Annotated in this window: 31 protein-coding genes (1 of these 31 running past the window's edge); 21 read left to right on the top strand and 10 right to left on the bottom strand. The window is 72.9% G+C overall.

Features of this window, described 5'->3' with window-relative positions; all coding sequences use genetic code 11:
• Positions 1-62: 62 nt before the first annotated feature.
• Together IE311_RS19150 and IE311_RS19145 are read right to left on the bottom strand one after the other, a co-directional pair.
• Positions 63-554: a hypothetical protein gene (locus IE311_RS19150; protein WP_189832931.1), complete on the bottom strand. Its 492-nt coding sequence runs from the start codon at positions 552-554 to the stop codon at positions 63-65.
• A 108-nt stretch (positions 555-662) separates the two neighbouring features.
• Entirely contained in the window at positions 663-1,904 is a 1,242-nt protein-coding gene (locus tag IE311_RS19145) for a nucleotide sugar dehydrogenase (RefSeq protein WP_189832930.1), read from the bottom strand.
• Between the two features lie 262 nt (positions 1,905-2,166).
• On the opposite strand from IE311_RS19145, the gene IE311_RS19140 reads away from it, so the two are divergent.
• The 6 genes from IE311_RS19140 to IE311_RS19115 all read left to right on the top strand — a co-directional run bounded on the left by IE311_RS19140 (position 2,167) and on the right by IE311_RS19115 (position 15,461).
• A complete protein-coding gene (locus IE311_RS19140; protein ID WP_189832929.1) occupies positions 2,167-3,873 on the top strand; it encodes a glycerol-3-phosphate dehydrogenase/oxidase in 1,707 nt (568 codons plus the stop codon).
• Between the two features lie 186 nt (positions 3,874-4,059).
• The gene (locus IE311_RS19135; protein WP_189832928.1) at positions 4,060-6,516 is read left to right on the top strand and encodes a serine/threonine-protein kinase; all 2,457 of its coding nucleotides are present in this window, start codon (positions 4,060-4,062) and stop codon (positions 6,514-6,516) included.
• 158 nt (positions 6,517-6,674) lie between these two features.
• A complete protein-coding gene (locus tag IE311_RS19130; RefSeq protein WP_189832949.1) occupies positions 6,675-9,845 on the top strand; it encodes a protein kinase in 3,171 nt (1,056 codons plus the stop codon).
• Positions 9,846-9,991: 146 nt separating this feature from the next.
• A complete protein-coding gene (locus IE311_RS19125; protein ID WP_189832927.1) occupies positions 9,992-11,743 on the top strand; it encodes a serine/threonine-protein kinase in 1,752 nt (583 codons plus the stop codon).
• Positions 11,744-11,931: 188 nt separating this feature from the next.
• On the top strand, positions 11,932-13,596 hold the full coding sequence (locus IE311_RS19120; RefSeq protein ID WP_189832926.1) for a succinic semialdehyde dehydrogenase: 1,665 nt from the start codon (positions 11,932-11,934) through the stop codon (positions 13,594-13,596).
• A 53-nt stretch (positions 13,597-13,649) separates the two neighbouring features.
• Positions 13,650-15,461, top strand: coding sequence for a GMC family oxidoreductase (locus tag IE311_RS19115; RefSeq protein WP_189832925.1), 1,812 nt, complete (start codon positions 13,650-13,652; stop codon positions 15,459-15,461).
• A 721-nt stretch (positions 15,462-16,182) separates the two neighbouring features.
• Here the strand turns inward: IE311_RS19115 and IE311_RS19110 are convergent.
• Complete coding sequence (locus tag IE311_RS19110) at positions 16,183-16,476, bottom strand: chorismate mutase (protein WP_189832924.1); 294 nt, start codon at positions 16,474-16,476, stop codon at positions 16,183-16,185.
• A 321-nt stretch (positions 16,477-16,797) separates the two neighbouring features.
• Between IE311_RS19110 and guaA the strand changes: the two genes are divergently transcribed.
• The 4 genes from guaA to IE311_RS19090 all read left to right on the top strand — a co-directional run bounded on the left by guaA (position 16,798) and on the right by IE311_RS19090 (position 21,590).
• Positions 16,798-18,390, top strand: coding sequence for a glutamine-hydrolyzing GMP synthase (guaA, locus tag IE311_RS19105; RefSeq protein ID WP_189832923.1), 1,593 nt, complete (start codon positions 16,798-16,800; stop codon positions 18,388-18,390).
• A 150-nt stretch (positions 18,391-18,540) separates the two neighbouring features.
• Positions 18,541-19,326 (top strand): class II aldolase/adducin family protein, encoded by a 786-nt coding sequence (locus IE311_RS19100; RefSeq protein WP_189832922.1) that lies wholly within the window; start codon positions 18,541-18,543, stop codon positions 19,324-19,326.
• 180 nt (positions 19,327-19,506) lie between these two features.
• Positions 19,507-20,739, top strand: a complete 1,233-nt coding sequence (locus tag IE311_RS19095; protein WP_373313897.1) for a hypothetical protein — start codon at positions 19,507-19,509, stop codon at positions 20,737-20,739.
• A 302-nt stretch (positions 20,740-21,041) separates the two neighbouring features.
• Complete coding sequence (locus tag IE311_RS19090; RefSeq protein ID WP_189832948.1) at positions 21,042-21,590, top strand: DoxX family protein; 549 nt, start codon at positions 21,042-21,044, stop codon at positions 21,588-21,590.
• Positions 21,591-21,746: 156 nt separating this feature from the next.
• On the opposite strand, the gene IE311_RS19085 is transcribed toward IE311_RS19090, so the two are convergent.
• Positions 21,747-23,093: a PspC domain-containing protein gene (locus tag IE311_RS19085; protein WP_189832920.1), complete on the bottom strand. Its 1,347-nt coding sequence runs from the start codon at positions 23,091-23,093 to the stop codon at positions 21,747-21,749.
• 156 nt (positions 23,094-23,249) lie between these two features.
• On the opposite strand from IE311_RS19085, the gene IE311_RS19080 reads away from it, so the two are divergent.
• Both IE311_RS19080 and IE311_RS19075 read left to right on the top strand, forming a co-directional pair.
• Positions 23,250-24,512 carry an ATP-binding protein gene (locus tag IE311_RS19080; RefSeq protein ID WP_189832919.1) on the top strand — a complete coding sequence of 421 codons (1,263 nt, stop codon included), beginning with the start codon at positions 23,250-23,252 and terminating at the stop codon, positions 24,510-24,512.
• Positions 24,509-25,225: a LuxR C-terminal-related transcriptional regulator gene (locus IE311_RS19075; protein ID WP_189832918.1), complete on the top strand. Its 717-nt coding sequence runs from the start codon at positions 24,509-24,511 to the stop codon at positions 25,223-25,225. Before IE311_RS19080 ends, IE311_RS19075 begins: the two co-directional genes overlap by 4 nt.
• 100 nt (positions 25,226-25,325) lie before the next feature.
• On the opposite strand, the gene IE311_RS19070 is transcribed toward IE311_RS19075, so the two are convergent.
• The gene (locus IE311_RS19070; RefSeq protein ID WP_189832917.1) at positions 25,326-26,435 is read right to left on the bottom strand and encodes a C40 family peptidase; all 1,110 of its coding nucleotides are present in this window, start codon (positions 26,433-26,435) and stop codon (positions 25,326-25,328) included.
• A 340-nt stretch (positions 26,436-26,775) separates the two neighbouring features.
• Here IE311_RS19070 and IE311_RS19065 point away from each other — a divergent pair, with 340 nt between their 5' ends.
• The gene (locus tag IE311_RS19065) at positions 26,776-27,129 is read left to right on the top strand and encodes a hypothetical protein (RefSeq protein ID WP_189832916.1); all 354 of its coding nucleotides are present in this window, start codon (positions 26,776-26,778) and stop codon (positions 27,127-27,129) included.
• Between the two features lie 124 nt (positions 27,130-27,253).
• Positions 27,254-29,704 (top strand): DNA helicase PcrA, encoded by a 2,451-nt coding sequence (gene pcrA / locus IE311_RS19060; protein WP_189832915.1) that lies wholly within the window; start codon positions 27,254-27,256, stop codon positions 29,702-29,704.
• Positions 29,705-29,812: 108 nt separating this feature from the next.
• Here pcrA and IE311_RS19055 read toward each other — a convergent pair whose 3' ends face one another.
• Positions 29,813-31,519 carry a M23 family metallopeptidase gene (locus IE311_RS19055; protein ID WP_189832914.1) on the bottom strand — a complete coding sequence of 569 codons (1,707 nt, stop codon included), beginning with the start codon at positions 31,517-31,519 and terminating at the stop codon, positions 29,813-29,815.
• 223 nt (positions 31,520-31,742) lie between these two features.
• Positions 31,743-32,534 (bottom strand): lipase family alpha/beta hydrolase, encoded by a 792-nt coding sequence (locus tag IE311_RS19050; protein WP_189832913.1) that lies wholly within the window; start codon positions 32,532-32,534, stop codon positions 31,743-31,745.
• A gap of 305 nt (positions 32,535-32,839) precedes the next feature.
• On the opposite strand from IE311_RS19050, the gene IE311_RS19045 reads away from it, so the two are divergent.
• On the top strand, positions 32,840-33,247 hold the full coding sequence (locus tag IE311_RS19045) for a cobalamin B12-binding domain-containing protein (protein WP_024758053.1): 408 nt from the start codon (positions 32,840-32,842) through the stop codon (positions 33,245-33,247).
• A gap of 78 nt (positions 33,248-33,325) precedes the next feature.
• On the opposite strand, the gene IE311_RS19040 is transcribed toward IE311_RS19045, so the two are convergent.
• Entirely contained in the window at positions 33,326-35,104 is a 1,779-nt protein-coding gene (locus IE311_RS19040) for a DUF5691 domain-containing protein (RefSeq protein ID WP_229902013.1), read from the bottom strand.
• A gap of 86 nt (positions 35,105-35,190) precedes the next feature.
• The gene (locus IE311_RS19035) at positions 35,191-36,564 is read right to left on the bottom strand and encodes an SWIM zinc finger family protein (RefSeq protein WP_229902012.1); all 1,374 of its coding nucleotides are present in this window, start codon (positions 36,562-36,564) and stop codon (positions 35,191-35,193) included.
• Positions 36,565-36,718: 154 nt separating this feature from the next.
• Here IE311_RS19035 and IE311_RS19030 point away from each other — a divergent pair, with 154 nt between their 5' ends.
• The 6 genes from IE311_RS19030 to sucD all read left to right on the top strand — a co-directional run bounded on the left by IE311_RS19030 (position 36,719) and on the right by sucD (position 45,041).
• Positions 36,719-37,135, top strand: coding sequence for a hypothetical protein (locus tag IE311_RS19030; protein WP_189832912.1), 417 nt, complete (start codon positions 36,719-36,721; stop codon positions 37,133-37,135).
• A 167-nt stretch (positions 37,136-37,302) separates the two neighbouring features.
• Complete coding sequence (locus IE311_RS19025) at positions 37,303-38,460, top strand: ATP-binding protein (RefSeq protein WP_189832911.1); 1,158 nt, start codon at positions 37,303-37,305, stop codon at positions 38,458-38,460.
• A gap of 134 nt (positions 38,461-38,594) precedes the next feature.
• Positions 38,595-40,982 carry a DUF5682 family protein gene (locus IE311_RS19020; protein WP_373313898.1) on the top strand — a complete coding sequence of 796 codons (2,388 nt, stop codon included), beginning with the start codon at positions 38,595-38,597 and terminating at the stop codon, positions 40,980-40,982.
• A 242-nt stretch (positions 40,983-41,224) separates the two neighbouring features.
• Entirely contained in the window at positions 41,225-42,424 is a 1,200-nt protein-coding gene (locus IE311_RS19015; RefSeq protein ID WP_189832944.1) for a VWA domain-containing protein, read from the top strand.
• A 534-nt stretch (positions 42,425-42,958) separates the two neighbouring features.
• Positions 42,959-44,137, top strand: coding sequence for an ADP-forming succinate--CoA ligase subunit beta (sucC, locus tag IE311_RS19010; protein WP_189832910.1), 1,179 nt, complete (start codon positions 42,959-42,961; stop codon positions 44,135-44,137).
• Between the two features lie 19 nt (positions 44,138-44,156).
• Positions 44,157-45,041 carry a succinate--CoA ligase subunit alpha gene (sucD, locus tag IE311_RS19005; RefSeq protein WP_189832909.1) on the top strand — a complete coding sequence of 295 codons (885 nt, stop codon included), beginning with the start codon at positions 44,157-44,159 and terminating at the stop codon, positions 45,039-45,041.
• Positions 45,042-45,193: 152 nt separating this feature from the next.
• On the opposite strand, the gene IE311_RS19000 is transcribed toward sucD, so the two are convergent.
• On the bottom strand, positions 45,194-45,618 hold the 3' portion of the coding sequence (locus IE311_RS19000; protein ID WP_189832908.1) for a helix-turn-helix domain-containing protein. The gene runs 1,066 nt beyond the window's last position; only the last 425 of its 1,491 coding nucleotides appear in the window; its start codon lies off the right edge, out of view; the stop codon is at positions 45,194-45,196.

Here is a 45,618-nt window from a genome sequence, read left to right as displayed (position 1 = left end):
CCCGCACCATCCGGTGCGGGGCCCCTTCTCGTACGTACGGAGCTGGGCGCGTGGACCGCTGCTCAGGCAGAGGCCTTCTTGGCGCCGGAGAAGGCGGCGAAGGCGGCGATGGCGAAGAACAGGAAGGTCAGGCCGTCCTTGGTCTCGCTCCACGCCTCGGTGAGCAGACCGAACTCCTCCAGGAAGAGGTCCGTGGCGGAGACGTTCAGCTGCTTGGACAGCAGGACCGCGATGCCCACGAGCTGACCGAGGTAGACGGCTCCCAGGGCCAGCACCGCGCTGACGACCGGCAGGACGGGGTTGCGGCCGCCGACCTTGCCGGCCACGAGGCCGACGAGGAAGCCGACGCCGACCGCGGCCCAGCCGATCTCGCGCTCGACGCCGCCGATGAGGGCGCCGTAGGCACCGGCCGTGACGAGGGCCGTGACCAGGGCGGCGACGAGGCCGAGCGCCAGGTTGTCGCGGGTGGGCGCGGGCGGCGGGGCGACCGGGTACTGCTGGGGTGCGACGCCGTCGGCGAACGGGTTGCCGGGCGGCGGAACGGGCTGGCTCATGCTGTGGATCCCCCCAGGGACGGAAGCCGCACGTGTGTGCGTGCGAGAGGCCCGGAGGCTAGCAGTCGGCTGTGACAGTGCGACAGGGATTTCCGCCGGTCGTGCAGGTCAGAGACGGTGGGCGGTGCCCGTGGGGGTGGCGCCCCGGGTGTCGAGGAGGAGTTGGGCCTTCACCGCGAGGCCCTGGAGGTCGTAGGTGCGGTGCTGCTGGAGCAGGACGGTCAGGTCCGCGTGGGCGGCGGCCTCGTAGAGGGAGTCCGCGCGGGGGACGGGGAGGTCGCGGACGCGCCAGTCGGGGACGTGGGGGTCGTGGTAGCTGACGGCCGCGCCGAGGTCCATGAGACGGCGGGCGATCTCGTCGGCGGGGGATCCCTGGCGGTCGGGGAGGTCGGGCTTGTACGTGATCCCCAGGAGCAGGACGCGGGCGCCGCGGGCCGATTTGCCGTGCTCGTTGAGGAGGGTCGCGGCGCGCTGGACGACGTACTGCGGCATGCGCTCGTTGACCTGACCGGCGAGTTCGACGAGACGGAGGGGGCGGTGGGCGCCGACCGTGTCGACGGGCACGCCGTGGCCGCCGACCCCCGGTCCCGGGCGGAAGGCCTGGAAGCCGAAGGGCTTGGTCTCGGCGCAGCGGATGACGTCCCACAGGTCGACGCCGAGTTCGTGGCAGAGCACCGCCATCTCGTTGACCAGGGCGATGTTGACGTGCCGGAAGTTGGTCTCCAGGAGCTTGACCGTCTCCGCCTCGCGGGGGCCACGCGCGCGTACCACCTTGTCGGTGAGCCGGCCGTAGAAGGCAGCCGCCGATTCGGTGCAGGCGGGGGTGAGGCCGCCGATCACCTTGGGGGTGCCGGCGAAGCCGTGGGTACGGCTGCCGGGGTCGAGGCGGCCGGGGGAGTACGCGAGGTGGAAGTCGCGCCCCGCGCGGAGGCCCGAGCCCGTTTCGAGGACGTCGCGGAGCAGGCCCTCGGTGGTGCCCGGGGGGACCGGGGACTCGAGGAGGACGGTGGTGTGCGGGCGCAGCCGGGCGGCGAGCGCGCGGGCCGCGTCGGTGACGGCGGTGAGGTCGAGCGTGTGGTCGGGGCCGAGGGGGGTGGGGGCGCACAGGACGGCGGTGCGGACCCGGCCGAGCTCGGCGGGGTCGGTGGTCGGCCGGAAGCCCCCCGAGAGCATCCGGCGGATCTCCGGGACGGTGAGCGAGCCGTCGACCGGGGAGCGCCCCGCGGCGAGTTCGGCGACGGGGCGGGGGTCGGTGTCGTAGCCGATGGTGTCGACACCGGCGGCGGTGGCGGCCTGGGCCAGGGGGAGTCCGTGGTGGCCGAGGCCGATGACGGCGAGGTCAGCGGGCATGGGGGGTGGGCCGTCCTTCCCAGTAGCCGGAGGGGACGCGACGCGCAAGCCCGGTGGACAGAACGGGTCGAGCGCAATGTCAGACTAGGCGTAAATATGACCGACATGTCGCATTGTGATGCCGAAGGTTGCCGAGTGTTATCCACAGGTCGGCGGCGAGGCGGTGGCTGAAGTCGCCGGGGAGGGACAGAATCGAGCTGTGAGCCGGACCGCATGGCCCGGTTCACGTGCTGGGACGACGGGGACGACGGGAGGCTGCACCGTGAGGACAGCGAAACTGGGACCCGCCGAGCGCGCCGAAGCGCTCGCGGCCATGGCCGAGCGAGAGCTGGACATGCTGGTCGTCGGCGCCGGAGTGGTCGGCGCGGGGACGGCCCTCGACGCCGCCACGAGAGGCCTCTCCACCGGCATCGTCGAGGCGCGCGACTGGGCCTCCGGCACCTCCAGCCGGTCCAGCAAGCTCATCCACGGCGGCCTGCGCTACCTGGAGATGCTGGACTTCGCCCTCGTGCGGGAGGCCCTCAAGGAGCGCGGACTGCTCCTGGAGCGGCTCGCACCCCACCTGGTGAAGCCGGTTCCCTTCCTCTATCCGCTCCAGCACAAGGGCTGGGAGCGGTTCTACGCCGGCTCCGGCGTCGCGCTGTACGACGCGATGTCGCTCTCCTCGGGCCACGGCCGCGGCCTCCCCGCCCACCGGCACCTCTCCCGGCGGGGTGCCCTGCGGGTCGCCCCCTGCCTCAGGAAGGACGCCCTCGTCGGCGCCCTCCAGTACTACGACGCCCAGATGGACGACGCCCGCTTCGTCACCACCCTGGTGCGCACCGCCGCCTCCTACGGCGCACTGGCCGCCAGCCGGGCCCGCGTCGTCGGCTTCCTGCGCGAGGGCGAGCGGGTCGTCGGGGCCCGCGTCCAGGACGTCGAGGCCGGGGCGGAGTACGAGATCCGGGCCAAGCAGATCGTCAACGCCACCGGAGTGTGGACCGACGACACCCAGGCACTCATCGGCGAGCGCGGCCAGTTCCACGTCCGCGCCTCGAAGGGCATCCACCTCGTCGTCCCCAAGGACCGGATCCACTCGTCCACCGGACTCATCCTGCGCACCGAGAAGTCCGTGCTCTTCGTCATCCCGTGGGGGCGGCACTGGATCGTCGGCACCACCGACACCGAGTGGGACCTCGACAAGGCCCATCCCGCCGCGTCCAGCGCCGACATCGACTACCTCCTGGAGCATGTGAACACCGTGCTCGCCACCCCGCTCACCCGGGACGACGTGGAGGGCGTCTACGCCGGCCTCCGGCCGCTGCTCGCCGGCGAGTCGGACGCCACGAGCAAGCTCTCGCGCGAGCACACCGTCGCCCACCCGGTCCCCGGCCTGGTCGTGGTCGCGGGCGGCAAGTACACGACGTACCGCGTGATGGCCAAGGACGCCGTCGACGAGGCCGTGCACGGCCTCGACCAGCGGGTCGCTCCCTGCGTCACCGAGGACACCCCGCTCCTCGGCGCCGAGGGCTACCGGGCCCTGTGGAACGCGCGGGCGAGGATCGCCGCGCGGACCGGCCTCCACGTCGTCCGGGTGGAGCATCTCCTCAACCGCTACGGATCCCTGACGGAACAGATCCTCGACCTCATCGCCGAGGACCCCGGACTCGCGGAACCGCTCGCGGCCGCCGACGACTACCTCCGCGCCGAGATCGTCTACGCCGCCTCCCACGAGGGCGCGCGCCACCTCGACGACGTCCTCACCCGGAGGACCAGAATCTCCATCGAGACCTTCGACCGGGGCACCCTCAGCGCCCGCGTCTGCGCCGAGCTGATGGCGCCGGTCCTGGGCTGGGACGAGCACCAGATCGAGAAGGAGATCGAGCACTACGAGAAGCGGGTCGAGGCGGAACGGGAGTCGCAGCGGCAGCCCGACGACCTCACCGCGGACGCCGCACGGCTCGGCGCGCCGGACATCGTGCCGATCTGACGGGACGTCCGGTCGCCCGCAGGTGGGAACCTGGGGGGTGTGCGGGGGCGTCGTCATTCCGGAGTACGGACCCGGGGGCGGCACCCGTCCCGAGGTGAGGGACAATGGCCTCTCTTCCAGGGCGGGTTACCGCATCGCGCGGGAAGCGGCAGACGCGGCGAAGATCAGGGATCGCAGAGGGGACGCATGTCGGAGGCGGAGCAGTCGCGGGACACGGCGAAGGACCCCAGGCGGGACGCCGCCGCGGGGGCCGCGACCGACGGCGACCGAGGAGCGGTCCCGGCCGCACGTGAAGCGGCGCGGGCCGCGAAGGACGCGCAGGTCAGGCAGGGTGCGGACGACGCATCCGAGGGTCGGCGGCCAGAAGTACGGGACGGGGACGTCCGGGATTCGGGCACGTCGGACCCGGAGGTCCGGGACTCGGACGTTCGGGGCGTGAAGGACGTTCAGGACGCCCCGGGCGTCGGGGACGTGAAGGACGTTCAGGACGTTCGGAGCGCCAAGAGCCCCACGGACCCCCGGGACCCGAAGGGCTCCGCGGGCGAGCCGTCCGGGGCCGGGGCGGGCTCCGGCGCGCGCCGGAGCGAGGACGTCTCCGCCGCCGGGCGGCTGCGGGGGACCGAGCCGTCCACCGGACGGGCCGGGTTCGGCGCGGGCGACGGTGACGGCGAGAGCGACCGCCGGACGCAGACCGGCACCGCACGCGGCGGCGACCGGGGGCGCAAGGCCCCGGTCAACGAGGGACGGCTGCTCGCCGGCCGCTACCGGCTCGGCGGGGTTCTCGGCCGCGGCGGCATGGGCACCGTGTGGCGCGCGGTCGACGAGACGCTCGGCCGGACCGTCGCCGTCAAGGAACTCCGGTTCCCCACCAGCATCGACGAGGACGAGAAGCGCCGCCTCATCACCCGGACCCTGCGCGAGGCGAAGGCCATCGCCCGGATCCGCAACAACGGCGCCGTCACCGTGTACGACGTCGTCGACGAGGACGACCGTCCGTGGATCGTCATGGAGCTCATCGAGGGCAAGTCCCTCGCCGACGCCGTGCGCGAGGACGGCACGCTCACGCCCCGGCGCGCCGCCGAGGTCGGGCTCGCCATCCTCGACGTGCTCCGTTCGGCGCACCGTGAGGGCATCCTGCACCGCGACGTGAAGCCGTCCAACGTGCTGATCGCCGAGGACGGCCGGGTCGTCCTCACCGACTTCGGCATCGCCCAGGTGGAGGGCGATCCCTCGATCACCTCCACCGGCATGCTCGTCGGCGCCCCCTCGTACATCTCCCCGGAGCGGGCCCGCGGCCACAAGCCCGGCCCGGCCGCCGACATGTGGTCGCTCGGCGGACTCCTGTACGCGGCGGTCGAGGGCAGCCCGCCGTACGACAAGGGTTCCGCCATCGCCACCCTCACGGCGGTGATGATCGAGCCGGTCGACCCGCCGAAGAACGCGGGACCCGAGCTGGAGAAGGTCATCTACGGCCTTCTCGCCAAGGACCCGGCCCAGCGGCTCGACGACGCCCGCGCGCGGGTCCTGCTGATGGCCGTGCTCGACGCGCCCGAGGTGGCGCCGCCGGTCTCCCCCGAGGTCACCAGGGTCGTACCGCTGCCGCCGCGACCCGAGCAGGCGCCGGTGGGGCCGGTCGCCGACCTCGGCAGGACGCCCGACGCGTCCACCGACCGAATGCGGGGCGCGCTGAACTCCGTCCGCAACGCGGCGGCCTCCGTGAAGCCCGAGTCGAAGTCCTCGTCGGTGACGGGCGCGAGGACGGGCGCGGCCCCCACCTCTCCGCGGGGTACCGGCAGACCGGCGACGGCCCGCGCGCCGCTGACCGACGTCGTACCCCGGCGCACGCTGGTGATCATCGCCGCGGTCGCCGTTCTCGCCCTGCTCGGGACGATCCTCGCGGTCTCCCTCGGCGGTGGCGACGACGACAAGCAGGGCAAGGGGAACGGCGGCACCGCGGCCTCGGCCGGAGCCTCGGCCGGCGGTGACGGTGCTGACGGCGGCTCCGACGGAGGCAAGGGCCAGACGCCCGGCGGCCCCGGCCAGCAGGGCGGCGCACAGCCCGGCGACACCGGCTCCACCGGGTCGACGGGCGCCGACGGCACGACGGGCTCCACGGGGTCCACGGGGTCGACCGGCAACGGCGTCACGCCGTCCGGCAAGCCCGGCGGCGGCAAGGGTACGCAGCTGCCCGCGGGCTACACCCTGGTCACCAACGAGCGCTTCCACTTCTCCATGGCGATGCCCTCCGGGTTCGAGGTCCGGTCGATACCGGGCTACAGCGGTGGCGGGATATTCAGTGAGAGCGGCGGCTTCCCGCGCATCCAGGTCGACTTCAACGCCAGTCCGAAGGACGACGCGGCGGCCGCCTGGGAGCTGGGCAAGATCGGCGTGGCCGCCACCAGCAAGGGCTACAAGCACTTCGGCATCCGGACGGTCTCGTACAAGGGCTACCCGACGGTCGCCGACTGGGAGTTCGAGCGCGTCCAGCAGGGCATGCGCGTCCATGTGCTCAACCGCGGCTTCAAGGTGGACGCCCGGCACGGCTACTCCATCATGGTCAGCTGCAAGGCGGACGAGTGGAACGGCGCGGAGTGCAAGACGCTGCGGGAGACCGCGTTCGCCACGTTCAGCCCCAAGGACTGACCGTCGCACGTATCGTGAAGGTCCGACGACCGTACGCAGCCGAACAGAGCCGTTGACTGCACGGTGTCGGACCGGAATTGACGGACTCGCGTGATCCCGCTCGATCCCGAGGGATCCGCGGGTCCACGGGGGACAGCGTGCGCGCGTGGGGAGGCGTCGTGGACGACTACGCGGGAAGGGTGCTCGCGGACCGCTACCGCCTGCCGTTGCCGCCGGCGGACGCGGACGCGGACGACCTGGCGGAGACGCGCGCCTTCGACACGTTCAGCGGGCAGGAGGTCCTGGTCCGCCAGGTGCCGCTGCCGGAGTTCGTGGACGCCGAGGTGCTCGACGGCGAGGCCGCTCACGCCGGTGCTCACGGCGGCGCGGGCCGGGCGACCCGCCGCCCGGCCGAGCCCGTCGTGCGGCGGGCGATCGAGGCGGCCCAGGCCGCCGCGCAGATCCCCGACCACCCCCTCCTCGACCAGGTCTTCGACGTGTTCGCGGAGGCCGGCTCGCTCTGGATAGTGAGTGAGCGCGTCGCGGCCCGGCCACTGGCCGCGCTCCTCGCCGAGCGGCCCCTCAACCCGTACCGGGCGGCCGAGATCGGCGCCGACGTCCTCACCGCCCTGCGCGCGCTCCACGCCCACGGCTGGGTGCACCGGAACATCACCGCGCGGACCGTGCTCGTCTGCGACGACGGGCGGGTGGTCCTCACGGGCCTCGCGGTCGGCGCCGCGGAGGAGGCCCTCTGCGGGTACGCGCCCGTACCCGAGGCGGAACCGGACGAGCCGCCCGCCTGGCCGGCGCCGGTGGAGGAGTACGAGGCGCGGGAGTACGGCACCGTGGAGTACGGCTCCGCCGCGTACGAGTCCGGTGAGTACGGCACCGAGCTGTACGAGGCGGAGGTGTACGAGGAGGGCGAGGAGCGGATCCCCTACGGGGAGACGGAGTACGGGACCGAGTACGGGACCGGGTACGGGGCCGAGTACGGGGCCGAGTACGGGGCCGAGTACGGGACTGACCCGGACGAGGACCGGGTCGTCGAACCGGCCGACGACCCGGTCGAGGAGACCGGGGACGAGCCGCAAGCGCGCACGGAGCCCGAGTACGGCTACCGCTACGGCCACGCCCACGACCCGGACCACGACCACGGAGCCGGGTCGGCCTACGCGCTCGACCCCGGCACCTACGACGAGCCCGGCCCCTACGCACCCGAACCCGACGCGTACGCCGCCGAGTCCGGGGACGGCTCCTACGACGAGCCCGTCACCGGCCCGCCCGCGCCCAGGACCTACGCCTCCGGCTTCGGTCCGGACGACGACACGGCCCCCCCCTACGGGACCGCCCCCGACGGATACGGCACCGATCCCTACGGCCGCTCGGTGCCGCCGCCCACCGCCGGGACACAGCCCGCGGCCGCGCCGCCCGCCGCGGACGTACGCGCCGCGCGAGCCGGAGCGATCGCCGCCTACCGTGCCGGTGCGCGCGCCGCGGCCCGGCTCGGTGAGACCGGGGCGCTCCCCGCCCAGCGCCCCGCGCCGGCGGTTCCGCCCGAGCCGCCCCCGGCGCCGACCGCCCAGGCGGCCGGTGCGCCCGAGCCGCAGTGGTGGGCGCGGGTGGCGGACGACGACGAGGACGACGAGGACGACGGCGACGAGCCGTACGGCGGCGGGTCGGCCTCCGGCCCGCGGTCGGGTCCGCCGCCGCGCGTGATGCTGGCCGGCAGCTGGAGCGACGGTCCGCACGCCTCGCGGGACGGCTCCGGGCCGATACCGGCCGGAGGCGGTTCGGGGCCCGGACGCGGCCCCGTGCTGCCCGGTTCGGGCCGCCCGGCGCTGCCCGCCGGGTACACGGCCGCGACCCCGGACCCCACGCGCCTCCCCGTCCCCACGGGTGCCCGCGGGGAGGTACGGGAGCGGGTCGCCGTCCCCGCGGGGGTGGACCGGGGCCCCACGACGAGGCTGGCCGCCGAGCGGGCCCGGCAGACCCGGATCGCGGTCGTCGGCGCCGTCACCGAACGCTGGGCACCCGAACAGGCGGGTCCCGTCCACGAGAACTGGCGTCTCGCCGCGCCCATCGGCCCCGCCACCGACCTGTGGGCGCTCGGCGCGCTCCTCTACCGGGCCGTCCAGGGGCACGCCCCCTACCCGGAGGACAGCGCCGCCGAGCTCGTCCAGCTGGTCTGCGCCGAGCCGCCCGCGTTCGCCGAGGAATGCGGACCGCTGCGCCCGGTCGTGGAGTCCCTGCTGCGTCAGGACCCCACCGAGCGCCCCGACTTCGAGGAGCTGCGCGGCTGGCTGCGTTCCCTCGTGCGCTCGGCCCCGGAGCCGGAGGCCGGTCTCGGAGTCGTACCGCTGCCGTCCTTCGACGAGACACGGCTGCCGATCGTGCGCCGGCGCGGCGAACTGGTGCGCCGCAGGCGCGGGGGCGCGGGACGCCACCGCCACAAGCGCGGCAAGGACCCGCGCCCTCCGGCCCGCCACGAGGACGTCCGGGGGCGCGAGCGCGAGCCCGCGCCCGTACAGGCGCCTGCCCGCGAGGAGTTCCCCGAGGATTTCCGGGACTCGTTCCACGAGGAGATTCCGCAGCGCGCGTCCCGGTCGCCGCGCGCGGGCCGTCCGTCGTCCTCCCGGCAGTCGGGCTCCCCGCACACCCTGGGCCGTACGCTTCTGGTCCTCGTCGTCCTCCTGCTCGGCGGGGCCGTCGCGTACGCCGTGCTCTTCATGCCCGGTGACGGGGAGACGTCCGGGAAGCCGAACGGCGCGACCACTCCCACCGCCGGGCGCACCCCCGGCGGTTCCGCGCCGGCCACGAGCCGTCCGCCCGCGACCACGGCGCCGCCCGCGACGCCGCGGACCACCCCGCCGGCCGCGGATCCCTCGGCGCCCGTGCTCGCCGCCGGGTACGCGCTGCGTCAGGACCCCGAGGGGTTCCGGATCGGCGTACCGGACGGCTGGCGGCGCAGCGCCATCAACGACGCCGGGCAAGTGCGCTACTCCAGGGGCGACTTCACGATGATCGTGGTGCCCGGCCGGGACAGCGTCCGCGACAACGGTTCCGACCCGGTGGAGTACCAGAACGCCAAGGAGCGCGAGCTGGAGCCGTGGCGGGCGTCGAGCTGGTCCCGGGTGGAGGAGACGCGCCGGATCGACATCGGCACGACGGCGACGGCCACGGGCAGTTACGTGTGGCTCGACAGCACGGGACGCGAGGTGTACGTCCGCAACCTGGCCCTGATCAGCGGCGGCAGGTACCACGTCGTCCAGGTCATCGGCCCGGACGGCGCGCGCCGCAAGGTCTCCGAGATCTTCGACGAGGCCACGAAGGGCTTCCGTCCGGGGCGCTGAACCGGACGGAACGGACGGGTGCGCCCCCGGTGCGCCGGAAATGCCCACCGGCCCCCGGTCACAGTGCTGTTCCTATGACAGCCCCGAGGTTCCGTCGCCCGTACCCCCCTCCGTAACCTGGCATCCGAAGGAACGGGCGGGGGCAAGTGGAACATTCTCAGAGCACAGGGGCGGGGCTGTTGCTCGCCGGTCGCTACCGGCTGGGCGAGTCCATCGGACGCGGCGGCATGGGCAAGGTCTGGCGGGCGCACGACGAGGTGTTGCACCGCGTCGTGGCGGTGAAGGAGTTGACGGCCGGCCGCTTCGTGGCGGAGGCCGACCGGCTCGTGCTCCACGCCCGTACGCAGAAGGAGGCGCGGGCCGCCGCGCGGATCACCCACCCGGGTGTGGTGACCGTCCACGACGTTCTGGAGCACGACGACCGGCCGTGGATCGTGATGCAGTACGTCGACGGGCCCTCGCTCGCCGACGCCGCCAAGGAGAAGGGCCCGATCGATCCCCACGAGGCGGCCAGGATCGGGCTGCACGTCCTCGGCGCGCTGCGCGCCGCGCACGCGGCCGGGGTGCTGCACCGGGACGTCAAGCCGGGCAACGTCCTGCTGGCGCGCGACGGGCGGGTCCTGATCACCGACTTCGGGATCGCGGCGATCGAGGGGGACGCGACGATCACCCGAACCGGTGAACTCGTCGGCTCCATCGACTATCTGGCGCCCGAGCGGGTGCGGGGCGGCGACCCCGGCCCGGCCTCCGACCTCTGGTCGCTCGGGGCCACCCTCTACACGGCGGTGGAGGGCACCTCCCCGTTCCGACGCACCTCCCCGATCAGCACCATGCAGGCCGTGGTGGCCGAGGAGCCGCCGTACCCGGAGAAGGCCGGGCCGCTGGCCCCCGTCATCGTGGCGCTGCTGCGCAAGGACCCGGAGCAGCGGCCGAAGGCCGACGAGGCCGGCCGGATGCTGCTCGACGCGATGGAGGGGCGTACGCCGGAGGCCGCACAGGCGTACGTGCCGACCCAGCGGGTGGCCAGGGAGGACCTGGACCCGGTGGGGGACGGTTCGGCCTTCGGCCTCGACCTGGTGGAGCTGAGCGAGGACGACGACGGGGCGGGCGCTCGGGACGCCACGGGTCCGACGGGCGCCTCCCGTCCGTCCGCGCCGGTCCGTACCGCCCAGTGGCCGCAGCCGCCGCAGTCGGTCGAGCCCCGCTCGCCGTCGCACCCGCCCGTCTCTCCGGTCACGGTGGTGCCGACGGCCGCGCCCCCCGCGCAGGCCTCCGGCCGTGGCCGCTGGCGTACCGCCGTCCTGGCGGCCCTGCTCGCCGGACTCGTCGCGGGCGGTGCCGTCTTCGCCGCCATGCAGTACACGGGCGGTGGCCGCGAGGGCGCGCGGCCCACGGTCACCGGACCGTCCTCCTCCGGTGCCGCCACCCGAGGCGCCGGGAGCGACCTGCCGGCCGGCTGGAAGCGCGTCAAGGACCGGGAGGGCTTCAGCCTCGCCGTACCCGAGGGCTGGAAGCGGCAGACCGAGGGCGACAACATCGACTACACCCCGGACAACGGCCGCCACCGCATCCGGATCAACATCGACCCCAGCCCCGACTTCGAGAACCCGTACATGCACGCCCTCGACCTGGAACGCACGGTGGAGAAGCGGATGACCTACAACCGGGTCAAGCTCGGCCAGACCACCTACCGCGACCAGGTCCGCGCCTGCCAGTGGGAGTTCACCTGGATGGAGAAGCGGGACTTCCCCGGGCCGCGGCACGCGATCGACCTCATGTACTACGGCGAGGACGGCACGGAGTACGCGATCTACATGTCCTCGCCGGAGTCGAGCTGGGAGACCACCCGGGAGCAGTTCGACATCGTCCTCCAGTACTGGCGGGCACCGGGCGAATGAACCGGTGGGCGGGACCGCCGGAGGGGACCCGCGCGGGGCGTCGGAAATTCTCCACGACGGGCCTCCGTATGTCATAAGCCCCTGATCAGGGCTTATATGCCAGTGATCGCTGGCGCGATGTGCGCACCCGGTGAAAACGCGTTACCGACGGGTACCCAAAGGGCGGAACGCCGCCTACGCTCGCCCTCATGACGGACTCGCAGGCCCCCGCCGCCCTCTCGGTTCCCGACGCCCCCGCCGCGCAGGCCGGAGTCGCCGCGCCCGCCGCGGCCACCAACCCGGTCGCGCCCGCGCCCGCCGGCGCCCGCACCGCCGCCGACGTCGTGACGCCCGACGTGATCGCCCGGCTCACCCGCGGCGTCGTCGGCTCCGGCCGCACCGCCAACCACACCCCCTTCACCGGGGCGAAGCTGGCGGACCTGCCCGAGTCCACCCCCGAGGACGTCGCCGAGGCCTTCAGCCGCGCGCGCGCCGCCCAGACCGTCTGGGCCGCCACCCCGGTCAAGACCCGCGCCGCCGTCCTGCTGCGCTTCCACGACCTCGTCCTCCAGCGGCAGTCCGAGGTCCTCGACCTCATCCAGCTGGAGACCGGCAAGGCGCGTCTGCACGCCCACGAGGAGGTGCAGGCGGTCGCCGTCGCCGCCCGCCACTACGGCCGCAAGGCCCCCTCCTACCTGCGCCCCCGTCATCACACCGGTGTCGTCCCGACCCTCACCAAGGTCACCGAGCTCCGCCAGCCGCGCGGGGTCGTCGGCCAGATCGCGCCCTGGAACTACCCGCTGGAGCTCTCCGTCGGCGACGCGCTCCCCGCCTTCGTCTCGGGCAACGCCGTCGTCATGAAGCCCGACACGGAGACCGCGCTCACCGCGCTCTGGGCCCGTGACCTGCTCATCGAGGCCGGACTGCCCGCCGAGGTCTTCCAGGTCGTCCTCGGCGAGGGCCCGGTCGTCGGCCCCGAGGTCGTCAAGCACGCCGACTACGTCTCCTTCACCGGCTCCACCCGCACCGGCCGCGAGGTCGCCCAGGGCGCCGCCGCCCGGCTCGTCGGCGTCTCCCTCGAACTCGGCGGCAAGAACGCGATGCTCGTCCTCAAGGACGCCGACATCGAGAAGGCCGCCGCCGGAGCCGTCCGCGCCTGCTTCTCCTCCGCCGGCCAGCTCTGCATCTCCATCGAGCGCCTCTACGTGCACGAGTCGATCGCCGACGCCTTCCTCGACCGCTTCGCCGCCCGCACCAAGGCCATGCGGCTCGGTGGCTCCCTCGCGTACGGGGCGGACATGGGCTCCCTCGTCGGCGAGCGCCAGCTGGAGACGGTCACGAAGCACGTCGACGAGGCCGTCGCCAAGGGCGCCACGCTCGTCGCGGGCGGCGTCGCGCGCCCCGACATCGGCCCCCTCTTCTACGAGCCGACCATCCTCGACGGCGTCGAGGCCCCGATGGCGGTCTGCGGCGAGGAGACCTTCGGCCCGGTCGTCTCGATCTACCGCTTCACCGACGAGGACGAGGTCGTCGACCTCGCCAACGCCACCCCGTACGGCCTGAACTCCTCCGTCTGGACGAAGGACTCCCGTCGCGGCCACGCCGTCGCGGCCCGGCTGCGCACCGGCACGGTCAACATCAACGAGGGGTACGCCCCCGCCTACGGCAGCGTCCAGTCCCCGATGGGCGGCATGAAGGACTCCGGTCTCGGCCGTCGGCACGGCTCCGAGGGCATCCTCAAGTACACCGAGGCCCAGACCGTCGCCCAGCAGCGGCTGATGCCGCTCGCGCCCTCCTTCGGGATGGACGACGAGAAGTACGCCGCGTTCATGAGCGTGTCCCTGAAGGCGATGAAGGCCCTGCGTCTGCGCTGAGCCCCCGCTCCGCCTCCGCACCCCCGACCGTCCCTTTTCGTACGAGGAGAGCCATGACCGCGGTACCCCCTACCCAAAATCAGGAGCAGACGGAGGACGAGGCGTACGACTACGACGTCCTCGTCGTCGGTTCCGGCTTCGGCGGTTCGGTCACCGCCCTCCGGCTCACCGAGAAGGGCTACCGGGTCGGCGTCCTGGAGGCGGGGCGCCGCTTCACCCGCGAGACCCTGCCGAAGAACTCCTGGGACGTGAAGAACTTCCTGTGGGCCCCCGCCCTCGGCCTCTACGGCATTCAGCGGATCCACCTGCTGGGCAACGTCATGGTGCTGGCCGGCGCGGGCGTCGGCGGCGGCTCCCTGAACTACGCCAACACCCTCTACGAGCCGCTCGCGCCGTTCTTCGACGACCCGCAGTGGAAGGACATCACGGACTGGCGCGAGGAGCTGGGCCCCTACTACGACCAGGCCAAGCGGATGCTCGGCGTCCGGATCAACCCGACCATGACCCCGTCGGACGTCCACCTCAAGGCGACCGCGCAGAGCATGGGCATCGGCGACACCTTCCACATGGCGCCCGTCGGAGTGTTCTTCGGGGACGGACAGGACGGCGACGGCACGGCAAAGGCGAAGCCGGGCGGCGAGGTGCCCGACCCGTTCTTCGGCGGGGCCGGACCCTCCCGCAAGGCCTGCACCGAGTGCGGCGAATGCATGACCGGCTGCCGGCACGGCGCCAAGAACACCCTGAACGAGAACTACCTCCACCTCGCCGAGAAGGCGGGCGCGGCCGTCCATCCCATGACCTCGGTCGTCGCGGTCACCGAGGACTCGCGGGGCGGCTACGCCGTCAAGACCCTCCCCTCCGACAACCGGAGGAAGGGCAAGGGCCGTACCTTCACGGCCCGCAAGGTCGTCATCGCCGCCGGCACGTACGGCACCCAGACCCTGCTGCACCGGATGAAGGACACCGGACTGCTGCCCCGGATCTCGTCCCGGCTCGGCGAGCTGACCCGTACCAACTCCGAGGGCCTCGTCGGCTCGCAGACCACCGACCGGCGCTACCGGAAGAGGCACGGCAAGGAGAAGGCCGACTTCACCCGCGGCGTCGCCATCACCTCCTCGATCCACCCCGACGAGAACACCCACATCGAGCCCGTCCGGTACGGCAAGGGCTCCAACTCGATGGGCGCGCTGACGATCCTCCAGGTGCCGTACGGCGCACACCGGGTCCGCAGGTGGCTGCTCGAAATCGTCAAGCACCCCGCACTCGCGGCCCGCTCGCTGTCCAACCGGCGCTGGTCGGAGCGGACCATCATCGGCCTCGTCATGCAGTCCCTGGACAACTCCCTGACGACCTACCGCAAGCCGGGCGGCGTCGGCAAGGGCCTGCTCACCGCCCGCCAGGGCCACGGGGCCCCCAACCCGACGCAGATCGAGGCCGCGACCAAGGCCGCCACCCTCCTCGCCGAGGAGATCAACGGCTTCGCCGGCTCCAACGTCGGCGAGCTGATGGGCACCCCGCTCACCGCCCACTTCCTCGGCGGCTGCCCGATCGGCGCGGACGCCGAGTCCGGTGTCATCGACCCGTACCACCGGCTCTTCGGCCACCCGGGAATCTCCGTCGTCGACGGCGCGGCCGTCTCCGCGAATCTCGGCGTGAACCCGTCGCTGACGATCACCGCGCAGGCGGAACGGGCGATGTCCTTCTGGCCGAACAAGGGCGAGGAGGACCCGCGACCGCGACAGGGCGAGGCGTACGCGCGGATCTCGGCGGTCGAGCCCAAGTCCCCCGCGGTCCCGGCCGAGGCCTTCGGCGCGCTGCGGCTGCCGTTCCTCGGGATGCCGGTGGTTCCGCCGAAGGCGTCGTGACCGAACGCGGGCGAGCCGACGCAGGTCGTCGCAGGTCGTCGCAGGTGAAGCGACACCGGCGAGCCGGCACAGGTCCGATGCGGGCTCGATACAGGTAAGGGGCGCTGCACCCCCCTCCGAGTGCAGCGCCCCCACCAGCTTTGGTGTTGCTGCATAGATGACCCGCGACCGGCGGAGAAGGTTGTAGCCGTTGCACAGGATCTTCGTGTGACGCGCGTCACGTCAGTGGCCGGTCGGGCGGGTGCACGCGGGCGAGGGCCCCGTGGCGCGATTCCGGTCGCGGCACGGGGCCCTCGGGGGTCGGCACCGGTGTCAGGGCAGCGGCGGCGCCGAGCGGGGCGGCGCCGGGGGGTCGCGCCGCGTGGGGAAGGGGACGGGACGGGGTTCGGGGGTACCGCACGGTGTGAGGTCTCGGGTCCGCCGCGACGGAAAGAGCCGGTTGCGGCCGGCCCCGGGCGTCCCCGGGACCGACCGCTCCTTCTGGGCGACCGGGCTGCTGTCCCCTGCTGTCCGGTCACAAGCGCTGGTGCGAGGTCCCACGACGTACCGGAGGTACGCCACACGCCCCAGCGAAGCCACGCGTGGTTTCTTACGGGCCCGCCCCTGGCTGGCACGGACACCCGGACCAACGAAGCCGGGCCGGAGCCGGTCACGCGCCGTACGGGTGAGAGCGGGCCCGAACTCAGATCCGGGAACGCACCCGGACCGGACGGGGCCCTTCTCAGATGCGGCCCCGGCAGAGCTCCAGCATCGTCATCGCGAGGGACGTACCCGGCTTGCCCAGCGCGTCCCTGTAGTGACCGAGGACCTCCATCTCGCGAGCCAGGTTCACCCGGCGGCCCCCGGAGGAGATCCGCGACTCCTGGATGACGGCCGAGACGGCCATCCGTTCCTGGATGAGACCGATGATCCGGTCGTCGAGCGCGTCGATCCGCTCACGGGCGTCACCGATCAGCGTCGCCGCTTCGGCGGTGCGGGCGCCGGTCTTCTCGGGGGTGGCGGTGTTCGTCGTCATAACGGGGCTCCTGGGGTGTCGGAGGCCCTGGGGAAACCGGCCCGGGAACGACAGAACGCCCCGGGCTGTCAGCCCGGGGCGCCTGGGAAGTCGCTTGTCAGTTGCTCAAGCAGCACGACCATGGCAGCCGGTGGGCCGGTTGCCATAGGTAAAGACGAAGGTCGTGAGCTTACGCATGGCGACAGTATGGACCCCTCCGCCCGACCGGAGCCAACCCGGGTTCGGATGGTGAGACGAAAAGCGCCACCGGCGCGCCGGTAGAATCGACAAATAGCACCCCCCTTCGGGGGACCCTCCTCCTACCGCCGGAAGGCCGCCGTAGTGTCATCAGCGACCCCCGCTGCCGCGCCCGACGTCACCAACCCGGACGTAGTCCTCGTTGTCGACTTCGGCGCCCAGTACGCCCAGCTCATCGCCCGCCGAGTCCGCGAGGCCCGGGTCTACAGCGAGATCGTCCCGTCCACCATGCCGGTGGCCGAGATGCTGGCCAAGAACCCGAAGGCGATCATCCTCTCCGGCGGCCCGTCCTCGGTGTACGCCGAGAACGCCCCCCGCCTCGACCGCGAGATCTTCGAGGCGGGCGTCCCCGTCTTCGGTATGTGCTACGGCTTCCAGCTGATGGCGACGACCCTCGGCGGCACCGTCGACAACACCGGCGCCCGCGAGTACGGCCGGACCCCGCTGCACGTCTCCAGGGCCGGCTCCACCCTCTTCGAGGGCACCCCGGTCGAGCAGTCCGTGTGGATGTCGCACGGCGACGCCTGCTCCGCCGCCCCCGAGGGCTTCTCCGTCACCGCGTCCACGGACGTCGTGCCGGTCGCCGCCTTCGAGAACGACGAGAAGAAGCTGTACGGCGTCCAGTACCACCCCGAGGTGCTGCACTCCACGCACGGCCAGCAGATCCTGGAGCACTTCCTCTACCGCGGCGCCGGCATCGAGCCCACCTGGACCACGGGCAACGTGATCGAGGAGCAGGTCGCGGCCATCCGCGCCCAGGTCGGCGACAAGCGCGCCATCTGCGGTCTCTCCGGCGGCGTCGACTCCGCCGTGGCCGCCGCCCTCGTGCAGAAGGCCATCGGCTCGCAGCTCACCTGCGTGTACGTCGACCACGGCCTCATGCGCAAGGACGAGACCGAGCAGGTCGAGAAGGACTTCGTCGCCGCCACCGGCGCCAACCTGAAGGTCGTCGACGCGCAGGAGCGCTTCCTCGCCGCCCTCGCCGGGGTCTCCGACCCGGAGACCAAGCGGAAGATCATCGGTCGCGAGTTCATCCGCGTCTTCGAGCAGGCGCAGCTGGAGATCCTCCAGGAGGAGGGCCCCGAGGTCGCCTTCCTCGTCCAGGGCACCCTGTACCCGGACATCGTCGAGTCCGGCGGCGGCACCGGCACCGCCAACATCAAGTCCCACCACAACGTGGGCGGCCTCCCCGAGGACCTGGAGTTCGAGCTCGTCGAGCCGCTGCGCCAGCTCTTCAAGGACGAGGTCCGCATGGTCGGCCAGGAGCTCGGCCTGCCCGAGGAGATCGTCCAGCGCCAGCCGTTCCCCGGCCCCGGCCTCGGCATCCGCATCGTCGGCGAGGTCACCAAGGAGCGCCTGGACCTGCTGCGCGAGGCCGACGCCATCGCCCGCGAGGAGCTCACCGCCGCCGGTCTCGACCGCGAGATCTGGCAGTGCCCGGTCGTCCTGCTCGCCGACGTCCGCTCCGTGGGCGTCCAGGGCGACGGCCGCACCTACGGTCACCCGATCGTGCTGCGTCCCGTCTCCTCCGAGGACGCGATGACGGCCGACTGGTCGCGTCTCCCGTACGACGTCCTCGCCAAGATCTCGACCCGCATCACCAACGAGGTCGCGGACGTCAACCGAGTCGTCCTCGACGTCACCAGCAAGCCGCCGGGCACCATCGAGTGGGAGTAGTCGCTCCCGCTCCCCGAGCCGACCGAAGCCGCCGCTCCCGCGCCCCTCGCGCGGGGCGGCGGCTTCGTCGTGCCCGGCCCCTCGCGAAGACGTCTTTCGATGCCGTCCGGACTCTGGTGACTTGACCGGCCGGGCGTTACCTTCCGGCGCATGAGCGTGATACCCGACCCCGTCCCCGTCGACCGGCTCCACTTCGCCATGCCGCCCGTCCACGCGACGGCCGAGGAGGAACGCACCCACCGCAAGCAGCGACTGGCGGGCGCGCTCCGGGTCTTCGGGCGGTTCGGGTACGAGGAGGGCGTCTCCGGTCACATCACCGCCCGCGACCCCGAATACACCGACTGCTTCTGGGTGAACCCCTTCGGGGCGCCGTTCGAGGAGGTGGCCGCGAGCGACCTCATCCTGGTCAACGGCGACGGGCAGGTCGTCCGGGGCGGCCAGCACGTCAACCAGGCCGCGTTCACCGTCCACGCCCAGGTGCACCGGGCCAGACCGGACGCCGTCGCCGTCGCCCACACCCACTCCCTCCACGGGCGGGCCCTCGCCGCGCTCGGCGAACTCCTCGACCCGATCACCCAGGAGGCCTGCGCCTTCTACCAGGACCACGCCCTCTACGACGCCTACACCGGCGTCACCGTGGACACCGAGGAGGGACGCCGGATCGCCGTCGCCCTCGGCACGTTCAAGGCGATCGTGCTCCGCAACCACGGACTGCTCACCGTCGGCACCTCCGTCGACGCGGCCGCCTGGTGGTTCATCGCCCTGGAGCGCTGCGCCCAGGTCCAGCTGGCCGCGCGGGCGGCCGGCAATCCGGTCCTCATCGACCACCGCGAGGCCCTCGCCACCCGCGAACAGCTCGGCAGCGACCTCGTCGCCTGGATCAACTACCAGCCGCTCTGGCGCAGGATCAGCCGAACGGAGCCCGAACTCCTGTAGTAACACCATCGCTTCACCCTTCTGTACGTCAATGGGATGGCTCGGCAATCACCCTCCGGCGGGGCGCACGAAGCAGGCGCGGAAGCCTCCGGTGCGACACAATTCCCTGAAAGCTACGGCTGGTTGACCCTTCGGGACGCGCCGGTACGTGTCGTGAAGCGAGGTCGGGAAGTGAGCACCGTGGCGGTTCAAGAGGCGAGACAGTACGGCGAGCACGCGACGGCCTGTGCCGGCTGCGCCCACTGCGGACAGGCCGGCCACCGTCGTGCCGTCGCCGCCTTCCTCGCCCGGCGCGACGAACTCGCCGCCGGGCACGGCGTTCCCGCCGCCGTCGCCCACTCCCCGGTCGCCGCCCGCCAGTGGGTCTCCGACGAGCTCGCCCAGTCCGCCCGCGCGGTGGCCGTCCACGGCCGGGAGGCCGGCGTGGCCTGGCTCGAGCGGGTACGGCGCGGAGGCCTCGGCACCGTCTGGGGCGCCGTCCTCGCCCTCCTCCTCGGCCAGGCACTCACCGCCATCGACGGCGGCTGGACCGGGGCCCGCACGGCCGGCCTCTGCACCGCCGTGGTCCTCGCCGTCCTGCTCAGCGCCGCCGCGCACGCCCACCGCTCCCGCGGAGGTCTCGTCGCCCCTCTGATCGGCGAGGACAACCGGCTCTCCACCACCCGTGCCGTCGCCGCCGCCTGGCTCCTCCTCCTCGGCTACACCCTCCTCTTCCTGGCCTTCCTGTCACCGGGCGCGACCGCCTTCGGTCTGGCCCGCGGCGCCGGTCTGCTGACCGCCCTCGCCCTGGTCTCCGCCGTCACCGTCACCGCCCGCCTCGTCGTCTCCGCGGGCATCGCCTCCCGCCGTCTCCAGAAGGTGCGCGCCGACCGCCCACGCGCCGCCGATCTGCTCTGCGACGACAGCGGCCGGGCCAACCTCGCCGACGTCCAGTACCTCCTCGCCTCCGGTTCCGTCCTGGCCCTCGCGGCCGTCGGGCTCGCCCGCGACCCCGCGGGGCTCCCCACCGTGCCCTGGTCCCTCGTGCTGCTCCTCGGCGTCTCGGCGGCCTGGCACCTCGCCGCGAAGTACACCGAGGGCGTCCGCCCCACGATCCACTCCGTGGTCCGGTCCCGGGAGGCCGGCGATCTCGACGCCCCGATCCGCACGGGCGACGACATCGAGATCCGCGGCTGCGGCTTCGTGCCGCCCGGCGCCGCCGCCCCCGACCCGCTGACCCGCCTCGTCGTCCGCATCGGCCCGGTCCACGCCCACGTCCCCCTGGTCCCGGTCCCGGGCGGCTTCGCCAACCCCACCGACGCCACCCTGACCGTCCCCCTCCCGGCGGACGTGGAACCGGGCCGCGTGGAGGTCTCGGTCGTGACAGCGGCGGGCGTCGAGACCAACAGCGTCACGATCGACGTCGTGGACTGACCCTCCGCACCGATCTCCCGGCCCCTCCCTTCCGGCGCCCCTTCTCTCGGCGCCTCCGGCGCCGCTCTCCTCCGGCCCCCTTTCTTACGGCCCCCTTCACGTATCCCCGGGGCGGTGGTGCGAGGAGAATCGTTCCGCGGACAGTCGTACGGGGCGAGGAAAGGTGGCCGACCATGACGGGACACGCGGACCGGGCGAACGGCACGGCCGACGGGACCGGCGGCGCGGGCGGCGTGGGCGGTGGGAGCGGTGCCGGCAGCGCGGGTGGCGCGGGTGCCGACGGCGTGGACGGTACCGGCGGCGTGGGTGGTGCCGGTGGTGCGGGCCGCCCCGGTGGTTCCGGTGCCTCGGGTGGCTCCGGCGGTTCGGGTGGCTCCGGCGGGCTCGACCGGTGGAAGGTCCTCGGCTCTCGCTACGCCCTCCTTCCCCTCCGGCTCTTCCTCGGCATCACGTTCATCTACGCCGGTCTCGACAAGCTCACCGACCCCGCCTTCTTCGCCGACACCGGCAGCGGTTCCATCGGCGAGACGATGCGCGGCGTCCGGGACACCTCGGCCATCCCCGCCCTGGTCGACCTCGCCCTCAACAGCCCCACCGGCTTCGGCTACGCCATCGCCTTCGGGGAGCTCGCCGTCGGCCTCGGAACCCTGGTGGGTCTCTTCGCCCGCCTGGCGGCGCTCGGGGGAGCCCTGATCTCCCTGAGCCTCTGGCTGACCGTGAGCTGGCAGGTGAACCCGTACTACCTCGGCAACGACCTCGCCTATCTGATGGCCTGGCTGCCGCTGCTGCTGGCCGGTGCGCCGGTTCTGTCGCTGGACCGGCTCCTCGCCGAGCGGCGCCGTATGCGATAGGCGACCCAGGTCGCCAGGCCGGCCAGGCCCAGGCCACCGCAGACGATCGGGATCGCCACGTACCACGGGGTCGTCCACGATCCCGCGGCGTCGCCCGCGTAGACCGTGGCCACGGCGAGGGCCGTCAGACCCGCGAGGAGACGGCCGGGCCGGAACTCATGAAGCAGCACGGGTGACCTCCACCTGTCCGATGCCGACCTCGAGAGAGAGGTCCAGGGTGCCCGCCGGGGTGGTCCCGGCCGGCGGGTTCAGCGTCCGCGTCACGTCGCGGTCCGGCGAGATGTCGATGTCGTTGGGCGGCTCACCGGGCAGCTGCAGATCTCCCAGCCCCACCTGGGCGCGCAGCGTGACGACCGCGTCCTTCGGGACGACGACCTTGAGCTGCCCCGCGCCCACCTCGACCGACGTCGAGACGGTCGTGCCCGCCGGGAGCGGGAGCCCCGCCAGATCGAGCATGCCGACCCCGGTGCCCACCTCGTATCGCGGCTGCACGGCGGCGGCGGACGCCGGTCTCCATGTCTCGCGGATCCAGTCCGTGGTGATCTGCTGGGGCAGCGCGGTGACCAGGACGAGCAGCCCCGCCGTGACGACGGTGTGGAAGACCGTGCCGAACCCGGTCCTGCCGAGGAAACTGCTGACGACCAGGCCGAGACCGAACACGGCGAGGGCGGCGACCAGACCGGTCTGCAGGCTTGTGCCCAGCGGCTGGGACTCCCAGGTCAGAGCGGTGCCGAGCACGGCCGCGCCCATGGCCAGCAGGAAGACGAGACCACCGATGGAACGCGGACTTCTCCGGATCGAGGGCTGGGGGCGCCCGGGGGCCGGGGGACCGGCACTCCACTGACTGCCGGGCTTCGGCACCTTGCCGTCCACCCGACCGTCCTCGTCCAGGATGCCGTGCGGCCCCCACAGATAGCCGACGGCCACCTTGCCCGTGGAACCGTCCTTGACGATCGGGTCCTTCCACCAGGACGTGAACTCGACCCGCGGCGGAGCCTTGGTCTCGGGCGGGGCCACGGCGACCGCGTGGGCGGCGGCCGCCGAATCCACCCGGCCCTCGGGCTCCACCGCACCGGACTGCCGGCGCCGCGACCAGACCGACGCCGCCGACACGACGAACGCCACCAGGAGCGCCGAGCCCAGCATCGTCCCGCTGTGCAGCATCGACAGGAAGATCCCGCAGCCCACCAGGGCCATCAATATGGCGGCCAGCGTGGCACCGGAGACACGGCCGGTCAGCAGTCTGCGCCCCTCGTTCTCCTCCTCGCCCGCGAGCGGGACCAGCAGCCAGGCGAAGCCGTAGAAGATCAGTCCGAGGCCTCCCGGCACCGCCAGCACACCGACCACGACGCGGAAGATCACCGGGTCCAGGTCGAAGTACCGGCCGAGGCCCCCACAGACACCGCCCACGACCTTGCTGTCGCGCGAGCGCCGCAGGGGCGGGGCGGGAACGGCCTCCGCCGGCGGCGGGGCCTCGTGCTGCGAAGGCATCGAACTCGTCATGCATCCATGGTGACGGCCCGTGATGCCGAGCGGCACCGGGGCCGACCCTGGCCCGACCCTGATATTCCGCGTCCCCTTCTCCCCGAGGCGGTACCAGGGGCGATCTCAGGGCGGACCCTGATGTCCCGGGCGGGCCGAACGTGTGACGATCGGTGCATGTCCGCAGCCGCTCGTGTCACCGACACCGACGAACCGCCCGTGCGCAGGCTCTACCGGAGCGCCGACGGGCGATGGCTCGGCGGTGTCGCGCGCGGCCTCGCCGGGCACCTCGGCCTCCCGGTCGTCTGGGTGCGCGTGATCTTCCTGGTGCTGTTCTTCATGGACGGCCTCGGCCTCCTGATCTACGCGGCCTTCTGGATCGTCGTCCCGCTCGGCGTCGGCGGCCGGACCGCCCCCCGCCCGGTCTTCGAGACCACTCCGGACGGGCGCCGCAGACTGCGCAAGCCCGACCGGGGACAGATCTTCGCCCTGATAGCCCTCGCGATCGGCGCCGCGGTCCTCGTCGGGAACATCAGTGTCGACAGTGGATCCGGCCGGTACATCTGGCCTCTGATCCTCGTCAGCGGCGGCGTCGCCCTGGTCTGGCGCCAGGCGGACAACGCCCGCCGGGCCAGCTGGACCGACGCGGGGGGCCACAGCCGGGCCTTCCATATCGTCAGAGGCCTCGTCGGTGTCGCCCTGGTCGGCACCGGCCTCGCGGTCTTCGTCGTGGTCCGCGGCTCCGTCGCCCAGCTCGGCACGGCCCTCACCGCCGCCGTCGCGGTCCTCACCGGCATAGCGCTGCTCGCCGGCCCGTGGCTGGTCCGGATGTCTCAGGACCTCACGGAGGAGCGGACCATGCGCATCCGCGCCCAGGAGCGCGCCGAGGTCGCGGCCCACGTCCACGACTCCGTGCTGCACACCCTGACCCTGATCCAGCGCAACGCCGAGGACGCGGGCGAGGTCCGCCGCCTCGCCCGTGCCCAGGAGCGGGAACTGCGGAACTGGCTCTACAAGCCCGAGGGCACGGGTAAGGACGAGGAGCCCGAGACCCTCGCGGAGGCGGTGAAGAAGGCCGCGGCCGAGGTCGAGGACAAGCACGGAGTCCCGATCGAGGTGGTCGTCGTCGGCGACTGCCCGCTCGACGAGGGACTGGTCGCGCAGATACAGGCCGCGCGCGAGGCGATGGTCAACGCCGCGAAGTACGGTGGCGAGGGCGGGGCCGTACAGGTGTACGCCGAGGTGGAGGGCCGCACGGTCTTCGTCTCGGTGCGGGACCGGGGGCCGGGCTTCGACCTGGACGCGGTGCCCGAGGACAGGATGGGCGTACGAGAATCGATCATCGGTCGGATGCAGCGCAACGGCGGCACGGCCCGGCTGCGGTCCGTGCCGGGCGGGGGCACCGAAGTGGAGCTTGAGATGGAGAGGGCGGACGGATGAGCGACGAGACCGGATCAGCGACCGGGGCCGAGTCGGGGGCGGCGGGCACGGAGCGTCGTGTGCGGGTGGTGCTCGTCGACGACCACCGGATGTTCCGTACGGGAGTGCAGGCCGAGATCGGCCGGACCGAGATCACCGGCGTCGAGGTGGTCGGTGAGGCCGCCGATGTCGACCAGGCGGTCACCGTCATCACGGCGACCCGCCCCGAGGTCGTCCTCCTCGACGTGCACCTGCCGGGTGGCGGCGGGGTCGAGGTGTTGCGGCGGTGCGTGAGCCTGATGGGTGCGGCGGAGGACCCGGTCCGCTTCCTTGCCCTGTCCGTCTCGGACGCGGCCGAGGACGTGATCGGGGTGATCCGCGGCGGTGCCCGTGGCTATGTCACCAAGACGATCACCGGCACCGACCTGGTCGATTCGATCTTCCGGGTCCAGGAGGGCGACGCCGTCTTCTCTCCCCGCCTCGCCGGATTCGTGCTGGACGCCTTCGCCTCGACGGACGCGCCGCCGGTGGACGAGGACATGGACCGGCTCACCCAGCGGGAGCGGGAGGTGCTGCGGCTGATCGCCCGCGGGTACGCGTACAAGGAGATCGCCAAGCAGCTCTACATCTCGGTGAAGACGGTCGAGTCGCACGTCTCGGCGGTGCTGCGGAAGCTCCAGCTCTCCAACCGCCACGAACTGACCCGCTGGGCCACCGCCCGCCGCCTGGTCTGAGCCGTCGGGTCCGGGCCCGACGGTCCGACCCGCCCGAGCCGTCGGGCCCGGGTGAGGCCGATGCCCTGCCCTGCCCTGCCCGGGCCGGTCTGCGGTGCTGTCAGCCCACCCGGGTGGCGCCGGCGAAGGGCATCTCGTCGATGGGGGCGATGCGGATCGGGGCGCCGGGCCTGGGAGCGTGGATCATCCGGCCGCCGCCGATGTAGAGACCGACGTGGCTGATCCCGGAGTAGAAGAAGATCAGGTCCCCGGGGGCGAGCTGGGCCCGGGAGACGCGCCGGCCCGCATTGATCTGGGTGTAGGTGGTGCGGGGCAGGGAGATGCCGGCCGCGCGCCAGGCGGCCTGGGTGAGGCCGGAGCAGTCGTACCCGGAGGGTCCTGTCGCTCCCCACACATACGGCTTGCCGAGTTGGGCGTGGGCGAAGGAGACGGCCTGGGCGGCGCGGGCGTTCGGGGCGGTCACCGGGCCGCGGTCGCCGCCCGAGGAGCGGTCGGCCCGGGTCGTGGCCGTGCCGCCCGACGTGGTCGTCGAGGCCGTGCCGGCGTGCGCGGCCGAGGAGCCGTCGCGGCCGGCGGCGGCCGCCTCGTACCGGGCGCGTTCCTCGGCGGTCAGCCGGGCGAGCAGGGTCCGTGCCTCCCGGAGCTTGCCGAGGACGGCCTCCCGCTGGCGCCGCAGCTCCGTCTCGTGTCCGCGCAGCGCGTCCAGGCGTCCCGTCGACTCGCCGCGCAGCTGCCGGATCGCGGCGAGCTCACGGCGTACGAGGCCGACGGCGGCCGCCTGCCGCTCCCCGGCCTTCTCCGCGAGTGCGGCCCGCTCCAGGTACTCGTCGGGGTCGGAGGTGAGGGCGAGCTGGACGGCGGGGTCGAGCCCGCCGGACCGGTACTGGGCGGCGGCCATGGCACCGAGGCCGTCCCGCGCGGTGTTGAGCCGCTGGGTCCTGCGTGCGGCTTCGTCACGAAGCCGGTCGAACGCGGCGCGGGCCTCGTCCGCCTTCTCCTTCGCCCCGTTGTACCGCTCGGTCGCGACCTCGGCCTCCTCGTAGAGGCGGTCGACCTTCTCCTTGACCTGGGCGGTGGTGGGCCGGGGGTCCGCGTGCCCGGACCCCTCGAAGAGCGTCGCGGTCGCTGCGGAGGCGAGGGCGAGGGTGACGGCGGTGCGTCCGGCCTGACCACCGAGGGGCGACTGCTTGGGCTTTCGGTGTGCTGCCACGAGGGCGGGTCACATCCTCTGCCTGGGGGAACGGGCCCACCGGGCCGACGGCGGGCCGCACAGGGGAGACGGACCGCCGCCGGGTTCTCGGCGGGGGTGACCGACAACCGCCGGAACGCCGACGGTGGTGGGGAGCCGGTCACCTGGTGGAGGACGCTAAACCTGGGGTCACGCCCGGGCGGCGAGTTGACCGCTATTGGCGAGAGTTGTCGGCCGAGGACCGATGTCTTCCGCCCGGGACGGCGGGCGGGGAGACATTGCGGTGGTCGGCCGACCGATGCGCCGGAGTGGGTGGACCCGGCCGGAGGACGGTGCTAGGGCCCCGGTTAGGCTCCGCCCCATGGACGTACTCATCAATGTCTTCGTCGCCCTCCACATCATCGGCATCGCCTCCCTGCTGGGCGGTTTCCTCACGCAGATGAAGGCGATGGGGGCCGGTACGGCCCGTTTCAGCCCGGCGATGCTGCACGGCGCGCTGACCATGCTGGTGACCGGCGTCGCGCTCGTCGGCCTGAACCAGGCGGACGACCAGACCGTGAACAACATCAAGATCGGCATCAAGCTGGCGGTCCTCGTCGTCGTCCTCGGCCTCGTCTACGTCAAGCGGGACGAGGAGCGGGTCGACAAGGGTGTTTTCGCCGCGGTGGGCGGCCTGACCACGGCGAACATCTTCATCGCGACCCTCTGGACGTGACCGGTTCGACAGTGCGTCGCGGCCCGTCCCGCCGGCGGGTGTGACCGGTTCCGCAGGCCGTCGGGGAAGGCGGGTCCCGAAGGCGGGCCCGGATGTCGGTGGGGCGTCCTAGACTCGTGAGGCGATGAGCAGCCTCTTTGACGACAGCTTCCTGGCCGGCCTCCAGAACCACTCCTCGGAGGAGCCCCCGCCCCACCCCGAGGACGACGAGCACGGCGCCCCGGCCGTGGAGGACGTCCCGCACGACCTCTTCGGGGAGCACTTCGACGTGCCCCCGCCCGCCCGGGACACCCACTACCGCGACGGCCACCCCCGCCCCGTCGTGGACACCGCCGCGCTCCTCGACGGGCTGAACGAGCAGCAGCGCGCCGCAGTCGTCCACACCGACACCCCGCTGCTCATCGTCGCCGGCGCCGGCTCCGGCAAGACCCGTGTGCTCACCCACCGCATCGCCCACCTGCTGGGCTCGCGGCACGTGCACCCCGGTCAGATACTGGCGATCACCTTCACCAACAAGGCCGCCGGTGAGATGAAGGAGCGCGTCGAGCAGCTCGTCGGGCCGCGGGCCAACGCGATGTGGGTGATGACCTTCCACAGCGCCTGCGTCCGCATCCTGCGCCGCGAGTCGAAGCGGCTCGGTTTCACCTCCTCCTTCTCGATCTACGACGCCGCCGACTCCAAGCGGCTGATGTCGCTGGTCTGCCGCGACCTGGACCTCGACCCGAAGAAGTTCCCGCCGAAGTCCTTCAGCGCCAAGATCTCGAACCTCAAGAACGAGCTGATCGACGAGGAGAGCTTCGCCGACCAGGCCGTCGACGGCTTCGAGAAGACGCTCGCCGAGGCGTACCGGATGTACCAGGCGCGGCTGCGCGAGGCCAACGCCCTGGACTTCGACGACATCATCATGACGACGGTCCATCTGCTCCAGGCGTTCCCGGACGTCGCCGAGCACTACCGCCGCCGCTTCCGGCACGTCCTCGTCGACGAGTACCAGGACACCAACCACGCCCAGTACACCCTCGTCCGGGAGCTCGTCGGCACCGGCTACGAGGACCTCGGCCCGGCCGAGCTGTGCGTCGTCGGTGACGCCGACCAGTCGATCTACGCCTTCCGCGGTGCGACCATCCGCAACATCCTCCAGTTCGAGGAGGACTACCCGGACGCGACCACGATCCTGCTGGAGCAGAACTACCGCTCCACGCAGACGATCCTCTCGGCGGCCAACGCCGTCATCGAGCGCAACGAGTCGCGCCGTCCCAAGAACCTGTGGACGAACGCGGGCGCGGGCGCGCAGATCACCGGCTACGTCGCCGACACGGAGCACGACGAGGCGCAGTTCGTCGCCGACGAGATCGACCGTCTCACGGACACCGGCGAGGCCAAGGCCGGAGACGTCGCCGTCTTCTACCGGACCAACGCCCAGTCGCGTGTCTTCGAAGAGATCTTCATCCGCGTCGGACTGCCGTACAAGGTCGTCGGCGGCGTGCGCTTCTACGAGCGCAAGGAGGTCCGGGACGTCCTCGCGTATCTGCGTGTCCTGGCCAACCCCGAGGACAACGTCCCGCTGCGCCGCATCCTGAACGTCCCGAAGCGGGGCATCGGCGAGCGCGCCGAGGCGATGATCGACGCCCTCTCCCTCCGCGAGAAGATCACCTTCCCGCAGGCCCTCAAGCGGGTCGACGAGGCGTACGGCATGGCCGCGCGCTCGGCGAACGCCGTCAAGCGCTTCAACGCGCTGATGGACGAGCTGCGCACCGTCGTCGAGTCCGGCGCGGGACCGGCCGTCGTCCTGGAGGCCGTCCTGGAGCGCACGGGCTATCTGGCCGAGCTGCAGGCCTCGACCGACCCGCAGGACGAGACCCGGATCGAGAACCTCCAGGAACTCGCCGCGGTGGCCCTGGAGTTCGAGCAGGAGCGCGGCGAGGAGCCGGCGACGCTCGCCGAGTTCCTGGAGAAGGTCGCGCTCGTCGCCGACTCGGACCAGATCCCGGACGAGGACGAGGAGGGCCGGGGCGTCATCACCCTGATGACGCTGCACACCGCGAAGGGCCTGGAGTTCCCGGTGGTGTTCCTCACCGGCATGGAGGACGGCGTCTTCCCGCACATGCGCGCCCTCGGTCAGGCGAAGGAGCTGGAGGAGGAGCGGCGTCTGGCGTACGTGGGCATCACGCGCGCCCGTGAGCGGCTCTACCTCACGCGCTCGTCGATGCGCAGCGCCTGGGGCCAGCCCTCGTACAACCCGGCCTCGCGTTTCCTGGAGGAGATCCCGCCGGCGTACCTGGAGTGGAAGCGGACCGGTCCGATGGCGAAGCCCGCCGGGCCGACGTCGGGGATCACCTCCTCGCTCTCCTCGTCCCGTTCGCGCTCCGGCCCCTCGGGCTTCGCCACCCGGCGTGCCGGGGAGAAGCCGGTGATCTCCCTGCAGGTCGGCGACCGGGTCACGCACGACCAGTTCGGCCTCGGCACCGTCATGACGGTGACCGGCGCGGGCGCGGACGCCCAGGCGACGATCGACTTCGGCGACGAGAAGCCGAAGCGGCTGCTGCTGCGGTACGCGCCGGTCGAGAAGCTGTAGCGGCGCCGGGACGCCCCGGCGCCGGGAACGACACGGCGCCGGGAAAGCGGCGGTGACGGGAAAGGGCCCCGGCGGGAAGCCGGGGCCCTTTCCGTACCTACGGGAAGTTCAGTTGGTCGGGTCGAGACCGTGGCTGCGCAGCCAGGCCAGCGGGTCGATCGCGAAGCCGCCGGCGGGCCGGACCTCGAAGTGGAGGTGCGGGCCGGTGGAGTTGCCGGTGTCGCCGGAGTAGGCGATGACGTCGCCGGCCTTCACCTGACCGGAGCGGATCTTGGCGCTGCTGAGGTGGCAGTACCAGGTCTCGGTCCCGTCGGGGGCGGTCACGATCACCATGTTGCCGTAGGCGCTGTTGATCTGGGTGCGGACGGTGCCGTCCGTCGCGGCCATCACGGGGGTGCCGGTCTGCACGGGGAAGTCGATGCCGGTGTGCACGGACATCCAGTTGACGCCCGACTGGCCGAAGCGCGCGCTGAGCCGGTGGAGCTCCACCGGCAGCATGAACTTGGGGCGCAGCGCCTCCTTGCGGGCCGCTTCCTCTTCGCGCTTCTTCTTCTCGGCCGCCTGGCGGACCTTGAGGTCGATGCGCTCCTGGGTGCGGCTGGCGCGGTCGCCGAAGTCGCGGGCGTCGGCGCTGAGCGCGGCGAGCTGGGTGTCGAGCGCGTTGTTGGCGGCGACCTGCTTGACGGAGGAGGGGTCCGCGGCGGCGAGCGCGGTGGTGTTCTTCTCCTTCTGCCCGCCCTCGGTGCCGGCTCCGGTGAGTCCGCCGACGGAGGCGGCGGCGATGCCGGCGACGCCCATGACGCAGGCGGAGGGGACGGCGACGGTCAGCAGCGCGGACCGCTTGGCGGGGGTACGGCGACGGCCGCGGCTGCCGCCGGAGTTGCGGCGCACGGGGCGGCCGGCGACGGGGGAGTCCGTGCGGAGCTCGACGGCGGGCCCGTCACCGCGGTCGGCGTCGAGGTCGTCGGCGCTGTCGTACGCGGCCTCGCTGTCGTACGCGGCCTCGGCGTCGTATCCGGCCTCGGTGTCGTCGAGGTCCGCGAGGTCCTCGGCACCGTGGGCGTCCCCGGTGTGCGTGGCGTGTGCTGCGCTGTCGGCGGGCTGTTCGTCGTACGGGTACGCCGTCTCCGCGTGGGCCTCGGCGGTGCCCGCCTCGGTCTCGGTGACGTACTCGAACGAGAACTCCGCGGTGTGCTCGGCCTGCGGGGTGTACTGGTGAGGGACGACCGGCTCGGCCTCGGGGGCCGCCTGGTTCCACGCGGTCGCGTCGTAGGCGCCGGTGTCGGTCGCGAAGGCGGGGGCGGCCCACTGGCCGGTGGCGTCGTAGGCCTCGTAGCCGTACGCGCCCTGGGCGGCGTAGGCGCCGGAGTGGACGTTCTCGTACTGACCGGTGTGCTGGGCGTCGGTCCAGGCGGAGGCGTCCCACTGGCCGGTGGTGTCGTACGTGGCACCGGCGTCGTACGGGGGAGTCGTGTCGTACTGCCCGGTCGTCGTCCCGTAGGTGCCGGTGGTGTCGTAGGCGCCGGTGGTGTTCCACTGCCCGGTGGCGTCCCACTGGCCGGTCGTGTCGTACTGACCGGTGGTGCCGTACTGCCCCGTCGTGTCGTACTGCGTGCCCGTGGTGCCGTAGTGCGTGGTGTCGTACTGCCCCGTCGTCCCGTACGTGCCGGTGGTGTCGTACTGGCCGAGATTCCACTGGCCGCTGTGATCGGCCTGCCCATCGGCGTAGGAGCCGAACAGCGGGTCGGTGGCGAAACTGCCGGTGGTGTGGGCGCCGTCTCCGGCGTACCCGGCGTGGGGGTGCTGGTCGTTCACCAACGTCTCTCTCGCCTCGGCAGCAGGACCAGTCCGGGGCGGGCCCGACGAGGGGTGTCCCGGGGGGAAGCAGTGGCGCGACTGTACCCGGCGGTATGCGCAGCCGACAATCTTCGGAGGGGTTCGCGCCCGCAGGAAACGGGCAATCGGCCGTGTTTCGCCAGCTCACGGAGAGAGCTTTGGCCTTGTGTTCGAGGAACGTTCGAAGAACGGCGTCGGAGTGTCACGCGACGGAGGTCGCGCCCGGCTCCTCCTCCCGTGCTCCCGGAGCCTCCGGCCCGTCCGCCTCGAGGGCCTCACGGACCCCTGCGGCCACCGTCGGGTGCACCGGCAGCGCGAGATGGCCGATCCCGCTGACGCGGACGTTGTGCACGACCAGGTCGGGGTGGTCGAGACGGGCCGTCTCGACCGGCACCATCACCTGGTCGAGATCGCTCCAGAAACTCACGAAACGGGTCCGGCAGCCGGGCGAGGGCCCGGCGAGCTCCCGCAGCACCTCCGAGCCGGGACGCATCTGCCGCACCAGCGGGTGCGCGTCGGCGAGCGGGGCGACGGTGGTGCCGGAGTGCGGGGTGCCGAGCATGACCAGGGTCCGTACCCGGGTGTCACCACCGAGACGCTGTACGTAATAACGGGCGATGAGCCCACCCAGACTGTGCCCGACGATGTCCACCTCGGCGTGCCCCGTACGGGCGAGGATCTCGTCCACCCGGCGGCCCAGCGCTTCGGCGGCGGCCCGCAGGTCGCAGGTGAGCGGTGAGTAATTGACCGACTCGACACGGTCGCGGCCGTTCCTGGTGAGGGAGCGGCGCAGCAGGACGAAGACCGAGCGGTTGTCCACGAAGCCGTGCAGGAGGACGACCGGCCGCCGGCCCGGGGTGATCGCCGGCGGGGTGGCGGTGGGCGAGAGGCGCTCGGCCACGATCCCCGACGGGTACAGGACGAGGTGTCCGGTGAGGATCGCGAGCTCCAGGGCGGTGGCCTTCATCAGGGCGGTGACCTTGGTGAGCTCCATGACAGACCTCCCGAACGGCACGCGGGGCCGAACGGTACGCCGGTACGCCCCGCCCCCGCGCCGCACGGACGGCGGCACGGAGGCGCGGCGACCTCGTCGCGGCTCCCTTTGCGGCCGTGCCCCGCTTGCGGCTGGTGGGCCCAGGAGGAGGGCCCGAAAGCGGGGTACGGCGCAGAGCGAACATGTCCCACGTGTGATTTCCCCCTCGCTCGCCACCGCGAAACAGACGGTTGCGGGATGCTGGAGATAACGTTCGTTCACCTCCCCGGGGCATTCAGGCGCGGGGGTCGCATGTGGAGGCAGTGATGGGTGTGACCGGTCCGATCCGCGTGGTGGTTGCCAAGCCGGGTCTCGACGGCCACGATCGCGGGGCCAAGGTGATCGCGCGGGCACTCCGCGACGCCGGTATGGAGGTCATCTACACCGGACTCCACCAGACGCCCGAGCAGATCGTCGACACCGCGATCCAGGAGGACGCCGACGCCATCGGCCTCTCGATCCTCTCGGGCGCGCACAACACCCTGTTCGTGAAGGTCCTGGAGCTTCTCAAGGATCGCGACGCGGAGGACATCAAGGTCTTCGGCGGCGGCATCATCCCGGACGCGGACATCGCGCCGCTGAAGGAGAAGGGCGTCGCGGAGATCTTCACGCCCGGCGCCACGACGGCGTCCATCGTCGACTGGGTGAACGCGAACGTCCGCGTCGCCGCGTAGTCCTTTTCGGCGATGCGCACCTCATGACCGAGGAAGGGCCCTCCCTCCGGGGAGGGCCCTTCCTGTCGTGCCGACGGCTCACGGGGACGCCGGAGTCCCCGGGGCCGGCGACGGTTCCGTGAGTTCGGCTCTCATCGCCGCGCGCAGCCGGAGCGTGGAGACCAGGCGCTGGAACGCCTCGGCCCAGTAGCCGCCCGCACCGGGGGAGATGTCCTCGGTCTCGTCCGGCCGGGCCGTCAGGGACTCCAGCTGCCGCGCCGCCTCCGGAGCGAGGCAGCGCTCGGCGAGGCCCATCACCCCGCTGAAGCTCCACGGGTAACTGCCCGCCTCCCGCGCGATGTCGAGGGCGTCGACCACCGCCCGGCCGAGCGGCTCCGCCCACGGCACCTCGCAGACGCCGAGCAGCTGGAAGGCCTCCGACAGGCCGTGGGCGGCGACGAACGCGGCGACCCACAGGGCCCGTTCCTCCGGGGGCAGCGTCGAGAGCAGCTGAGCCCGCTCCGCGAGCGAGGAGGTGCCGGGGCCGGTCGCGGGCGGTGTCGCCGGGGAACCGAGCAGGGCGCGTGACCAGGCCGCGTCCCGCTGCCGTACGGCCGCCCGGCACCAGGCCGCGTGCAGTTCGTTCTGCCAGTCGTCGGCCACGGGCAGCGCCACGATCTCCTCCGGCCCGCGCCCTCCGAACCGCGGTGGCCAGCAGGACAGCGGTGCGGCTTCGACGAGCTGGCCCAGCCACCAGGACCGCTCGCCCCGCCCGGCGGGCGGGGTCGCCGTGAGCCCGTCCCGCTGCATCGCCGTATCGCACTCGTGCGGGGCCTCCACGGTGATCGTCGGTTCGTCCGCCGTCCGGTCGAGACCGACGCAGGTCACCGCCCGGCCCGCCATCCTGCCCGCGAGCGCCGAGGCCGGCAGGGCGGAGAGCAGTTCGGCGGCGGTGGCGCGCACATTGCGGCTGCGGTCTCCGAGGGCGGCCTCCAGGAACTCCTCGTCCGCGTCGGAGAGCCCGGTCCGCAGCGAGTCCACGAACATCAGCCGGTCCTCCGCCCGCTCGGTGGACCAGGTGGACGCGAGGAGGGCGCGGCCGGCCGTCGGATCCGCCGCCCGTACGGCGCCGAGCAGGGCGACCCGCTCGGCGAAGAGCCCCTCGTCCCACAGGAGCCGCACGCCCTCCCGGTCCCCGGGGGCCGGGAGCGAACTCCCCGCGCCCGCACCCCGCAGGGCGAACCTCCACTCGGGGTTGAGCCGGGCCAGCCACAGACCGCGTGGCCCGGCCAGCCGCAGGGTCTGGGGTCGCAGATCGGTACGGGCCCTGGCCGCGTCGAGGAGGGCGGGCAGGGTGGCGGCCGGGGCCTTGTAGCCGCGCTCGTTGGCGAGGAGGAGCCACTGCGGGAGCAGTTCGGTGAGGTCGGGAGCGGCTCCGCGCCGTCCGGCGGGCGAGGGTGCGGCCCGTCCGGCGAGCAGCTGGTCGAGCCGCCGCCGGGCCGCCTCGGGCAGCGGTTCGCGCGGGTCCTCGGGAGCGGGTTCGGGCGGTGGCGCGGCGGGCCCGGCACGCAGCCCCGCCCTGCGCCGAACGGTGTGCAGCGCGGCGGCGTCGAGCAGGGCGCCCGGCGCGTCCCGGGTCGTTCTTCCGGCGAACCGGGCGGGTGTACGGCGGTCCGTGCCGAGCAACGCCGAGGTGACGAGCTCCTCCCAGACGGAGTCCTCCGGGACATCGCCGGCGAGCGCGACACCGCCGTCGGGCGCGGGAGCGGCGCCGAATCCTGGAGCGGTGTCGGTGCCGGTGCCGGTGCCGATGTCGATGCCGACGTCGGTGGGAGGCAGGGGTTGAGGTTGGGGCTGGGGTGTCGTGTCCGTCTCCATCGAGCTCCTCCGGGCAGGCCGTCGGCCGTGGGCGGGGGACGTACCGGGGGTCGTACCGGTCTTCGCGTCGGTGTCCGTTCCGGAGGTCATACGAGAGGGACCGTCTCTCCCGGAGTCTCCGGGGACCAGGCGGCCAGCGGCGTGAAGCCGCGGTGCCCGCACTCTCCGAAGACCGTCACCGGGGCGCCGCCGGACAGGGCGACCAGACGCCAGAGACCGGGCCGGGACTGGGCGGCGGGCGTCAGCGGCAGGGCCTCGCGGCCGTCCGCGTCGGCGAGCTGCCAGCCGTACTCCGCCCTCGCGGGGAGCACCCCGCTCAGCGTCACGGGCCAGGAGTCCAGCCATGGATCCTCGCGCAGCGCGCGGCCGTACGCGTCGAGGGCCGCGCCCACCGGTCCGCCCGGCGGCGGGGCGGCGGGACCCGCGACCGGGACGAAGCGCTCGCCCGGCTCCGCCCGCAGCTGACCGGAACCCGTGTGCGGTGTCAGCTCGCCGTCGAGCACCGCGCCCACGGGGAGTGCCAGTCGGGGAGCCCTTCCCGCCGCGCCGAAGGAGAGCAGGAGCGCGGTGCGGCCGCTCGCCGTGCCGTGCAGCCAGATGCGCCGGGTGGTCAGCCGGGCGTCGGCCGCGTCGTACTGCGCGAGGACGAGCCAGTGGTCGCGCAGCGGCACCCCGTCGACCGGGGCGGTGAGGCCGACCCGGGTCCGTACGGTCGCCGCGAAGGGCGCGGGGAGCCGGTCGGCGCCGAGCCAGGCCCGGTCGAGGAGATGGGTCAGCGCGCACTCCTCCAGGAGCCGCACGGGCCAGCCGGGCCCCGAACCCGGTATGGCCCCCAACTCCCGCACCCGGCCCGCCAGTCCCGGCGCCTGGGCGTCGACCATCCGGGCCGCCGTCTCCTCCCACGGTCCGTACCCCGCCTGCTCGGCCGCCGCCAGACCGCCGCGCAGCAGATCGGTGAGCCGCTGCTCCAACTCCTGTGCCCCCGAGGTGATCCGGGCGGCTCTCCGCTCGGCCCTGCGCCGCGCCGCCTCGGGATCCGCCGGGCCCGCTGCCGCGCCGCCCTCGGCTCCGAGAGCCGCGCTCGCGGTACCTCCGGCGCTTCCCGTGCTTCCGGCGTGCTCGCGTCGGTCCGTGAGCCACCGCGCGGCCCAGTCGGGAGCGGTGGCCTCCTCGATCGCCGCCGCGTCCGAGGCCTGGAGCAGCAGCAGGCCCAGCGCGTGCTTGCACGGGAACTTACGGCTGGGGCACGCGCACAGGTAGGCCGGGCCCGTGGTGTCGACGACCGTCCGGTACGACACGCCGCCGCTGCCCTTGCACAGCCCCCAGACGGCGCCGCCTCCGCGGCCGGTGCCCGACCACGGTCCGGCCGTGCCCAACGCGCTTCCCGCTCTGCGCGAGGCATCGTCAGGAGCCAGTGCCAGCACCTGCTCGACCGAAACGCGCACCCCCATGGCATTCATGCACCCGACGGTAGAGGTCGCCACTGACAATGCCTCTGGCCTGCATGTTCAGGGGTCGTGAAAGGGTCGTGAAAGGATTTGACTTTACCCTTCCTTTACGATTCTCTGCGCGAGACCAACTGATCCACCGCAACTGCTTCAGGGGAACCACGCAATGAACCGCCGCACCACCCGCACCGCCGTCTCGGCCCTCGCCGTCCTCGGTCTCGCCCTCGGTCTCGGAGCCTGCTCGGAGGCCGCCGAGAAGGCCGCCGACCAGGTCGACAAGTCCGTGGGGGAGTCCTACGAGGTCACGTACGAGGTCACCGGCAAGGGGATCGAGTCCATCGACTACCACGCGGGCGACGGCACCGCGATGGCGCCGGAGGTCGTGTCGGAGAAGAAGCCGACCACCCCGTGGAAGAAGACCGTGAAGCTGAAGGGCATCATGCCGCCGGCCGTCATGCCGGTCTCCCTCAGCCCCGCCGACCTCACCTGCAAGGTCATCTACCAGGGCAAGGTCATCAAGGAGGCCAAGGCCGAGCAGGCGATGGCCGGCGGCTGCGTCGCCGTCTCCCCGGTCGTGGGCTGATCCTCCCCGACGACGGGGCGGCCGCCCGCCCCGTCCCGATGGGGACCGACTCTCCATCACCCCTCCACGAACCCTCCAACTGCCCCTGACCAGCGGTGACATCCGAATGTCAGTGGCATGGTGCACGGTGGATCGCACAGCAGGTCGAACGATCTGGAGGGGGATCCATGCCCGTGCCCGAAACCATCGCGCAGCTCGGTTCCGGTGTCGAGACGGACACCGGACCGGGGCGGCCGCAGGCCGTGACCGAAGCCCTGCGGCCGCACGCGGAGCACGCCTTCGCCGACGAACTCGCCGCGCTCGCCGCGGCCGACGACCGGCCCCGCCCCGCCCGCTGGCGGCTCTCGCCGTGGGCCGTCGCCACCTACCTCCTCGGCGGCACCCTCCCCGACGGGACCGTCGTCTCACCCAAGTACGTGGGACCGCGCCGCATCGTGGAAGTCGCCGTCACCACCCTCGCCACCGACCGGGCGCTGCTCCTGCTCGGTGTGCCCGGCACCGCCAAGACCTGGGTCTCCGAGCACCTCGCCGCCGCCGTCAGCGGCGACTCCACCCTCCTCGTCCAGGGCACCGCCGGCACCCCCGAGGAAGCCGTCAGGTACGGCTGGAACTACGCCCAGCTCCTCGCGCACGGCCCCAGCAGGGACGCCCTGGTGCCGAGCCCCGTGATGCGGGCGATGTCGCAGGGCATGACGGCCCGGGTGGAGGAGCTCACCCGTATCCCCACCGACGTGCAGGACACCCTCATCACGATCCTGTCCGAGAAGACCCTCCCCGTCCCCGAGCTCGGCCAGGAGGTGCAGGCCGTCCCCGGGTTCAACCTGATCGCCACGGCCAACGACCGGGACCGCGGCGTCAACGAACTCTCCAGCGCGCTGCGCCGCCGCTTCAACACGGTGGTGCTGCCGCTCCCCGCGACCCCCGAGGCCGAGGTCGACATCGTCGCCCGCCGCGTCGAGCAGCTCGGGCGTTCCCTCGCGCTGCCGGCCGTCCCGGACGGGGCCGACGAGATCCGTCGGGTCGTCACCGTCTTCCGCGAGCTGCGCGACGGGGTCACCACCGACGGACGGACCAGGGTCAAGTCCCCCTCGGGAACGCTGTCCACGGCCGAGGCCATCTCCGTCGTCACGGGAGGACTCGCCCTCGCCGCCCACTTCGGCGACGGCGTCCTGCGCTCGGCGGACATCGCGGCGGGCATCCTCGGCGCGGTCGTCCGCGACCCGGCGGCCGACCGCGTCGTGTGGCAGGAGTATCTGGAGACGGTGGTCAGGGAGAGAGACGGCTGGAAGGACTTCTACCGCGCCTGCCGCGAGGTGAGCGTATGACTGCCGCGGCCACGGCCGCGCAGGACGCCGCCGCGGGCCGGGACGCGGGGCCCGGCGTCCCGGGGCCCGCCGCGCCGGGCCCCGACATCGCGGAGACCGGTGTCCCGGAGGCCGCCGTCCCGGAAACCGGTGGCATGGGTGTCGCCGGTGTCTCCGGTGGCTCGGGCAACGTCCTCCCGGTGGCCCCGGTGGCCCCGGTGGCCCCGGTGGCCCCGGTGGCCCCGGTGGTTCCGGTGCGTCCGGGAGCCGGGTCTGCGGCGCGGGTCGGCGGAGGACCCCTCGTGCTCGGGGTACGGCACCACGGGCCCGGATCGGCGCGCGGGGTGCGGGCCGCGCTGGACGCGGAGAAGCCCGCCGTCGTGCTCGTCGAAGGCCCCGCCGAGGCCGACGCGCTCGTGGCGCTCGCCGGGGACCCCGGCATGCGGCCGCCGGTCGCGCTGCTCGCCCACGCCGTGGACGACCCCGGGCGGGCCTCGTTCTGGCCGATGGCCGAGTTCTCGCCCGAGTGGGTCGCGATCCGCTGGGCCCTCGACCGGGGCGCCGCCGTCCGCTTCATCGACCTGCCCGCCGCCCACACCCTCGCCGCGGCCGACCCCACCTGGGACGACGGGGAGGACGAGGTCTCCGGCAGCGGCCTGCGGATCGACCCGGTCGCCGAACTCGCCGGGGCCGCCGGGTACGAGGACGCCGAGCGCTGGTGGGAGGACGTCGTCGAACTGCGCGGCGACGGCGACCCCACCGCTCCCTTCGTGGCCCTCGCCGAGGCCATGGGCGCGCTCCGCGAGGCGTACGGGCACGGCGGCCATCCCCGCGACCTCGTCCGCGAGGCGTACATGCGGCTCCGGCTGCGTGCCGCCCGCAAGGAGTTCGGCGACGCCGTCGCCGTCGTCTGCGGCGCCTGGCACGTCCCCGCCCTCACCCGGAAGACCACCGTCACCGCCGACCGGGCCCTGCTCAAGGGCCTGCCCAAGGTGAAGACCGAGATGACCTGGGTCCCCTGGACCCACCGCAGGCTCGCCCGCCGCTCGGGATACGGCGCCGGAATCGACGCGCCCGGCTGGTACGGGCATCTCTTCGCCGCGCCCGACCGGCCCGTGGAGCGCTGGATGATCAAGGTCGCCGGACTCCTCAGGGCCGAGGACCACCCCGTCTCTCCCGCCCATGTCATCGAGGCCGTCCGGCTCGCCGAGACCCTCGCCGCCCTGCGCGGCCGGCCGGCCCCCGGGCTCGACGAGACCACCGACGCCGTCCGCGCCGTCCTGTGCGAGGGCTCCGACGTACCGCTCGACCTCGTCCGGGACCGTCTCGTCGTCGGCGACGTCCTCGGCGAGGTCCCGGCCGGCGCCCCCGCCGTCCCCCTCCAGCGCGATCTGACCCGCCGCCAGCGCACCCTGCGCCTCAAGCCCGAGGCCACGGAGCGCGACCTCGAACTCGACCTCCGCAAGGAGACGGACGGTGACCGCAGCCGGCTGCTGCACCGGCTGCGCCTGCTCGACGTCGGCTGGGGCGAACGGGCCGCCGGACGCGCCGGGACCGGCACCTTCCGGGAGACCTGGCGGCTGCGCTGGGATCCCGAGCTGCACGTCCGGGTCGCCGAGGCCGGTGTCTGGGGCACCACCGTCGAGGCCGCCGCCACCGCGAGGGCCCGATCCCGGGCCCTCGCGGCGACGGCCCTCGCCGATGTGACCGCCCTCGCCGAGCACTGCCTCCTCGCCGGGCTCGGCGACGCGCTCCCCGCCGTGATGAGGGCGCTCGCCGACCGGGCGGCGCTCGACACCGATGTCGCCCATCTCGCCCAGGCCCTCCCGTCCCTGGCCCGCTCCCTGCGCTACGGCGATGTCCGCGGCACCGACACGGCGGCCCTCGCCGAGGTCGCGGCCGGCCTCGCCGAACGGATCTGTGTCGGCCTGCCACCCGCCTGCGCCGGCCTCGACACCGACGCGGCCACCGCCATGCGCGAGCGGATCGACGAAGTGCATCAGGTTCTCGGCCTGCTGCCCGGAGCGGACGAGCTGACCGTCCGCTGGGCGGGCGTCCTGCGCCGGCTCGCCGACCTCGACCGGATACCGGGTGTCCTCAGGGGCCGGGCCGCCCGGCTCCTTCTGGACGAGGAGCGGATCGGCGACGACGAGGCCGCCCTGCTCATGAGCCGCGCCCTGTCGCCGGGGACCCCGCCGGCCGACGCCGCCGCCTGGATCGACGGCTTCGCCGGCGGGGCCTCCGGCGGCGGCCTGCTCCTGGTCCACGACGATCGGCTCCTCGGCCTGCTGGACGCATGGCTCACGGGTGTGCCGGCCGAGGCGTTCACCGACGCCCTTCCGCTGCTGCGCCGCACCTTCTCGGGATACGAGCCGGGTGTCCGCCGCACCCTCGGCGAGCTGGTCGCCCGCGGCCCCGGCTCCGCCGGCCCGGCGCACTCCGTGCCCGGCGTCCCCGGCTTCGCCCCCACGCTCGACCGCGAACGCGCGGACGCCGTGCTGCCCCTCCTCCACCTCGTCCTCGGCTCGGAGGCCCTCGAATGACCCCACCCACCGACCCGACGGCCGCCCACGCCACCGCCCCGGCCGACCACCCGGCCGCCATCGCGGCCGTCGGCCGGACCGCCGACCACCCGGCCGCCATCGCGGCCGTCGGCCGGACCGCCGACCACCCGGCCGCCATCGCGGCCGTCGGCCGGACCGCCGACCTGACTGCCGCCTTGGCCACCGGCTCGGCCACCGCCTCGGCCGCCACCCCGGCCACCGGCCCGACCGCCACCCCGCCCATCGGCCCGACCGCTGTCCCGGCCCCCCGCCCGGCCGCCGCTACCGATCCGGGGCGCGAGGACGAGCGGTTGCGGCGCTGGCGGCTTGTGCTGGGGGGAGGGGAGGCCGACGGCACCGGACGGGCGCTCACCGGCACCGACGCAGCCATGGACGGAGCCCTCACCGCGCTCTACGGACGCGGGAGCCAGGGCGGCGAGCGCACCGGACGGGACCGTTCGGCGGGGCTCGGTGCCTCGGCGCCCTCCGTCGCCCGCTGGCTCGGCGACATCCGTACGTACTTCCCCGGCTCCGTCGTCCAGGTCATGCAGCGCGACGCCATCGAGCGCCTCGGCCTCGCCACCCTCCTCCTGGAGCCGGAGATGCTGGAGGCCGTCGAGGCGGACGTGCACCTCGTCGGCACCCTGCTCTCCCTGCACAAGGCCATGCCCGAGACGACGAGGGAGACCGCCCGCGCCGTCGTGCGCAAGGTCGTCGACGACCTGGAGCGGCGTTTCGCCGCCCGCACCCGCGCGACTCTCACCGGCGCCCTCGACCGTTCCGCCCGGATCAGCCGTCCCCGTCACCGGGAGATCGACTGGGACCGTACGATCCGCGCCAACCTCAGGAACTATCTGCCCGAGCACCGCACGGTCGTGCCCGAGCGGCTCGTCGGCCACGGGCGCGCCTCCCGGGCGATACGGAAGGAGGTCGTCCTCTGTATCGACCAGTCCGGCTCCATGGCCGCCTCGGTCGTCTACGCCTCGGTCTTCGGCGCGGTGCTCGCCTCCATGCGGTCGATCGCCACCCGCCTGGTCGTCTTCGACACCGCCGTCGTGGACCTGACCGACCGGCTCGACGACCCCGTCGACGTCCTCTTCGGCACCCAGCTCGGCGGTGGCACCGACATCAACCGCGCCCTCGCCCACTGCCAGGCGAAGATCACCCGCCCCGCCGACACCGTGGTCGTCCTCATCAGCGATCTCTACGAGGGGGGCATCCGTGACGAGATGCTGAAGCGGGTCGCCGCGATGAAGGCCTCGGGAGTCCAGTTCGTCGCGCTGCTCGCGCTCTCCGACGAGGGCACCCCGGCGTACGACCGTGACCACGCGGCGGCGCTGGCCGCGCTCGGTGTCCCGGCCTTCGCCTGCACGCCCGACCTCTTCCCGGAGGTGATGGCGGCCGCCCTGGAGAAGCGCCCGCTGCCGGTACCCGCGGTCTGAAGGGCCGCGGCCGCCCGGCCGGGCCCGATCCTGCCGCGCCTCGATCCCTGCCTGCCGGGCCTGCCGGGCCGGGTCCGGTCCTGCCGGGCCCCGATTCCGTCGGTCGCCGGTCCTGTGGGGCCCGGTCCACCGGCACCCGCCGCTACGGAATTCGTCGTCGCCGGACCACCCGCACGGGTGCCCCGGGGGTGATTGAGTCCCATATCACAGTCGTCCCAGAACGCCCCTCACCTGCACTTCCGGCGCGTCGTGAGGAGTCGGGAGGCCAGGCCCCGCATGCTCCGAACGCCGCAAGTCCCCACCCCTCACCCCCTACGGACGGCCCCCTCGTCCCTACGATCTGTGACCCGTATCACCGCTCCGTTGTGATCTGCGATTTAGGGACCCACGCCCCTCGGCGATAACCTGCGAGACGGACATGCCGCGTCCACGGTCACCGTGTGCGCCTCCCTTGTGACAGCGCAGTCACGTTGCCCTTCGCGGCACGCCCACGCAGACAACGAACCGCGATCATCAGAAAAGGGACGGACGCGCGTGGACCTGTTCGAGTACCAGGCGAGGGATCTCTTCGCCAAGCACGGAGTACCGGTGCTGGCCGGTGAAGTCATCGACACGCCTGAGGCCGCGCGCGCCGCGACCGAGCGCCTCGGCGGCAAGTCCGTCGTCAAGGCCCAGGTGAAGGTCGGTGGCCGCGGCAAGGCCGGCGGCGTCAAGCTGGCCGGCGACGCGGACGAGGCCGTCGCTCGCGCGACGGACATCCTCGGGATGGACATCAAGGGCCACACGGTCCACAAGGTGATGATCGCCGAGCTGTCCCCGGAGATCGAGGCGGAGTACTACGTCTCGTACCTCCTCGACCGCACCAACCGCACCTTCCTGGCCATGGCCTCGGTGCAGGGCGGCATGGACATCGAGGAGGTCGCGGAGAAGACCCCCGAGGCCCTCGCGAAGGTCCCGGTCAACGCCGTCGACGGCGTGGACATCGTCAAGGCCCGCGAGATCGTGGCCCTGGCGAAGTTCCCGGCCGACGTGGCCGAGGGTGTCGCCGAAGCCCTGGTGACCCTGTGGAAGACCTTCGTCGCCGAGGACGCGCTCCTCGTCGAGGTCAACCCGCTGGTGAAGACCAAGGACGGTCGCATCCTGGCGCTGGACGGCAAGGTCTCGCTCGACGAGAACGCCGACTTCCGCCAGCCCGAGCACGAGGCGCTCGAGGACAAGGCCGCAGCCAACCCGCTCGAGGCTGCCGCCAAGGCCAAGAACCTCAACTACGTCAAGCTCGAGGGCGAGGTCGGCATCATCGGTAACGGTGCCGGTCTGGTCATGTCGACCCTGGACGTCGTCGCGTACGCCGGTGAGAACCACGGCGGCGTGAAGCCGGCCAACTTCCTCGACATCGGTGGCGGCGCCTCCGCCGAGGTCATGGCGAACGGCCTGGAGATCATCCTGGGCGACCCGGACGTCAAGTCCGTGTTCGTCAACGTCTTCGGTGGCATCACCGCCTGTGACGAGGTCGCCAACGGCATCGTCCAGGCCCTGGAGCTCCTCGCCTCGAAGGGCGAAGAGGTCACCAAGCCGCTGGTCGTGCGCCTCGACGGCAACAACGCGGAGCTGGGTCGCAAGATCCTGTCGGACGCGAACCACCCGCTCGTGCAGCGTGTGGACACCATGGACGGCGCGGCCGACAAGGCCGCCGAGCTCGCGGCTGCGAAGTAAGGGACGAGGTCAGAACACCATGGCTATCTTCCTGACCAAGGACAGCAAGGTCATCGTCCAGGGCATGACCGGTGCCACGGGCATGAAGCACACCAAGCTCATGCTGGGTGACGGCACCAACATCGTCGGTGGCGTGAACCCGCGCAAGGCCGGCACGTCCGTCGACTTCGACGGCACCGAGGTCCCGGTCTTCGGCTCCGTCGCCGAGGCGATGAAGGAGACCGGCGCCAACGTCTCGGTCCTCTTCGTGCCGCCGGCCTTCGCGAAGGCCGCCGTGGTCGAGGCGATCGACGCCGAGATCCCGCTGGCCGTCGTCATCACCGAGGGCATCGCCGTCCACGACTCCGCCGCCTTCTGGGCGTACGCGCAGGCGAAGGGCAACAAGACCCGCATCATCGGCCCGAACTGCCCCGGTCTCATCACCCCGGGCCAGTCCAACGCCGGCATCATCCCGGGCGACATCACGAAGCCGGGCCGCATCGGCCTGGTCTCGAAGTCCGGCACGCTGACGTACCAGATGATGTACGAGCTCCGTGACATCGGCTTCTCGTCCGCCGTCGGCATCGGTGGCGACCCGGTCATCGGCACCACGCACATCGACGCCCTCGCGGCGTTCGAGGCGGACCCCGACACCGACCTGATCGTCATGATCGGTGAGATCGGCGGCGACGCCGAGGAGCGTGCGGCCGACTTCATCAAGGCCAACGTCACCAAGCCGGTCGTCGGCTACGTCGCGGGCTTCACCGCGCCCGAGGGCAAGACCATGGGCCACGCCGGCGCCATCGTCTCCGGCTCCTCCGGCACCGCCCAGGCGAAGAAGGAGGCCCTCGAGGCCGCCGGCGTCAAGGTCGGCAAGACGCCGACCGAGACGGCCAAGCTGGCGCGCGCGATCCTCGCGGGCTGATTTCGGCAGTAGCCGTACGGCAGCTGTTCAGCCGCACAGCAGCCGCACGGCCGCTGTCGTACGCGAGAGGGCCCCGCTCCCCGTCCGGTCACCCGGGCGTTCCCGGGGCCCTCTCGCGTACGCGGGTACACGATCTTGTGCGTACGCCGGCCCTACTCGACCGCGGGGACCAGCCGCTCCGGGCCCGGGTTGGGGCCCGACCGCAGCTTGTCGCGGAGCTCCAGGTCCTCCGTGCGGAGCTTCTGCGGGCCGCCGCGCACCGGGACGCCGTTGACGGTCTCGCCGGGGGCGTTCACCGGGATGTACCGGGTCGGGGCGGTCGCCGCCGTGAAGCCGGTGACGCCGATGAGGACCGCCGTCACCCCGAGCACCGCACGCGTCCACGTCCGCGAGCGCCGTTCGCTGCCCGTCCGGACCGTGCGGGCCGCCGGGAGCGCCGTCGTCGGCGCCTCCGTGACCAGCGTGGTCAGGCGCCGGTGCAGGTCCTCCGGCTCGGCGAGCTCGGGGATCCGCCGCCCGATGACCGTGCGGGCGTGCAGCAGCCGGTTGGCTGCGGCAGGGGTGCTCGCCTCGGTCT

The organism is Streptomyces zaomyceticus (genome assembly GCF_014656215.1).
Classification (GTDB): Bacteria; Actinomycetota; Actinomycetes; order Streptomycetales; family Streptomycetaceae; genus Streptomyces; species Streptomyces zaomyceticus.
This window is presented reverse-complemented; position numbering and strand designations above follow the sequence as displayed.

What these genes read in the sequence shown, in the direction of transcription:
- IE311_RS19075 (WP_189832918.1), top strand. Translation starts at nt 24,509, where the DNA reads ATGAGCGACGAGACCGGATCAGCGACCGGGGCCGAGTCGGGGGCGGCG.
- IE311_RS19050 (WP_189832913.1), bottom strand. Translation starts at nt 32,534, where the DNA reads ATGGAGCTCACCAAGGTCACCGCCCTGATGAAGGCCACCGCCCTGGAG.
- IE311_RS19020 (WP_373313898.1), top strand. Translation starts at nt 38,595, where the DNA reads ATGGGTGTCGCCGGTGTCTCCGGTGGCTCGGGCAACGTCCTCCCGGTG.
- IE311_RS19030 (WP_189832912.1), top strand. Translation starts at nt 36,719, where the DNA reads ATGAACCGCCGCACCACCCGCACCGCCGTCTCGGCCCTCGCCGTCCTC.
- IE311_RS19040 (WP_229902013.1), bottom strand. Translation starts at nt 35,104, where the DNA reads ATGGAGACGGACACGACACCCCAGCCCCAACCTCAACCCCTGCCTCCC.
- IE311_RS19080 (WP_189832919.1), top strand. Translation starts at nt 23,250, where the DNA reads ATGTCCGCAGCCGCTCGTGTCACCGACACCGACGAACCGCCCGTGCGC.
- IE311_RS19150 (WP_189832931.1), bottom strand. Translation starts at nt 554, where the DNA reads ATGAGCCAGCCCGTTCCGCCGCCCGGCAACCCGTTCGCCGACGGCGTC.
- IE311_RS19120 (WP_189832926.1), top strand. Translation starts at nt 11,932, where the DNA reads ATGACGGACTCGCAGGCCCCCGCCGCCCTCTCGGTTCCCGACGCCCCC.
- IE311_RS19065 (WP_189832916.1), top strand. Translation starts at nt 26,776, where the DNA reads ATGGACGTACTCATCAATGTCTTCGTCGCCCTCCACATCATCGGCATC.
- IE311_RS19085 (WP_189832920.1), bottom strand. Translation starts at nt 23,093, where the DNA reads ATGACGAGTTCGATGCCTTCGCAGCACGAGGCCCCGCCGCCGGCGGAG.
- IE311_RS19115 (WP_189832925.1), top strand. Translation starts at nt 13,650, where the DNA reads ATGACCGCGGTACCCCCTACCCAAAATCAGGAGCAGACGGAGGACGAG.
- IE311_RS19135 (WP_189832928.1), top strand. Translation starts at nt 4,060, where the DNA reads ATGTCGGAGGCGGAGCAGTCGCGGGACACGGCGAAGGACCCCAGGCGG.
- IE311_RS19035 (WP_229902012.1), bottom strand. Translation starts at nt 36,564, where the DNA reads ATGAATGCCATGGGGGTGCGCGTTTCGGTCGAGCAGGTGCTGGCACTG.
- IE311_RS19025 (WP_189832911.1), top strand. Translation starts at nt 37,303, where the DNA reads ATGCCCGTGCCCGAAACCATCGCGCAGCTCGGTTCCGGTGTCGAGACG.
- pcrA (WP_189832915.1), top strand. Translation starts at nt 27,254, where the DNA reads ATGAGCAGCCTCTTTGACGACAGCTTCCTGGCCGGCCTCCAGAACCAC.
- IE311_RS19045 (WP_024758053.1), top strand. Translation starts at nt 32,840, where the DNA reads ATGGGTGTGACCGGTCCGATCCGCGTGGTGGTTGCCAAGCCGGGTCTC.
- IE311_RS19145 (WP_189832930.1), bottom strand. Translation starts at nt 1,904, where the DNA reads ATGCCCGCTGACCTCGCCGTCATCGGCCTCGGCCACCACGGACTCCCC.
- sucD (WP_189832909.1), top strand. Translation starts at nt 44,157, where the DNA reads ATGGCTATCTTCCTGACCAAGGACAGCAAGGTCATCGTCCAGGGCATG.
- IE311_RS19110 (WP_189832924.1), bottom strand. Translation starts at nt 16,476, where the DNA reads ATGACGACGAACACCGCCACCCCCGAGAAGACCGGCGCCCGCACCGCC.
- IE311_RS19100 (WP_189832922.1), top strand. Translation starts at nt 18,541, where the DNA reads ATGAGCGTGATACCCGACCCCGTCCCCGTCGACCGGCTCCACTTCGCC.